The 57,671-nt window shown below is 72.8% G+C and carries 47 protein-coding genes, 1 tRNA gene and 1 pseudogene (1 of these 49 only partly in view); 32 read left to right on the top strand and 17 right to left on the bottom strand.

The genetic code is table 11. The features are described from left to right. Window positions 1-1,321, top strand: the 3' portion of a protein-coding gene (gene yczR, locus ABT008_RS13805) for a MocR-like transcription factor YczR (protein ID WP_350696405.1). It extends 137 nt beyond the left edge of the window; the window shows 1,321 of its 1,458 coding nt (coding positions 138-1,458); its start codon lies off the left edge, out of view; it ends in the stop codon at window positions 1,319-1,321. 128 nt (window positions 1,322-1,449) lie between these two features. Here the strand turns inward: yczR and ABT008_RS13810 are convergent, their stop codons facing one another. The 3 genes from ABT008_RS13810 to ABT008_RS13820 form a co-directional block, all read right to left on the bottom strand. Continuing rightward, window positions 1,450-3,273 carry an AMP-dependent synthetase/ligase gene (locus ABT008_RS13810; protein ID WP_350696407.1) on the bottom strand — a complete coding sequence of 608 codons (1,824 nt, stop codon included), beginning with the start codon at window positions 3,271-3,273 and terminating at the stop codon, window positions 1,450-1,452. Window positions 3,274-3,409: 136 nt separating this feature from the next. Continuing rightward, window positions 3,410-4,348 (bottom strand): terpene synthase family protein, encoded by a 939-nt coding sequence (locus ABT008_RS13815; protein WP_350696408.1) that lies wholly within the window; start codon window positions 4,346-4,348, stop codon window positions 3,410-3,412. A gap of 124 nt (window positions 4,349-4,472) precedes the next feature. After that, on the bottom strand, window positions 4,473-5,102 hold the full coding sequence (locus ABT008_RS13820) for a TIGR03085 family metal-binding protein (RefSeq protein WP_350696409.1): 630 nt from the start codon (window positions 5,100-5,102) through the stop codon (window positions 4,473-4,475). A 147-nt stretch (window positions 5,103-5,249) separates the two neighbouring features. On the opposite strand from ABT008_RS13820, the gene ABT008_RS13825 reads away from it, so the two are divergent. The 3 genes from ABT008_RS13825 to ABT008_RS13835 all read left to right on the top strand — a co-directional run bounded on the left by ABT008_RS13825 (window position 5,250) and on the right by ABT008_RS13835 (window position 9,863). Further along, window positions 5,250-7,118 (top strand): ABC transporter ATP-binding protein, encoded by a 1,869-nt coding sequence (locus ABT008_RS13825; RefSeq protein WP_350696411.1) that lies wholly within the window; start codon window positions 5,250-5,252, stop codon window positions 7,116-7,118. A 115-nt stretch (window positions 7,119-7,233) separates the two neighbouring features. After that, window positions 7,234-9,018, top strand: a complete 1,785-nt coding sequence (locus tag ABT008_RS13830; RefSeq protein ID WP_350696413.1) for an ABC transporter ATP-binding protein — start codon at window positions 7,234-7,236, stop codon at window positions 9,016-9,018. A 110-nt stretch (window positions 9,019-9,128) separates the two neighbouring features. Beyond that, a complete protein-coding gene (locus ABT008_RS13835; RefSeq protein ID WP_350696414.1) occupies window positions 9,129-9,863 on the top strand; it encodes a DUF2470 domain-containing protein in 735 nt (244 codons plus the stop codon). A 7-nt stretch (window positions 9,864-9,870) separates the two neighbouring features. Here ABT008_RS13835 and ABT008_RS13840 read toward each other — a convergent pair whose 3' ends face one another. The 3 genes from ABT008_RS13840 to ABT008_RS13850 are packed head-to-tail and all read right to left on the bottom strand — an operon-like array spanning window position 9,871 to window position 11,988. Further along, window positions 9,871-10,467, bottom strand: a complete 597-nt coding sequence (locus ABT008_RS13840; protein WP_350696415.1) for a TetR/AcrR family transcriptional regulator — start codon at window positions 10,465-10,467, stop codon at window positions 9,871-9,873. Window positions 10,468-10,495: 28 nt separating this feature from the next. Further along, window positions 10,496-11,251, bottom strand: coding sequence for an ABC transporter permease (locus ABT008_RS13845; RefSeq protein WP_350696417.1), 756 nt, complete (start codon window positions 11,249-11,251; stop codon window positions 10,496-10,498). Then, window positions 11,251-11,988, bottom strand: coding sequence for an ABC transporter ATP-binding protein (locus ABT008_RS13850; RefSeq protein ID WP_350696418.1), 738 nt, complete (start codon window positions 11,986-11,988; stop codon window positions 11,251-11,253). The genes ABT008_RS13845 and ABT008_RS13850 overlap by 1 nt, the downstream gene beginning before the upstream one ends. A gap of 528 nt (window positions 11,989-12,516) precedes the next feature. On the opposite strand from ABT008_RS13850, the pseudogene ABT008_RS13855 reads away from it, so the two are divergent. The 4 genes and pseudogenes from ABT008_RS13855 to ABT008_RS13870 form a co-directional block, all read left to right on the top strand. Next, window positions 12,517-12,834: pseudogene (locus ABT008_RS13855) on the top strand (phosphoribosyl-AMP cyclohydrolase); the annotation flags it as partial. A gap of 186 nt (window positions 12,835-13,020) precedes the next feature. Further along, window positions 13,021-13,452: a phosphoribosyl-AMP cyclohydrolase gene (hisI, locus tag ABT008_RS13860; protein WP_350696788.1), complete on the top strand. Its 432-nt coding sequence runs from the start codon at window positions 13,021-13,023 to the stop codon at window positions 13,450-13,452. A 43-nt stretch (window positions 13,453-13,495) separates the two neighbouring features. Further along, complete coding sequence (locus ABT008_RS13865) at window positions 13,496-15,049, top strand: anthranilate synthase component I (protein ID WP_350696420.1); 1,554 nt, start codon at window positions 13,496-13,498, stop codon at window positions 15,047-15,049. Window positions 15,050-15,054: 5 nt separating this feature from the next. Continuing rightward, window positions 15,055-15,633 (top strand): Trp biosynthesis-associated membrane protein, encoded by a 579-nt coding sequence (locus ABT008_RS13870; protein ID WP_350696421.1) that lies wholly within the window; start codon window positions 15,055-15,057, stop codon window positions 15,631-15,633. A gap of 12 nt (window positions 15,634-15,645) precedes the next feature. On the opposite strand, the gene ABT008_RS13875 is transcribed toward ABT008_RS13870, so the two are convergent. Further along, on the bottom strand, window positions 15,646-15,906 hold the full coding sequence (locus ABT008_RS13875; protein ID WP_350696423.1) for a hypothetical protein: 261 nt from the start codon (window positions 15,904-15,906) through the stop codon (window positions 15,646-15,648). Window positions 15,907-16,348: 442 nt separating this feature from the next. Here ABT008_RS13875 and trpC point away from each other — a divergent pair, with 442 nt between their 5' ends. The 5 genes from trpC to ABT008_RS13900 all read left to right on the top strand — a co-directional run bounded on the left by trpC (window position 16,349) and on the right by ABT008_RS13900 (window position 21,772). Beyond that, a complete protein-coding gene (trpC, locus tag ABT008_RS13880) occupies window positions 16,349-17,152 on the top strand; it encodes an indole-3-glycerol phosphate synthase TrpC (RefSeq protein ID WP_350696790.1) in 804 nt (267 codons plus the stop codon). Window positions 17,153-17,251: 99 nt separating this feature from the next. Beyond that, entirely contained in the window at window positions 17,252-18,487 is a 1,236-nt protein-coding gene (gene trpB / locus ABT008_RS13885) for a tryptophan synthase subunit beta (protein WP_350696425.1), read from the top strand. Next, on the top strand, window positions 18,484-19,287 hold the full coding sequence (gene trpA, locus ABT008_RS13890) for a tryptophan synthase subunit alpha (protein WP_350696426.1): 804 nt from the start codon (window positions 18,484-18,486) through the stop codon (window positions 19,285-19,287). The genes trpB and trpA overlap by 4 nt, the downstream gene beginning before the upstream one ends. A 141-nt stretch (window positions 19,288-19,428) precedes the next feature. Continuing rightward, the gene (lgt, locus tag ABT008_RS13895) at window positions 19,429-20,580 is read left to right on the top strand and encodes a prolipoprotein diacylglyceryl transferase (protein WP_350696428.1); all 1,152 of its coding nucleotides are present in this window, start codon (window positions 19,429-19,431) and stop codon (window positions 20,578-20,580) included. Between the two features lie 4 nt (window positions 20,581-20,584). Then, entirely contained in the window at window positions 20,585-21,772 is a 1,188-nt protein-coding gene (locus tag ABT008_RS13900) for an FAD-dependent oxidoreductase (protein ID WP_350696430.1), read from the top strand. 497 nt (window positions 21,773-22,269) lie between these two features. Here ABT008_RS13900 and ABT008_RS13905 read toward each other — a convergent pair whose 3' ends face one another. Continuing rightward, complete coding sequence (locus tag ABT008_RS13905) at window positions 22,270-23,115, bottom strand: GNAT family N-acetyltransferase (RefSeq protein WP_350696432.1); 846 nt, start codon at window positions 23,113-23,115, stop codon at window positions 22,270-22,272. A gap of 149 nt (window positions 23,116-23,264) precedes the next feature. Between ABT008_RS13905 and gltB the strand changes: the two genes are divergently transcribed. From gltB to ABT008_RS13940, 7 genes are all read left to right on the top strand, one after another. Continuing rightward, window positions 23,265-27,992 carry a glutamate synthase large subunit gene (gene gltB / locus ABT008_RS13910; protein WP_502890424.1) on the top strand — a complete coding sequence of 1,576 codons (4,728 nt, stop codon included), beginning with the start codon at window positions 23,265-23,267 and terminating at the stop codon, window positions 27,990-27,992. Next, window positions 27,985-29,493 (top strand): glutamate synthase subunit beta, encoded by a 1,509-nt coding sequence (locus ABT008_RS13915; protein ID WP_350696434.1) that lies wholly within the window; start codon window positions 27,985-27,987, stop codon window positions 29,491-29,493. Before gltB ends, ABT008_RS13915 begins: the two co-directional genes overlap by 8 nt. Window positions 29,494-29,707: 214 nt before the next feature. Then, the gene (locus ABT008_RS13920) at window positions 29,708-30,508 is read left to right on the top strand and encodes an SGNH/GDSL hydrolase family protein (protein ID WP_350696436.1); all 801 of its coding nucleotides are present in this window, start codon (window positions 29,708-29,710) and stop codon (window positions 30,506-30,508) included. A 158-nt stretch (window positions 30,509-30,666) separates the two neighbouring features. Further along, complete coding sequence (locus ABT008_RS13925; RefSeq protein ID WP_350696437.1) at window positions 30,667-33,327, top strand: FtsK/SpoIIIE domain-containing protein; 2,661 nt, start codon at window positions 30,667-30,669, stop codon at window positions 33,325-33,327. Window positions 33,328-33,330: 3 nt separating this feature from the next. Then, window positions 33,331-34,308, top strand: coding sequence for a hypothetical protein (locus tag ABT008_RS13930; protein WP_350696439.1), 978 nt, complete (start codon window positions 33,331-33,333; stop codon window positions 34,306-34,308). A gap of 434 nt (window positions 34,309-34,742) precedes the next feature. After that, window positions 34,743-35,006, top strand: a complete 264-nt coding sequence (locus ABT008_RS13935; RefSeq protein ID WP_350696440.1) for a DUF6244 family protein — start codon at window positions 34,743-34,745, stop codon at window positions 35,004-35,006. 24 nt (window positions 35,007-35,030) lie between these two features. Then, window positions 35,031-35,453 (top strand): hypothetical protein, encoded by a 423-nt coding sequence (locus ABT008_RS13940; RefSeq protein ID WP_350696442.1) that lies wholly within the window; start codon window positions 35,031-35,033, stop codon window positions 35,451-35,453. Window positions 35,454-35,480: 27 nt separating this feature from the next. On the opposite strand, the gene ABT008_RS13945 is transcribed toward ABT008_RS13940, so the two are convergent. Both ABT008_RS13945 and ABT008_RS13950 read right to left on the bottom strand, forming a co-directional pair. Next, window positions 35,481-36,647 (bottom strand): J domain-containing protein, encoded by a 1,167-nt coding sequence (locus tag ABT008_RS13945; protein WP_350696444.1) that lies wholly within the window; start codon window positions 36,645-36,647, stop codon window positions 35,481-35,483. Between the two features lie 186 nt (window positions 36,648-36,833). Next, window positions 36,834-37,184, bottom strand: coding sequence for a MerR family transcriptional regulator (locus ABT008_RS13950; protein ID WP_350696446.1), 351 nt, complete (start codon window positions 37,182-37,184; stop codon window positions 36,834-36,836). Between the two features lie 64 nt (window positions 37,185-37,248). On the opposite strand from ABT008_RS13950, the gene ABT008_RS13955 reads away from it, so the two are divergent. Further along, a complete protein-coding gene (locus tag ABT008_RS13955) occupies window positions 37,249-38,052 on the top strand; it encodes an aminotransferase class IV family protein (protein WP_350696448.1) in 804 nt (267 codons plus the stop codon). Between the two features lie 40 nt (window positions 38,053-38,092). Here the strand turns inward: ABT008_RS13955 and ABT008_RS13960 are convergent, their stop codons facing one another. Next, a complete protein-coding gene (locus ABT008_RS13960; protein ID WP_350696449.1) occupies window positions 38,093-39,445 on the bottom strand; it encodes a pentapeptide repeat-containing protein in 1,353 nt (450 codons plus the stop codon). Between the two features lie 149 nt (window positions 39,446-39,594). Between ABT008_RS13960 and ABT008_RS13965 the strand changes: the two genes are divergently transcribed. After that, a complete protein-coding gene (locus tag ABT008_RS13965) occupies window positions 39,595-40,410 on the top strand; it encodes a TerC family protein (RefSeq protein WP_350696451.1) in 816 nt (271 codons plus the stop codon). Window positions 40,411-40,624: 214 nt separating this feature from the next. Next, window positions 40,625-41,521: an esterase/lipase family protein gene (locus tag ABT008_RS13970; RefSeq protein WP_350696453.1), complete on the top strand. Its 897-nt coding sequence runs from the start codon at window positions 40,625-40,627 to the stop codon at window positions 41,519-41,521. 47 nt (window positions 41,522-41,568) lie between these two features. Here the strand turns inward: ABT008_RS13970 and ABT008_RS13975 are convergent, their stop codons facing one another. Next, complete coding sequence (locus ABT008_RS13975; RefSeq protein ID WP_350696454.1) at window positions 41,569-42,441, bottom strand: aldo/keto reductase; 873 nt, start codon at window positions 42,439-42,441, stop codon at window positions 41,569-41,571. A gap of 248 nt (window positions 42,442-42,689) precedes the next feature. On the opposite strand from ABT008_RS13975, the gene ABT008_RS13980 reads away from it, so the two are divergent. From ABT008_RS13980 to ABT008_RS14000, 5 genes are all read left to right on the top strand, one after another. Beyond that, entirely contained in the window at window positions 42,690-43,058 is a 369-nt protein-coding gene (locus ABT008_RS13980) for a YciI family protein (RefSeq protein ID WP_350696456.1), read from the top strand. Between the two features lie 253 nt (window positions 43,059-43,311). After that, the gene (gene pyk, locus ABT008_RS13985; RefSeq protein WP_350696458.1) at window positions 43,312-44,760 is read left to right on the top strand and encodes a pyruvate kinase; all 1,449 of its coding nucleotides are present in this window, start codon (window positions 43,312-43,314) and stop codon (window positions 44,758-44,760) included. Beyond that, window positions 44,757-45,644 carry an acyl-CoA thioesterase gene (locus ABT008_RS13990; protein WP_350696459.1) on the top strand — a complete coding sequence of 296 codons (888 nt, stop codon included), beginning with the start codon at window positions 44,757-44,759 and terminating at the stop codon, window positions 45,642-45,644. The genes pyk and ABT008_RS13990 overlap by 4 nt, the downstream gene beginning before the upstream one ends. A 93-nt stretch (window positions 45,645-45,737) precedes the next feature. Beyond that, a complete protein-coding gene (locus ABT008_RS13995) occupies window positions 45,738-46,199 on the top strand; it encodes an RrF2 family transcriptional regulator (protein WP_350696461.1) in 462 nt (153 codons plus the stop codon). Between the two features lie 193 nt (window positions 46,200-46,392). Beyond that, window positions 46,393-47,370 carry a sulfite exporter TauE/SafE family protein gene (locus ABT008_RS14000; RefSeq protein ID WP_350696463.1) on the top strand — a complete coding sequence of 326 codons (978 nt, stop codon included), beginning with the start codon at window positions 46,393-46,395 and terminating at the stop codon, window positions 47,368-47,370. 116 nt (window positions 47,371-47,486) lie between these two features. On the opposite strand, the gene ABT008_RS14005 is transcribed toward ABT008_RS14000, so the two are convergent. Further along, on the bottom strand, window positions 47,487-48,905 hold the full coding sequence (locus ABT008_RS14005; RefSeq protein WP_350696465.1) for a pyridoxal-dependent decarboxylase: 1,419 nt from the start codon (window positions 48,903-48,905) through the stop codon (window positions 47,487-47,489). Window positions 48,906-49,127: 222 nt separating this feature from the next. Between ABT008_RS14005 and ABT008_RS14010 the strand changes: the two genes are divergently transcribed. Next, complete coding sequence (locus ABT008_RS14010) at window positions 49,128-51,398, top strand: rhamnogalacturonan lyase family protein (RefSeq protein ID WP_350696467.1); 2,271 nt, start codon at window positions 49,128-49,130, stop codon at window positions 51,396-51,398. Between the two features lie 234 nt (window positions 51,399-51,632). Here ABT008_RS14010 and ABT008_RS14015 read toward each other — a convergent pair whose 3' ends face one another. Both ABT008_RS14015 and ABT008_RS14020 read right to left on the bottom strand, forming a co-directional pair. Beyond that, entirely contained in the window at window positions 51,633-52,637 is a 1,005-nt protein-coding gene (locus ABT008_RS14015) for an LLM class flavin-dependent oxidoreductase (protein ID WP_502890435.1), read from the bottom strand. 56 nt (window positions 52,638-52,693) lie between these two features. Further along, complete coding sequence (locus ABT008_RS14020) at window positions 52,694-53,173, bottom strand: Lrp/AsnC family transcriptional regulator (RefSeq protein ID WP_131053250.1); 480 nt, start codon at window positions 53,171-53,173, stop codon at window positions 52,694-52,696. A gap of 102 nt (window positions 53,174-53,275) precedes the next feature. Here ABT008_RS14020 and ABT008_RS14025 point away from each other — a divergent pair, with 102 nt between their 5' ends. Beyond that, a complete protein-coding gene (locus ABT008_RS14025) occupies window positions 53,276-54,433 on the top strand; it encodes a trans-sulfuration enzyme family protein (protein WP_350696470.1) in 1,158 nt (385 codons plus the stop codon). Between the two features lie 15 nt (window positions 54,434-54,448). Here the strand turns inward: ABT008_RS14025 and ABT008_RS14030 are convergent, their stop codons facing one another. Further along, on the bottom strand, window positions 54,449-55,195 hold the full coding sequence (locus ABT008_RS14030) for a helix-turn-helix domain-containing protein (RefSeq protein WP_350696472.1): 747 nt from the start codon (window positions 55,193-55,195) through the stop codon (window positions 54,449-54,451). A 32-nt stretch (window positions 55,196-55,227) separates the two neighbouring features. Beyond that, a tRNA-Leu gene (locus ABT008_RS14035) sits at window positions 55,228-55,304 on the bottom strand. A gap of 106 nt (window positions 55,305-55,410) precedes the next feature. Between ABT008_RS14035 and ABT008_RS14040 the strand changes: the two genes are divergently transcribed. Further along, on the top strand, window positions 55,411-56,034 hold the full coding sequence (locus ABT008_RS14040) for an ANTAR domain-containing response regulator (protein ID WP_350696474.1): 624 nt from the start codon (window positions 55,411-55,413) through the stop codon (window positions 56,032-56,034). 55 nt (window positions 56,035-56,089) lie between these two features. After that, window positions 56,090-57,316, top strand: coding sequence for a hypothetical protein (locus ABT008_RS14045; protein WP_350696476.1), 1,227 nt, complete (start codon window positions 56,090-56,092; stop codon window positions 57,314-57,316). Window positions 57,317-57,671 lie beyond the last annotated feature (355 nt).

Below are 57,671 nucleotides of genomic sequence, written 5' to 3' on the forward strand. Positions count from 1 at the left end.
GCTGGGCGTACGCCTGCCGGCGGAACGGGACCTGGCCGAGGCGCTGCGGATCAGCCGGACCACCGTCACCGCCGCGTACCGTGAACTGCGCGACAGCGGGCACCTGTCCAGCCGCCGGGGTGCGGGGAGCTGGACCCGGCTGCCCGGTACGCACCGGGTGGCGCCCAACGGGCTCTGGATCCCGCTCGACGACCGGGACATGATCGACCTGGGGGTGGCGGCGCTGGCCGCCCCACCGGAGCTGCTGCCGGCGGCCCAGGCCGCGACCGAGGACCTGCCCCGCTACCTCGGCGGGGCCGGCTACCACCCGACCGGCATCATCGAGCTGCGGGAGGCGGTGGCCCAGGGCTACACCGACCGGGGACTGCCCACCTCACCCGACCAGATCATGGTCACCAACGGCACCCAGCACGCCCTGGACCTGGTGCTCCGGCTGGCCCTGGCGCCGGGCGGCGGGGTGCTGGTCGAGTCACCGAGCTACCCCAACGCGCTGGCCGCGCTGGCCGCCCGACGGGCCCGCATCACCACCCACGGCCTGGCCGCCGACGCCACCGGCTGGGACGCCGACCTGATGCTCGGCTCGCTCCGACAGGTACGCCCCCGGGTGGCCTACCTGATCCCGGACTTCCAGAACCCGACCGGGCATTTGATGGCGGCGGAGCTGCGCGAGCGGCTGGTGACCACCGCGCATGCCGTCGGCACCGACCTGGTGATCGACGAGTCCTTCGTGGACCTGCCGCTGGACGGCACCACACTGCCGCCGCCGACCGCGAGTTTCGACCGGCACTCCCGGGTGGTCAGCATCGGCGGCATGAGCAAGCCCTTCTGGGGCGGCCTGCGGATCGGTTGGATCAGGGCCTCCGCGCCGCAGGTGCAGCGGCTGGCCGCGGCCCGGGTCGGCGTCGACATGTCCAGTCCGGTGCTGGACCAACTCGTCGCCGTGCACCTGCTGGCCGCCGCGCCGGGCATCGTCGCCGCCCGGCGTACGCAACTGGCGGCGCAACGGGACGCGCTGCTCGACGCGCTGGCCGATCGGCTGCCGGAGTGGCGGGTCACCGTGCCGCGCGGCGGCGTGACGCTCTGGGCCGAACTGGACGGCCCGATCTCCAGCGCGCTGGCCCGGGCGACCGAGGAGGTCGGCGTACGCCTGGCGCCGGGACCCCGGTTCGGCCTGGACGGCACGCTGGAACGCTTCCTGCGGCTGCCCTTCACCCTGCCCGCCGCGGACCTGGTCGAGGCGGTGGGCCGGATCGCCGCGGTCCGTTACGACCTGGATCGCACCGGGCTGCCCCGGTGGCGGGAGCCGAGCGTCATCGCCTGAGCGTGGCCCGCCGGAGCGCGGGCTGCCTCCTCGCCACCGAGGCCGAGCAGACGACCTGGCGGGGACGCCACCTGTGAGCGGGTACGCGTCGGCCCCGCACCCACGGATGGGCGCGGGGCCGACGACGGTCAGATCTCGGCGACCGTGCCCGCGTACATCTTGTCGATCTCGGCGGAGAAGTTGCTCTCCACCCCACGCCGCTTGATCTTGAGCGACGGGGTGATCTCGCCGTCCTCGATGGTCAGGTCGCGCGGCAGGATGGTGACCTTCTTGATGGTCTCCCAGCGGTTCAGCTTGGCGTTGAGCTCGGCCACGTACCCCTCGACCATGGCCTGCGCCTCCGGCGAGGAGACGATCTCGGCGTACGGGCGACCCTCCAGCGGGGTGCCCGTGGCCCAGCCGGCGATGGCGTCCGGGTCCAGAGTGACCAGCAGGGTGCAGAAGTTGCGGGCCTGCGCGATCACCACCGCCTGCGAGGTGTACGGGCAGGTGGCCTTGAACATGCCCTCGATGTGCGACGGCGCGATGTACTTGCCGCCGGACGTCTTGACCAGGTCCTTCTTCCGGTCGGTGATGCGCAGGTAGCCGTCGGCGTCGAGGCTGCCGATGTCGCCGGTCCGGAAGAAGCCGTCCTCGGTGAAGACGGCGGCCGTCTCCTCCGGCAGGTTGTGGTAGCCGCGCATGACCGGCCGACCCTTGATCAGGATCTCGCCGTCGCTGTCAATGCGGCACTCCAGATCGCCCATGGCCTTACCGACCGTGCCGATCCGCAGTTCGCCGGGCGGATTGACGAAGTTGCCGGCGCTGCTCTCGGTCAGCCCGTAGCCCTCGGAGATCGGCAGGTTCGCCGCGGCGAAGAAGGTCGCGATCTCCGGGCTGAGCGGTGCGGCACCGGACACCAGCACCCGGATCCGCCCGCCGAGGCGGGCCTGGAGCTTGCTGAAGACCAGCTTCTCGGCCACCGCGTACTTGAGCTTCAGGCCGCCCGGCACCGGCTTGCCGGCCTGGTCGAGGGCGACCTTCTCCTTGCCGACGCCGACCGCCCAGGCGAAGATCTTCGCCTTCGCGCCGCCAGCGCCCTGCGCGGTGGTCACCGACTTGTTGTAGACCTTCTCGAAGACCCGGGGCGCGCCGCACATCAGCGTCGGACGGACCACCGAGAGCAGCTCGACGAGCTTGTCGACCCGCCCGTCCACGTACGTCGGCATGCCGACGTGGGTGGTGCCGCAGAGCAGCGTCTTGCCGAACGAGTGCGACAGCGGCAACCAGAGGTACTGGAGGTCGTCCTCGCGCAGCAGGCCCACCGCCTCCTGCGCCACACCCTCCCAGCACCAGCCGCCGTGCAGCAGCTCGACGCCCTTGGGGCGCCCGGTGGTGCCGGAGGTGTAGATCAGGGTGGCCAGGTGCTCGGGGCCGATGCCGGCCACGATGCGGTCGACCAACTCCGGGTCCTCGGCGAGCCGCCGCGCGCCCTGCTCCTCCAGTTGGGCGAGGGTCAGTTGGGGCACCGCCGCCGCCGGGTCGGGCTCGCCGTCGAAGAGGACCACGTGGGTCAGCGCGGGCAGGTCCGCGCCGGCGATCTTGGCCGCCTGGGACGGGTCCTCGGCGAACAGCACCCTGGAGGCGGAGTCGGCGAGGATGTAGGTGGCGTCCTGCGGTTCGGTCGTCGGGTAGACCGTGGTCGTCGCGCCGCTGGCGCACATGACGCCGAAGTCGGCGATCACCCAGTCGAGCCGGGTGTTCGCCAGGATCGCCACCGGGTCCTCCTGGCCGACGCCCAGGCCGTGCAGACCGGCGGCGACCGCCTTCGCCCGCGTGGCGACCTGCGCCCAGGTCAGCCAGACCGGCGTGTTGTCCGGACCGGGGTGGGCGAAAGCGTGGCGGTCGGGGGTGGCCGCCACACGCTTGAGGAACATGTCAGGAATGGAACGGTACGGTACATCGAGAGCCATCGCTGTAGCCGCCTTCGGGGGTGGAGGCGTGACGGTCGTCACGTCGGTGTTCGTTACCGAAGAGTATTGCCTGCGCCGGGGCATCGGCTAGCCCTGACGATCATCCGCCGCCCCCGTACCGGCCGATGACGTTGTGCTACGCGTACCGCTCAGCGGCTCGGGACCAGTCGTAGGTGGCCCGGATCCAGTTGCGGCGAGCCGCCAAGGCCGGCCGGACCGCGTCGCCGTGACTGGCCAGCAACTCGTGCTCGGCGGCCAGGTACGCGCTCAGCCCGTCGTTGAACCGCTCCGCGGCGGCCCGCAGCGCCGTCGACTCGTCGCCGGTCTCCCCGGCCAGCACGGTGACCAGGTTGTGTGCGTCCGGGCCGTCCCGGTGCTCCTTGCCGTAGGAGAAGACGTCGTTGCACCAGCAGACCAGGTCGGCGGCGAGCAGGTCCAACTCGGCCCAGTCGGGATCGGCCCGGTGGTCGACCGCGGGGAAACCGTCCAGGGCCAGGTCGGTGAGCGTGAGGCTGGGATAGACGCCGCCGGTGTGCCGGCGCATCTGGACGTACTCGTCGACCGGCGGCACCCGGCCGTGCTCGCGGTTGGCCGCCTCCCACAGCAGCGCGAGCAGGTAGCCCCGCATCGCCGAGGTGAAGTGCAGCAGCACTGCCGGGCGCCGGCGGGCCCGTACGCGCCGGCACAGGTCGGCCAGCGCGAGCCCCAGGGGTCCGGCCGTGCCGACCGCTGACTCCGTCGGCGTGCCCTGGCGGTCCAGCACGTCGAGCAGTGCGGCCACGGTCGGCGCGAGTCGGGTCGGGTCGCTGCCCAGGCCGTCCTCGTCGCAGGCGTCGTCCATCACGAACAGCCAGGAGATCAGGTCGGCCAGTAGGCGCAGGCCGTCCAGCGACGCCTCCGGGCAGGCCCGTCCGGCCAGCCCAGCCGCATCCGCCCGGCGTAGTCGTTGCCCGTTACTGATCAGACCCAGGTGCTGCGCCCAGTCCGTGCTCTCCCGGGCAACCTGCTCGGTGTCGTGATGCCGGGCGCCGGAGAACGGGGGCTCCCGCAGGGCCGAGACCGCAAAGCTTCGCATCGGGCTCCCTGTCGCGCCGCTTCCCCACGAGGCGGCGCGGCCAGCGTACGGGAGTAGCGCGGAGGGCCGGGAGATCGGACAAATAACGTTTCGGATATTGTCGTGACCGGTTCCGCACAGACGGTTAGAAGCCCAGGTTGGCGCCGCGGAGTCGTTCCGTCGCCTCGGCACCGCCCTCGACCTGCACCCGCGCCGCCCGCTGCCGGCCGCTCAGGAACAGCACCAGCTCGCCCGGCGCGCCGATCAGACCCAGCGCCTCGCCACCCCGACCGGCGGTCACCTCGCCGTGCCCGGGCGCCCGGACGGCCACCCGGGCCGGGAACCGGCGCAGGGCCATCCGGGCCAGGGTGGAGGCCCGCCGCCACAACGCCTGCTCCAGGCCGGTCGGCAACGCGCGGGGCTGCCACTCGGGCTGGGCCCGGCGGACGTCCTCGTGGTGGATGAAGAACTCCATCGTGTTGGCCAGCTCGTCGGTGAGCGGATTGCTCACCGGGCTCCACACCGGCGGCTGCCGTACCTGGGCGAGCAGGTCTGCCCAGTCCTGCGCGGCGATCTCGCGCCGGACCCGCTCGGCGTAGTCGCCCAGCGGCCCGATCAGGATGCCGGCGGCGGCGTCCGGCCGCCGTTCCCGCACCACCAGGTGCGCGGCCAGGTCACGGGTGGTCCAGCCCTCGTTGAGCGTCGGGGCGTCCGGACCCAGGGTCGACATCAGGTCGGTGAGCGCCTCGCGCTCCGACCGGGCGTAGCGCGGCATGACGTGATCGTAGGCGGACCGACCACGTTCCGCCGGGTTCGTGCCGGGGTGCGAGGTGACGTCGGACATATCGCCGCGGGTCGGCGGGATGGGCGCGCTGCGGTAAGGATGAGGGAGGATTGTGGCGGCTTACGGCGGGGGAGATACGTGGCGAGCGGGACTAGTCGGGAGGTGCTCGGTCGCGGGCTGGCCGTCCTGGGGCGGGCCATCCGAGAACAACCGAGGATCTTCGCGGTCGCGGTCAGCGGCAGTGTGCTGTTCGGCGTGATGGTGGTGGGCAGCGCGTTCGTGGTCGGCGCGGTGGTGGGCGACGTGGTGGTCCCGGCCATCGAACGCGGGTCGGTCGGCGTGGGCGTCCTGGCCCTGGCCGCCGCCGCGCTGCTCGGGATCAGCGTGCTGCGGGTGGTCGGCATCTTCGGCCGGCGGCTCGGCGCGGGATACATGCAGTACCGCCTCCAGGCCGACTACCGCCGCCGGGTCACCCGCCGCTACCTGGAACTGCCGCTGTCCTGGCACCACCGCAACGCCACCGGCACCCTGCTGTCCAACGCCAACTCGGACGTGGAGGCCGCCTGGCATCCGATCGCGCCGCTGCCGTTCGCGGTCGGCACGCTAGTGATGCTGGTCGGCGCGGTCGGATCGCTCTTCGTCACCGACTGGGCCCTGGCCCTGGTCGGACTGGCCGTGTTCCCGGCGCTGTTCGCGCTCAACGTGGCCTACTCCCGCCGGATGGCCCCGCGTCAGGCCCGCGCGCAGCGGCTGCGTGCCGAGGTCAGTGGCATCGCGCACGAGAGTTTCGACGGCGCGCTGGTGGTCAAGACGATGGGTCGGGAGGCCCAGGAGACCGACCGGTTCGCGGCCCGCGCCGGTCAGTTGCGCGACGCCCTGATCTCGGTCGGGCGGCTGCGCGGCATCTTCGACCCGATGCTGGAGACCCTGCCCAGCCTCGGCACGCTCGCCGTGCTGGTGGTCGGCGCGTACCGGTTGCAGCAGGGCGCCATCTCGGTCGCCGAGCTGGTCAGCGTCGCGTTCCTCTTCACCGTGCTGGCCTTCCCGGTGCGGGCCATCGGCTGGGTCCTGGCCGAACTTCCGCGCAGCGTCGCCGGGTGGGACCGGGTCCGCCGGGTGCTCGACGCCACCGGCGAGATGCCGTACGGCAGCACTCGGCTGGACCCGGACGCCGAGGCGCCCGCCACGCTCTCCTTCACCGACGTCGCCTTCGCCTACGAGCCGGCCGAGGCACACCTGCCCGGTGCCGAGGTGCTCGGCGAGGTCACCTTCACCGTGCCGGCCGGCAAGACCGTCGCCCTGGTCGGGCCGACCGGCTCCGGCAAGTCCACCGTGGCGTCGCTGGCGGTGCGGTTGGTCGACCCCCGCGCCGGGACCGTACGCCTCGACGGCGTGGACGTGCGCGAACTGGCCGCCGACTCACTCGCCGGCACCGTGGCGTTGGTGGCGCAGGTGCCGTTCGTCTTCGACGACACCGTCCGGGCCAACGTCTCGCTGGACCGGGCGGGCATCGACGACGAGGCCGTGTGGGCCGCATTGCGGCTGGCCGAGGCCGACGGGTTCGTCGCCGCGCTGCCCGACGGGCTGGACACCAGGGTCGGCGAGCGGGGCACATCGCTCTCCGGCGGTCAGCGGCAGCGGCTCACCCTGGCCCGGGCGCTGGCCGGGCGTCCCCGCCTGCTGGTGCTCGACGACGCCACCAGCGCGGTCGACCCGCGCGTGGAGGCCGCCATCCTGGCCGGGCTGCGCTCGTCCGAGGCGGGCGGCCCGGGAGCGTCGATCCTGGTGGTGGCCTACCGCCGGGCCACCATCGCCCTCGCCGACGAGGTCATCTACCTGGAGCAGGGCCGGGTGATCGCGCGGGGCCCCCACACCACGCTGCTGGCCACCGTGCCCGGCTACGCCAACCTGGTCACCGCGTACGAGCAGGCCGAGGTCGACCACGAGCGGCAACCGACGTACGACGAGGTCACCCCGCTGGCCTCCGGCCTGGAGGTGGACCGGTGAACGCGAGGAACGCAGCGCAGCGGAGTACCGCAGTCGTGAACGGAGAGTCGGTCCGGCTGAACGCGAGGAACGCAGCGCAGCGGAGTCCCGCAGTCGTGAACGAAGGATGGCACCGGTGAGCGCGAGTGTGACGACGGAGGTGCCGGAGCCGGCGGAGTCGACCTGGCGGACACTGCGGCGCGGGTTGGCGCTGTCGCCGGAGTTGCGGGTCGGCCTGGCCGGCACCCTCGGCCTGGCGCTGGTCTACATGGTCGGCCGGGTGGCCGTGCCGGTGGCGGTGCAGCAGGGCATCGACCGGGGCATCGCCGGTGGGCTCGACCTGAACGCGTTGTTCGTCGTCGTGGCGGTCACCGCCGCCGTGCTGGTGGTGACCACCGCCTGCGGCTATCTGATGATGCGGCGGCTGTTCACGGTCAGCGAGACGGCGTTGGCCGGGGTCCGGGTGCGGGCGTTCCGGCACGTGCACGACCTGTCGATGCTGCACCAGCAGTCCGAGCGGCGGGGCTCGCTGGTCTCCCGGGTCACCAGCGACGTCGACCAGATCACCCAGTTCCTCCAGTGGGGCGGCGTGATCCTGCTGGTGAACCTGGGGCAGTTGGCGGTGACCACGGCGGTGATGCTGGCGTACTCCTGGCAACTGACGCTTGTGGTCTTCGCCGCGTTCGTGCCGGCGGTCCTGGTGATCCGGCTGCTCCAGCGTCGGCTCGCCGCCGCGTACGGGGTGGTGCGGCAGCGGACCGGCACGTTGCTGGCGGCGGTCGGCGAGAGCGTGGTCGGCGCGCCGGTGATCCGCGCGTACGGCATTGCCGGCCGGACGTCGCGGCGGCTGGACGAAGCGATCGACAGCCAGCAGCAGGCGCAGCGCAAGGCCATTCGGATCAGCATCCTCGGCAGTTCGGTGGGGGAGCTGGCGGCCGGGGTGGCGCTGGCCGGTGTGGTGGTGCTCGGCGTGCTCCTCGGCGCCGACCAGACGTTGAGCATCGGTGCGATCACCGCCTTCCTGTTCCTGGTGACGCTCTTCATCCAGCCGGTGCAGATCGCCACGGAGGTGCTCAACGAGGCGCAGAACGCGATCGCCGGGTGGCGGCGGGTGCTGGACGTGCTGGACGTCTCGCCGGACGTGGCCGACCCGGGTCCGCAGGGGCGGGAGCTGCCCGGCGGGCCGCTGGACATCCGCTTCGCGCAGGTGCGTTTCGCCTACCCGGACGGGCCGACCGTGTTGCACGACGTCAGCCTGGAGATCCCGGCGAAGAGCCGGGTCGCGGTGGTGGGCGAGACGGGCAGCGGCAAGACCACCTTCGCCAAGCTGCTGACCCGGTTGATGGACCCGACCGCGGGTGCGGTGCTGCTGTCCGGGGTGCCGTTGACCGACGTCCGCTTCGACTCGTTGCGGTCCCGGGTGGTGATGGTGCCGCAGGACGGCTTCCTGTTCGACGCGTCGGTGGCGGACAACGTGCGGTTCGGTCGTCCCGAGTTGACCGACGAGCAGCTCGCTACGGCCTTCAGCGACCTGGGGCTGGCCGACTGGCTGGACGGGCTACCGGCCGGGTTGGCCACCGGGGTGGGTGAGCGCGGCGAGGCGTTGAGCGTGGGGGAGCGGCAGTTGGTGGCGCTGGCCCGGGCGTACGTGGCCGACCCGGATCTGCTGGTGCTCGACGAGGCGACCAGCGCGGTCGACCCGGCCACCGAGGTACGCCTGCAACGGACCCTGGACGCGGTGACCCGGGGGCGGACCACACTGGCGATCGCGCACCGGCTCTCCACCGCGCAGGGCGCCGACGAGGTGATCGTGGTGGACCGGGGTCGGATCGTGCAGCGCGGGCCGCACGAGGAGCTGATCCGGGACCCGGACTCGGTCTACGGCCTGCTCTATGCCTCCTGGCTGGAGCAGACGCGGTGATCGGCGCGGACGTGTCGCGGCGAGGCCGGTGCCTGGATCCGGTGGACGTGATCGGCGCGATGCCCTAGTCTTCGGGTTAGGTAAGCCTAACCTTAGAAGGAGGTCGTGCCATGCGGCCGAGCCCTGCCGAGATCGTCCGTACCCTCGTCGCGGGCCGGTTGGCCGGTCTCGTCCACGTGGCCTGCCGACCCGGTCTGCACCACGCCCGTCACGTCACCGACTGCGACGGCCGGGTGCTGCTGCTGGTGCCGGTGGTCAGTGACCTCACCGCCGCCCTGCGTACCACCGGTCCGGACCGCCCGCTCGCTGTGGCGCTGGACGTACTGGACCTGCCGCCCACCGCGGGCGCACCGTCGTTGGGCCGCGCGCTGGTCTCCGGCTGGGTACGCCAGTTGGGCGGCCCCGAGGAACGCGCCGCCGCGCTGGACTTCGCCGAGGTGGATCCCACCGGGGACCTGCTCGACGTCGGCACCCGGTTCCGGCTGTGCCGCTTCGAGGTGGAGCAGGCCCAGTGGGACCGCGCCGGCACGCTGCGCCGGGTCGACCCGGCGGCGTACGCCGAGGCGGAGCCGGACCCGCTGCACCCGGTCGAGGCGGTGCTGCTGGCCGACCTGGCCGATCGGTACGCCGACCGGCTGACCGCCTACCTGCGCCGACGGCTGGGGCTGACCGGCGTCGACGTGACGCCTCGGCTGGAGCGGATCGACAGGTACGGGATGCTGGTCTCGTTCGGGCACGCGGGTGCCCGGCACCGGACCCGGCTCGCCTTCGCGCGCCCGGTGGCCGGACACGACGAGCTGCCCCGGATGTTCGACGAGATGCTGCACCCGGCGTCCGGCGCCTGAGCGCGCCTCAGTCGACCAGCTCGCCGGTGAGGTAGCGCTGCACGGTCGGCCCGACGGTGGCGACCAGGGTCTCCGGCTCGGCGGAGGCGATCGGCTCCAGCCGGACCACGTGCCGCATGACGGCCAGCCCGATCAACTGGGTCGCCACCAGCCCGCCGCGCAACGGAAGCTGGGCCGGGTCGACGTCGAGGTGATCGAGGATCCGGCGCAACACCTGGGTGGTCAGGAACTCCCGGACCAGCCGGGCGGTCCACTCGTTGCCGACCGCCGACCGCAGCAGGGCCACCCCGGCGACCCCGGCCGGTGAGTCCCACACCGCGACGAACGTGCGGACCAGCCGCTCCCCGATCCCGTCGCGGTCGCCCGCGAGCACCGCCGGCAGCAGTTCCCGAGGGTCGACCGGCGCCTGCACGGCGGCCAGGAACAACTGCTCCTTGCTGCCGAAGTAGTGGTGCACCAGCGCCGGGTCGACCTCGGCGGCGGCGGCGACGGCCCGAATGGTGGCGGCGTCGAAGCCCCGCTCCGCGAAGGCGGTGCGGGCCGCCGCCAGGATCGCGTCCCGGGTCGCCGGATTGCCGGGTCGCCGTCCGCTGCGCCGTGCCATCGCCCTCTCTTCCCGCTCGGTGGCCCCGTCAGCCGCTGCGCCGTCGCAGCGTGGCCGAGGCGAGCACCAGCGCCAGCACCGCCGCACCGGCGACCACCGCCACGTCCCGCCACATCGTCGCGGTCGGCTCGGCGTGCGCGCCGACCTCCTGAAGGGCCTCGACGGCGTACGACAGGGGGAGCACGTCGCTGATCGCCTGCAACCAGCCGGCCATCTCGTCGCGCGGCACGAAGAGCCCGCAGAGCAGCAGTTGTGGGGCGACCACGACCGGCATGAACTGTACGGCCTGGAACTCGGTGCGGGCGAAGGCACTGCACAGCAGCCCGAGCGCGACGGCGAGCACGGCGTTCAGCGCCGCGATCAGGATCACCAGCGCGCTGCTGCCGGCGGTCTCAAGACCGAAGACCCGGTACGCCACGGCCGAGGCGATGGTCGCCTGCACCGCGCCGGCCAACCCGAACGCGATGCCGTACCCGAAGAGCAGGTCGGTGCGGGACAGCGGGGTGGTGAGCAGCCGTTCCAGCGTGCCGCTGGTCCGCTCGCGCAGCATGGCGATGCTGGTCACCAGGAACATGATGAGGAACGGGAAGAATCCGAGCATCACCAGCGCGATCCGGTCGAAGGGGGACGGCTGGCCGGGCGGGGTGGGCTGGTCGGCGTACATGTAGTAGACCAGGGTGAGCAGCGCGGTCGGGACGACCACCAGCAGCGCCACCGTACGCCGGTCGTGGCGCAGTTGCCGCAGGATGCGGCCGACGGTGGCGGCGAGGATCCGCAGGTTCATCACGCCTCCCCGCCGCTCGCGTCGCCGGCCTCGCCGGCCCGGATCAGCCGCAGGAACGCCTCGTCGAGGTCGTCGACCCCGGCGGCGGCCCGGATCGCGGCCGGGGTGTCGTCGGCGACCAGTCGCCCCGCGCGGATCAGCAGCAGCCGGTCGCAGCGGGCCGCCTCGTCCATCACGTGACTGGACACCAGCAGAGTCGTCCCGGCCGCGGCGAGTGCGTGGAACCTCGCCCAGAGCTCGGCCCGCAGCACCGGGTCCTGGCCGACGGTGGGTTCGTCGAGCACGATCAGCTCCGGCTCGCCGACCAGCGCGCAGGCCAGTGACGCTCGGCTGCGTTGCCCGCCGGAGAGGGTGCCGACCATCTGTCCCGCCGCCGGTGCCAAGCCGACGTCGGCCACCGCCCGGTCCGCCTCGGCCCGACCCCGGCCGTGCAGGGCGGCGAAGTAGCGGGCGTTCTCCCGCACCGTCAGGTCCGCATAGACGCTCGGTGCCTGGGTGACGTAACCGACCCGGTGGCGCAGTTCCGTCGCGCCCGCCGGGTGGCCGAGCACGGTCACCGTGCCGGCGGTGACCACCTGCACCCCGACGACCGCGCGCATGAGTGTGGTCTTGCCGCTGCCGCTGGGGCCGAGCAGCCCGGTGACCGCGCCGCGCGGCACCCCGGCGTCGATCCCGTGCAGTACCCGCCGTCCGCCCCGGTCCACGACCAGGCCCCGGACGGCGATCGCCTCCGTCATCGCCCACCTCCAAAACTCATCACCTGTTGAAATCAACGGTAGTTGAATTCCGTCGGACGGGCCAGGCCCCCGATTTCCCCCTAGCACGGGCTTTAGACTCCGTATCGGACACCATGTCCGTTGTGGGGCATTGCGCCCGGATCGGACCTGCGGCACGATGACGCAGTGGATCACGCTCCGTCACCGGACAGTGGGTTCTTCGACGACTGGGCCGCGCGGCTGCGGGCGACCGCCGACCGGCCCGTGGTCGGCATCCTGCTGCGCGGAAGCCACGCCCGTCGAGCCGCCACCCCGCACAGCGACGTCGACGTCGACGTGCTGGTCGGCGGAGCCCCGTACGCCGTACGTCGGGCGTACCTCACGGAGCACTCCGGCCGCCTGACCCACGTCTCGGTCGCCGCCCGCGACATCCGGTCCTGGGTGACGCGGCTGGGCGAGCCGGCCGACTGGGCGTTCGGGCTGCCGGTGACGGCTCCCGCGCGGCTGCTCTGGGCCGACCCGCACTGGCGGGACCGGATCGACCTGACCGTGCTCTGCCAGCCGGCCGACGAACCCCGGTTGGAGGAGCTGATCGCCACCCTCGGCAAGGTGGCCGCCGCGCGCGACGCCGACGACCCGCTCGGCGTCCGGCTGGCCGCCGCCGACCTGGCCCGGCTCTGCCCCTCGGTGCTGCGGTTGGCGAACCCCTCGGTCCGGGTGGTGTCCCGCCGCTCGGCCTTCGCCGCCGCGCTCGACCTGCCGGTGGCCCCGCCCGGCTACCGGCAGGACATGCTGCGCTGCCTCGGCCTGCTGCCCGGATCGACCGGGCAACTCTGGGCGGCGGCGGTCCGGCTGGTCGCCGGCACCCTGCCGCTGATCCGCCCGTACGCCGCCGAGGTGGCCGAGGTGGCCGGCACCGACTTCGCCGACGCCCTGCTCGACGGGCGCCTGGACCGGTACGTCACCCAGTTGCGCCAGCCCGTCGGCCCTGCGCCGTCCGCCAGCCGGGAGCCCACTGGGGTGCCGGCGCCGCGTGCGGGACAATGGGTCACTGTGCCCGTACCTGACGCGCCGACGAGCGGCGCCCACCTCTCCCCGCCGGAGCCGCCGGGTGGCCCGGACCGGCCGTCGCGACTCGACCCGGAGATCGCCGCGCGGCTGCGCCGCACCCCCGACGGCCTGGTGGCCGCCGTGGTCCGCCAGCACGACAGCGGTGAGGTGCTGATGGTGGCCTGGATGGACGACGAGGCCCTGCACCGCACCCTGACCACCGGCCGGGCCACCTACTGGTCGCGCAGCCGCCGCGAGTACTGGGTCAAGGGCGCCACCTCCGGCCACCACCAGTACGTGCGGTCCGTGGCGCTGGACTGCGACGGTGACGCGGTGCTGGTCAGCGTCGAGCAGGTCGGGGCGGCCTGCCACACCGGCCAGCGCACCTGCTTCTCCACCGAACTCCCGGTCACCTCCGGTGAGGTGTCCTCGTGAACGAGCGGTACGCGCGACTCCTCGGGCGCCCCGGAGCGTCGGCATGACCGACGGCACGGTCAGCCCGGATCTGGCCACCTTCACCGACCTGGCCGCCCGCTGGCGGGTGGTGCCGGTCACCCGGCGGCTGCTGGCCGACGCGGAGACGCCGGTCGGGGTCTACCGCAAGCTCGCCGGTGGGCCCGGCACGTTCCTGCTGGAGTCCGCCGAGCAGGGCGTCGGCTCGTCGGGGCTGGCCTGGTCCCGGTATTCCTTCGTCGGCGTCCGCAGCAGCGCCACCCTGGTCGAACGGGACGGCTCGGCGGCCTGGCTCGGCGAGCCGCCCGCCGGGCTGCCCACCGCAGGCGACCCGGTCGAGGTGCTGCGGGCCACGGTGGCGGCGCTGGCCGGTCCGCCCGGCGAGCCGGACGGGACCATGCCCCCGCTGACCGGCGGCATGGTCGGCTACCTCGGGTACGACCTGATCCGCCGCTTCGAGCGGCTGCCCTCGCTCACCGAGGACGACCTGCGCGTACCCGAGCTGGGCATGATGCTCGCCACCGACCTGGTGGTGCTGGACCACTTCGACGGCTCGGCCATCCTGGTCGCCAACGCGGTCCTGCCTCCGCTCGACGACCCGGACCGCGAGGCGCAGGTGGCCGCCGCCTACCACCACGCGGTGGGCCGGCTGGACGCGATGACCACCGCGCTGTCCCGGCCGATCCCGCCGATGGTCTCCACGGTCCGCCGCCCCAGTGCCGGCGAGGTACGCAGCCGTACCCCCGAGGGCGGCTACCCCAAGGCGGTCGAGGCGGCCAAGGAGGCGATCCGGGCCGGCGAGTGCTTCCAGATCGTGCTCGCCCAGCGGTTCGAGCGCGACACCGACGCCGACCCGCTGGACGTCTACCGGGTGCTGCGCACCACCAACCCGAGCCCGTACATGTACCTGCTGCGCTTCGACGACTTCGACATCGTCGGTTCCTCCCCGGAGGCGCACCTGAAGGTGACCGGCGAGGTCGACGGCGAACGGCGCGCGCTGCTGCACCCGATCGCGGGCACCCGCCCGCGCGGGGCCACCCCGGAGGCCGACGCGCGGCTCGCCGCCGAACTGCTCGCCGACCCGAAGGAACGCGCCGAGCACGTGATGCTCGTCGACCTGGGCCGCAACGACCTGGGGCGGGTCTGCCGACCGGGCACCGTCGAGGTGCCGGAGTTCGCCACCATCGAGCGGTACAGCCACGTCATGCACATCGTCTCCACCGTGGTCGGGACGCTACGCGCCGACCGCACCGCCTTCGACGCGCTGGCCGCGACCTTTCCGGCGGGCACCCTGTCCGGGGCGCCGAAGGTGCGCGCCATGGAGATCATCGAGGAGCTGGAACCGGTACGCCGGGGCCTGTACGGCGGCACCGTCGGCTACTTCGGCTTCGGTGGCGACCTCGACATGGCCATCGCCATCCGCACCGCGCTGATCCGGGCCGGGCGGGCGTACGTGCAGGCCGGTGCCGGGGTGGTGGCCGACTCCGATCCGGCCGCCGAGGACCAGGAGACCCGCAACAAGGCCGCGGCGGTGCTCGCCGCGATCGCCGCCGCCGAGACACTCCGGCCGGCCCGGTGAGCGCGATGAGTGAGCAGACTCCGTCCGGGGGCGACGCGCCGTCCGCGTCGGGCCGGCGCGAGTTGGCGTACGCCGTGCTGCTCTGCCTGGCCGGTGCGGGGCTGGCGCTCTGGGCGGTGACCCGCACCTGGGCGGTGGACACCGACGTGGTCGGCGTACCGACACCGCTGGTGGACGAGGGGCGGACCGGGACGCAACTGCTGCCCTGGCTGCCGGCGCTCGCCCTGGTCGGGCTGGCCGGTGGCGGCGCGGTGCTGGCCACCCGTGGCCGGCTGCGGCAGGTGCTCGGCGGGTTGCTGGCGCTGCTCGGCCTGATGATCGTCGGCGGCGGCGGATACGGGCTGGTCGCCGAGATCGGCGACGAGGTCGCCCGGCAGTGGCCGGCGCTCACCCTGCTCGGCGGGTTGCTGGCGGCGGCCGGCGGGCTGCTGACGGCGCTGCGCGGGCGGGACTGGCCGGCGATGGGTGCCCGGTACGAGCGCCGGTCCCGGCAGTCGGCACCGGCGGCGGGCCCGATCCGTGGGGCCGGCACCGTCGAGGCGTGGGACGCGCTCGACCGGGGCGAGGACCCGACCGAGCGCTGAGCGGACCGGGGGTCAGCCGACCGGCTGTCGGTCCCGGGTGTCGGCCGACCGGCTGGCGGCGAGTTCGGCGACCAGCCGGTCCAGTGCGGCCCGCTGGTCGGCTCGGGCCCGGTCGGCGCAGATGGCCTCCCAGGCGTTGCCGCGGGCGGTCCGGATCCGGGTCGGGCCGACCACGGCGCGCTCCAGCGTGTGGACGACACCGACGGCGAGCGACGCGACGGTACGCGAGATGGTGGTGAGTCCGATGGTCTGCTGCGGCGCGGAGGAATTCATGATCACCCCGGGGAGAGATCGTCGTGGCGATGGGGTAGACGCGTCATCGAGTGTGCCCGAGTCCGATGCTGCCCGGTTCACGTTTCGTGGTGATGACCACGACATCAACACTGCGGCAGGGGGTCTGAGCAGGCAAAGGGCCGTTCGGCCTTGAGCTTGCTCACAGCATCGACCGACCTCGACGGAAGCTGACCGGTAAGGTCGGGACTGTCGTCGATATGGGTGGGCGTCGATAAGGGGGTGACGCAGCGTCACGCCCTGTTCGCGCAGGTCGGTCATTATGCCGCAGCCCATTTCGTGAGGCGCGCCATACCCCCACCGGTCGGTGCCAGGTGGCGGCACCTAGCATCGGCCCATGACACCCGGAGAGGGGAGTCCGTTGGTGACTGCTGATCATCCGCACGCGGAAGGGAACGAGGCCGGCCCGGCAGCGTCCGTCAGCGTGCTCGACGAGATCCTGGCCGGCGTCCGCGAGGACGTGGACCGGCGGCAGGAGCAGGTCCCGATGGAGCGGATCCGCGAACTCGCCGCCGCCGCCCCGCCGCCGCTGGACGCGTACGCCGCGCTGCGCCGGCCCGGCGTCGCGGTCATCGCCGAGGTGAAGCGTTCCTCGCCGTCCAAGGGCAAGATCGCCGACATCGCCGACCCGGCGGACCTGGCCGGTGACTACGCGGCCGGTGGCGCCCGGGCGATCAGCGTGCTCACCGAGGGGCGCTGGTTCGGCGGTTCGCTGGAGGACCTCGCCGCCGTCCGGGCCGCGGTCAGCGTCCCGGTGCTGCGCAAGGACTTCGTGGTCTCCAGCTATCAGGTGCACGAGGCCCGCGCGCACGGCGCCGACCTGGTGCTGCTGATCGTCGCCGCGCTGGAGCAGAACGTGCTGGTCGGCCTGCTGGAGCGGATCGAGTCGCTGGGCATGACCGCGCTGGTCGAGGTGCACGACGAGGAGGAGGCCGACCGGGCCCTGGAGGCCGGCGCGCAGGTGATCGGGGTCAACGCCCGCGATCTGCGTACGCTGGAGGTCGACCGGTCGGTGTTCGAGCGGATCGCGCCCGGTCTGCCGAGCAACGTTGTCAAGATCGCCGAGTCCGGTGTCCGTGGTCCACACGACCTGATCCGGTACGCCTCGGCCGGGGCGGACGCGGTGCTGGTCGGCGAGGGCCTGGTCACCCAGAAGAGTCCGCGGGAGGCGGTGGCCGAGCTGGTCAACGCCGGCAACCACCCCGCCACGCCCCGCCCGGTGCGCTGACGCCGTCGCGGCGAGAGGATCTGACATGAGCGAGCCCGTCGAGCGAATCATCGGTGCGGTGGTGCCTCACGCGGGCACGCGGCGGAGCGGAGTGTCGGTGTGAGCGAGCAGGCGTCTTTTCCGGACGCGGCCGGGCATTTCGGTCGGTTCGGTGGCCGGTTCGTGCCGGAGGCGCTGGTCGCCGCCCTGGACGAGCTGGACGCGGCGCACCGCGCGGCGATGGCCGACGAGTCGTTCCGGGCGGAGTTCGCCGCCCTGCTGCGCGACTACGCCGGCACCCCGTCGCTGCTCTACGAGGCCCGCCGGTTCTCCGCGCGGGTCGGCGCCCGGGTGCTGCTCAAGCGGGAGGACCTCAACCACACCGGCGCGCACAAGGTGCGCAACGTGCTCGGTCAGGCGCTGCTGACCCGGCGGATGGGCAAGAAGCGGGTGATCGCCGAGACCGGGGCCGGTCAGCACGGTGTCGCCACCGCCACCGCCGCCGCCCTGTTCGACCTGGACTGCGTGGTCTACATGGGTCAGGTCGACACCGAGCGGCAGGCGCTCAACGTGGCCCGGATGCGGATGCTCGGCGCCGAGGTGGTGCCGGTCACGAACGGCTCGCGCACGCTCAAGGACGCGATGAACGAGGCGATGCGGGACTGGGTCGCCAACGTCGACGACACGCACTACCTGATCGGGACCGCGGCCGGCCCGCACCCGTTCCCGGCCCTGGTGCGCGACTTCGTGCGCGGCATCGGCGACGAGGCGCGGGCCCAGTGCCAGGAGCTCACCGGCGGCCTGCCGGACGCCGTCACCGCCTGCGTCGGCGGCGGCTCCAACGCGCTGGGGATCTTCCACGCCTTCGTCGACGACCCACAGGTACACCTCTACGGCTTCGAGGCCGGCGGCGACGGGGTGGCTACCGGACGGCACGCGGCCAGCATCACCGGCGGGTCCACCGGCGTGCTGCACGGCACGCGGACCTTCGTGCTGCAGGACGAGGACGGCCAGACCGTCGAGTCGCACTCGATCTCGGCCGGCCTGGACTACCCGGGCGTCGGCCCGGAGCACGCCTGGCTGCACGACACCGGCCGGGCCCACTACCTGCCGGTCACCGACGACGAGGCGATGGCCGCGTTCGAGCTGCTCTGCCGCACCGAGGGGATCATCCCGGCGATCGAGAGCGCGCACGCGCTCGCCGGCACCCTGGCCGTGGCCCCGAAGCTCGCCGCCGAGCTGGGCCGGGAGCCCACCATCGTGGTCAACCTCTCCGGCCGGGGCGACAAGGACGTGCACACCGCCGGCGAGTACTTCGGCATCCTCGGTTCGGGGCGAAGCGGAGCGGCGGCATGAGCCGGATCGGTGGGGCGTTCGAGAAGGCTCGGGCCGACGGCCGGGCGCTGCTGGTGGGCTGCATGCCGGCCGGCTTTCCGACGGTCGAGGGCAGCATCGCCGCGATGAAGGCGATGGTCTCGGCGGGCGTCGACGTGATCGAGGTGGAGATCCCGTACTCCGATCCGGTGATGGACGGCCCGGTCATCCAGCGGGCCAGCGACATCGCGCTGGCCGGCGGGGTACGCACCCGGGACACGCTGCGCATCGTGGAGGAGGTCGCGGCCACCGGTGCCCCGGTGGTGACGATGACCTACTGGAACCCGATCGAGCGGTACGGCGTGGACGCCTTCGCCCGGGACTACGCGGCGGCCGGCGGCACCGGGCTGGTCACCCCCGACCTGATCCCCGACGAGGCCCAGGAGTGGCTGGCCGCCTCGGACGCGCACGGGCTGGACCGCACGTTCCTGGTCGCCCCCTCGTCCACCGACGCCCGGCTGGCGATGACCGTGGAACACTGCCGTGGCTTCGTCTACGCCACCGCGATCATGGGAGTCACCGGAGCCCGGGCGCAGACCTCGGAGGCGGCGCCGGTGCTGGTGTCGCGGGTCCGAGAGATCAGCGAGATCCCGGTCGGCGTCGGGCTGGGCGTGGGCACCGGGGAGCAGGCCGCCACCGTCGCCGGGTACGCCGACGCGGTGATCGTCGGCAGTGCGCTGATCCGCTGCCTGCTCGATGCCCCCGACCAGGAGGCCGGGCTGACCGCGCTGCGGACGCTGAGCGCGGAGCTGGCCGAGGGCGTACGCAACCCGGCCCGCTGACCCGACCGGTACGCCACCTGCGGGTGGGGCCGACGCGCGCGACGTTCCGGGGGACAAAAGCCCCGACGGGCCACGGAACCCGGGCGGCTGGGGCGGACCGGGGTGACGTTCCGGGGGTCCGCAGCGGTAGCGTGTGCACCCGTGAGTCTCGCCTCGCCGACGTCCCTGGCCGCCCTGCCCAGCCCGAGCACCGCCGTATGGCATCTCGGCCCGATTCCGCTGCGGGCGTACGCGCTGTGCATCATCGCCGGCATCGTGGTGGCCTGCTGGGTCACCGAGCGACGGATGCGCCAGCGCGGCGTCGCCCCCGGCGCGGTGCTCGACATCGCCCTCTGGGCGGTGCCGGCCGGCATCATCGGCGCCCGGATCTACCACGTGATCACCTCACCGGCGGCATACTTCGGCACCGGCGGGGACCCGATCAAGGTCTTCTTCATCCACGAGGGCGGCCTGGGCATCTGGGGTGCGGTCGCCGGTGGCGCGGTCGGCGCCTACATCGCCGCCCGGCAGCTCGGCATCCCGTTCGCGGTGGTCGCCGACGCGCTGGCGCCGGGCCTGCCGCTGGCGCAGGCGATCGGCCGGCTGGGCAACTGGTTCAACAACGAGCTCTACGGCGGCCGGACGGACCTGCCCTGGGGGCTGGAGATCCACCGGATGGACGGCGGTCAGGCGCTGCGCGACGAGGCGGGGCGGCCGATCCTGGAGGAGGGGCTCTACCACCCGACCTTCGCCTACGAGGCGCTCTGGAACGTGGGCGTCGCCGCGTTGGTGTTCTTCCTCGACCGCAAGCTGCGTCTCGGCCGGGGCCGGGCGTTCGCCCTCTACGTGATGGGCTACACCGCCGGCCGGTTCTGGATCGAGATGATGCGGACCGACGACGCCACCAGCATCCTCGGCGTACGCCTCAACGTCTGGACGGCGGCCCTGGTCTTCGTCGGCGCGTTGATCTACTTCCTGCGGGTGCGCGGGCCGCGTGAGTACCTGATCCCGGTCGGACTGCCGGCCGCCACCGCGGCACCGGCCGGCTCCGACGTCTCCCAGGTCGACCTGTCGGCGACGCGCGGCGGCCGGACCGAGCCGGCGGTGCCGGAGGGTTACCGGGTGGTCAGCGAGGAGCAGTTCGCGCACTGGCGGCAGACCGGTGAGGCCCCCGGCGAGGTGACCAACCCCGCCGACCCCGCCCCAGGCACCGACCCCGACCCCGACCCGGGCACCGGCGCCTCGACCGACGACGGGGACACCCCGACCGCCGCCGAGGGCGCGGCGGCACGTCCGGCCGATCGCGACAGCTGAGGCCATGCGCAGCGCGGTCGTGGTCGGCGGCGGGCTGGGCGGCCTGGCGGTCTCCGGTGCGCTCGCCCGCTCGGGGTGGCAGGTCACCCTGCTGGAACGGGCCGACCGGATTCGTCCCGAGCCGACCGCCGTGGTGCTCTGGCCCAACGGCGTCCGCGCGCTGCGTGCCCTCGATCTCGGTGCCGGCCTGGACGCCATCGCCACCCCGCTGCCCGACGGCGGGGTGCGCCGCCCGGACGGGCACTGGCTGGTGCAGCCCCGGCAGACCCCGGCCGAGCGCCTGCCGGTCGTGGTGCACCGGGAGGACCTGCACGACGCACTGATCGCGGGCCTGGGTGAGCGGGTCGAGCTGCGGACCGGCGTGACGGTACGCACCGTACGCGCCGCCCCGGGCGCCCGCCCGGCGGTCGGTGACGGCCGGCAGACGTTCGAGGCCGACCTGGTGGTCGCGGCCGACGGCGCGGACAGCGTGATCCGCCGCCAGCTCGCCCCGGAGGCGAGCGTGGTCAGCTCCGGCTGTGCCGCCTGGCGTGCGGTGGTCCCCTGGTACCGCGCACCGAACCTGGCCGACGGCGGGCCCGTCGGCGGGGAGATCCTCGGCGCCGGATACCGCTTCGCCGCCGCCTCGCTGGGCGAGCGCGGCTCCTCCGGCGCGTCCAGCCGGGGCGGCATCTACTGGATGGCCACCGCCGCCGGGGCGCCCCGCCCGGAGCCGCCGGAGACCCAGTTGGCGCTGCTGCGACGCTGGTACGCGGGCTGGCCCGCACCGGTCGACGAGCTGCTGGCCGCCACCGACCCGGCCGATCTGGTGCAGCAGGAGATCCGCGAGCTGCGTCCGCTGCCCAGGTCGTACGGCTTCCCGGTCGGACCGGGCGGGGTGGTGCTGCTCGGTGACGCCGCTCACGCCATGCCACCGCACCTCGGGCAGGGCGCCTGCCTGGCCTTCGAGGACGCCGTCACACTCGCCGCGCTGCTGCGGGAGTCCACGCTGCCGGACGCGGTGGTGGCGTACGACCGGACGCGCCGCCCCCGCGCGGCGACTGTGGTCCGGCAGACCCGCCGCATGTCGGCGGTGCTGCAGACCCGTGGCCGGCTGGCGTTGCGCGCCCGCGACGCCGCCCTCGGCACCATCACCCCCCGCCTCCTGGGCAGCGCCGCCTCCGTGGCCGCCCAGTGGCGCCCCCCAACCTGACCCGAACCCCATCCCGCCCGGGCCTCCTGCCCGCGCCGCCGAGCCCGCCCGCCCGCGCCGCCACACGCCCGCCCGCGCCGCCGCGCCCGCCTCCCGTGCCTTGCCGCGCTCGCCTCTCGCGTTGATCATGGAGTTGTGGCGGCGGCAAAGTTCGCAAAACACGCCAAAATATCGACCACAACTCCATGATCGACGGAGATGCCTCAGGGGGCGGCACGGCGAGACGCCCCCGCTCCGCCGTGGGCCCCGCCGGCCAGGGGCCGCCGCCTGCCGTCCGCCGCCAACCCTGTTGATCAAGAAGTTTTGGTGCTAGTTGATCGCCACGGACGCCCAAACTTCTTGATCACCGCGGCGGGTCACCGCGGCGGGTCACCTGCGGCGGGTCACCTGCGGCGGGTCACCTGCGGCGGGTCACCTGCGGCGGGCACCGCGGCGGGTAGCCGCGGTGGGCGGGCGCGGCGGCCAGATTGGGCGGGGTGGGGGAGGGCGGTGGGGTGTCAGGGGGTGACTGTGGCGGGTTCGGCTATGCAGGCGGTGCCGATGCGGCGGAAGCCGACGCGCAGGTAGACCCGGGCGATCTCTTCGCTGCCGGCGGAGAGGAAGACCAGGTCGGTGCCGTCGGCGCGCAGGGCGCGGGCCAGGGTGGCGGTGATCGCGGCGGCCAGGCCCCGGCGGCGCGCGCTGGGCAGGGTGGCCACTCCGGCGATCTCGGCCACGTCGCCGACCCGCATGGCCATCCCGCTGGCCAGGGCGCCCTCGGTGGGGGTCTCGGCCAGGGCGGAGAGTCGGCTGCCGTCGGCGATCCGGGCCCGTTCCTCGTCCAGAGCGGCGACGTCGAGGCCGATCATGGCCGCGTCGCGTTCGGCCGGGCCGCCGATGCCTCGGCTGGTGCCGGGCGCGGCGAAGCCGACGGCCGCGACGGCCCGGCGGGCGGCCACGTCGGCGGCGAGGTCCGGCGCGGCGGCGGCCAGCATCCGCACCGGTACGTCGGTGTACGTCGCGGGGTCGCCGACGGCCTCCGGGTCGAGCACCATCAGCGGGGCTTCCAGTACGCTGAGTCCGGCCGAGCGGGCGACCGCGAGCAGGTCCGGGTTGATCTCGTGAATCCATTCCAGGGCCTCGGGCAGGCCGAGTTCCCGCTGCCGGTTGCGAACCGTCGTCAGGTCGGCCAGCGAGGGCGGTCGGTCGGCACCGAGGCGTGGACGGGCATAGAACGGCCATCCGGGGCCTTCGCGGACGAACAGCACACACCCGCCGTGTTCCTCCGCGCGGGCCACGTCGCGGGGCACCGCGTCGTAGAAGCGCTCCAGCCGATCCAGCAGGTCGGCGTACGGTCTATCCACCGCGCGAGACTACACGTCCCAGAGTCTGGACGGTGTGATCAATCTGCACTGGCCTTGCGTACCGCGCCCTAACGTAGACTCAATAGTCCGATACAGGGCCGACGTCGTCCCGACCATGATCCACGCCTGAGTGACGACAGGAGGCCCGGGTGGCCTTTGCGTACCCACACCACCCCCAGCCGGCACCGCGCGGCGGCCAGGTAGCGTCCCCTGCCGGCCTGTACGACGCCGCCCACGAGCACGACGCGTGCGGTGTGGCCTTCGTGGCGGACCTGCACGGCCGGCGCTCGCACACGGTGGTCGCCAGCGGTCTCGGCGCCCTGTGTCGGCTGGACCACCGAGGTGCCCGGGGCGCCGAACCGAACACCGGTGACGGCGCGGGCATCATGATCCAGGTGCCGGACGCCTTCCTGCGCGCGGTGGTCGACTTCCCCCTGCCTCCGGCCGGCGAGTACGCCACCGGCCTGGTCTTCTTCCCGGACGACGACGCCGCCGAGGCCCGCGCCCGCCAGGTGATCGAGAAGTACGCCCTGGTGGAGGGTGCCGAGCTGCTCGGCTGGCGGGACGTCCCGGTGGACGCCTCCGACCTCGGCGAGACGGCCCTGGCGGCGATGCCCCGGGTGCGGCAGCTCTTCCTCGCCGCGGACCGGCTGACCGACACCCCCGCCGGTCCGGCCGGCTCCCCGCTGCGCGGCATCGAGCTGGAGCGGGTCGCGTTCTGCGTCCGCAAGCAGGCCGAGCGGGAGTCGGCCGAGCGCGGCGTGCCGGCGTACTTCCCGTCGCTGTCGGGGCGGACCATGGTCTACAAGGGGATGCTCACCCCGGACCAGTTGCCCGCGTTCTATCCGGACCTGACCGACGAGCGGGTGGACAGCGCCATCGCGCTGGTGCACTCGCGCTTCTCCACGAACACGTTCCCGTCCTGGCCGCTGGCGCACCCGTACCGGTTCATCGCGCACAACGGTGAGATCAACACGATCCGTGGCAACCGGAACTGGATGCAGGCCCGCGAGGCGCTGCTGCGGACCCCGGAGCTGTCCGGCAACATCCGCCGGGTCTTCCCGATCTGCACCCCGGCCGCCTCGGACTCGGCCAACTTCGACGAGGTCCTGGAACTGCTGCACCTGGCCGGGCGCAGCCTGCCGCACGCGGTGCTGATGATGATCCCGGAGGCGTGGGAGAACGACCCGGACATGGCCGCCGACAAGCGCGCCTTCTACCGGTTCCACGCCAGCCTGATGGAGCCGTGGGACGGCCCGGCCTCGGTCGCCTTCACCGACGGCGAGATCGTCGGCGCGGTGCTCGACCGCAACGGGCTGCGTCCGGGCCGCTGGTGGCAGACCGCCGACGGACTCGTGGTGCTGGGCAGCGAGGCGGGCGTGCTCGACCTCGACCCGGCCACCGTGGTCGCCAAGGGGCGGCTCCAGCCCGGCAAGATGTTCCTGGTCGACACCACCGCCGGTCGGATCGTGCACGACGACGAGATCAAGACCGAGCTGGCCGCCGCCCAGCCGTACGCGGACTGGCTGCACGCCGGGCTGATCGAGATGGACGACCTGCCGCACCGCGAGCACGAGGTCTACACCCACGACTCGGTACGCCGTCGCCAGCAGACCTTCGGCTACACCGAGGAGGAGCTGAAGATCCTGCTCGCCCCGATGGCCCGCACCGGTGCGGAGCCGATCGGCTCGATGGGCACGGACACTCCGATCTCCCCGCTGTCCACCCGGCCACGGCTGCTCTACGACTACTTCCACCAGCTCTTCGCCCAGGTCACCAACCCGCCGCTGGACGCCATCCGCGAGGAGCTGGTGACCAGCCTGGCGACGACCATCGGGCCGGAGGGCAACCTGCTCGACCCGGGCCCGGCGAGCTGCCGGCAGATCGTGCTGCCCTACCCGGTGATCGACAACGACGAGCTGGCCAAGATCCTCTCCGTCGACGAGGACGGCGACCTGCCCGGCTTCAAGGCGGTCCGGGTCTCGGGGCTCTACCGGATCCGGGACGGCGGGGCCGGCATCAAGGCCCGGCTGACCGAGATCTGCCGGCACGTCTCCGAGGCGATCGAGGACGGGGTCCGCATCCTGGTGCTCTCCGACCGGGACTCCAACGCCGACCTCGCGCCGATCCCGTCGCTGCTGCTCACCGCCGCGGTGCACCAGCACCTGGTGCGGGAGCAGACGCGGACCCAGGTGGCGCTGATCGTGGAGTCCGGGGACTGCCGCGAGGTGCACCACGCGGCGGTGCTGATCGGCTACGGTGCGGCGGCGGTCAACCCGTACCTCGCCTTCGAGTCGGTGGAGGACATGATCTCCACGGGCGTGCTGGCCGGGGTCGAGCCGCGTACCGCGACCCGCAACTACGTCAAGGCGCTCGGCAAGGGCGTCCTGAAGATCATGTCCAAGATGGGCATCTCCACCGTGTCGTCCTACTGCGGGGCGCAGGTCTTCGAGGCCGTCGGCCTGGAGACCCGGCTGGTGCAGCGGTACTTCCGGGGCACACCGAGCACGATCAGCGGCGTCGGGCTGGACGGCATCCATACCGAGGTGGCCGCCCGGCACGCGCTGGCCTGGCCGCCGCCGGGGGCCGAGGCCGCCGCCGGGCTGCCGGTCGGCGGCGAGTACCAGTGGCGTCGCGAGGGCGAGCTGCACCTGTTCAACCCGGAGACGGTCTTCCTGCTCCAGCACGCCACCCGCACCCGGCAGTACGACGTGTTCCGCGCGTACACCTCCAAGGTCGACGAGCTGGCCGCGAAGGCCGGGTCGCTGCGCGGGCTGTTCCGGCTGCGGACCGGCGACCGGACGCCGGTGCCGATCGAGGAGGTCGAGCCGGTCAGCGAGATCGTCAAGCGGTTCGCCACCGGCGCCATGTCGTACGGGTCGATCTCGGCGGAATCGCACGAGACCCTGGCGATCGCGATGAACCGGCTCGGCGGCAAGTCCAACACCGGCGAGGGTGGCGAGGACGTCGAGCGCCTCTACGACCCGGCCCGCCGCTCGTCGGTCAAGCAGATCGCCAGTGGCCGCTTCGGCGTCACCAGCGAATACCTGGTCAACGCCGACGACCTCCAGATCAAGATGGCCCAGGGCGCCAAGCCCGGCGAGGGCGGTCAGCTCCCCGGCAACAAGGTGTGGCCGTGGATCGCCCGGACCCGGCACGCCACCCCCGGTGTCGGGTTGATCTCGCCGCCGCCGCACCACGACATCTACTCGATCGAGGACCTCGCCCAGCTCGTACACGACCTCAAGTGCGTCAACCCGGCCGCCCGGGTGCACGTCAAGCTGGTCAGCGAGGTGGGTGTCGGCACGGTGGCCGCCGGGGTGGCCAAGCTCAAGGCCGACGTCATCCTGATCTCCGGTCACGACGGCGGCACCGGCGCCTCCCCGCTGAACTCGCTCAAGCACGCCGGCACCCCCTGGGAGCTGGGCCTGGCCGAGGCGCAGCAGACGCTGCTGCTCAACAAGCTGCGTGACCGGGTCACCGTGCAGGTCGACGGCCAGCTCAAGACCGGCCGGGACGTGGTGGTGGCGGCACTGCTCGGTGCCGAGGAGTTCGGCTTCGCCACCGCCCCGCTGATCGTCTCCGGCTGCGTGATGATGCGCGTGTGTCACCTGGACACCTGCCCGGTCGGCATCGCCACCCAGAACCCGGTGCTGCGCGAGCGCTTCAACGGCAAGCCGGAGTTCGTGGAGAACTTCTTCCTCTTCCTCGCCGAGGAGATCCGCGGCTACCTGGCCGAGCTGGGCCTGCGCAGCATCGACGAGGCGATCGGCCGGACCGAGCTGCTCGACGTCGCGCCCGCCGTCGCGCACTGGAAGGCCGGCGGGATCGACCTCGGACGCGTACTGCACCTGCCGGAGCTGCCGGAGGGCGCCGCGCGCCGGGGCGTCCGGGCCCAGGACCACGGCCTGGAGCTGGCGCTGGACAACGAGCTGATCGCGCTGGCCGCCCCGGTGCTGGACGCGCCGGCCGACGGGACGCCGGTCGGCCCGGTCCGGGCCGAGGTGGCGATCCGCAACGAGCACCGCAGCGTCGGCGCCATGCTGGGCGGCGAGGTGACCCGCCGGTACGGCGGTGCCGGGCTGCCCGCCGACACCGTCGAGTTCACCCTGCGCGGCACGGCGGGGCAGTCGTTCGGCGCGTTCCTGCCGCGCGGGGTCACCATGCGGCTGCACGGCGACGCCAACGACTACGTCGGCAAGGGCCTCTCCGGCGGGCGGCTGGTCGTCCGGCCGGACGCGTCGGCGCCGTTCGTCGGCACCGGTGCCGAGGCCGGCCGGCGCGCCGAGGACCAGATCATCGCCGGCAACACCATCCTGTACGGCGCCACCGAGGGCGAGGTGTTCCTGCGTGGCCGGGTGGGGGAGCGGTTCGCGGTGCGCAACTCCGGCGCGGTGGCCGTCGTCGAGGGCGTCGGCGACCACGGCTGCGAGTACATGACCGGCGGCACGGTGGTGGTGCTCGGCCCGACCGGGCGCAACTTCGCGGCCGGCATGTCCGGCGGCACCGCGTTCGTCTGGAACCTCGACCGGCGGCGGGTCAACACCGAGCTGGTCGACCTCGCCGCCCCCGGCGAGCAGGAGCGGGTCCGGCTGCACGAACTGGTGCAGCGGCACTTCGCGGAGACCGACTCGGCGGTCGCCGAGGCGCTGCTCAAGCGTTGGCCGGAGGCGGTGGAGGAGTTCACCGCCGTGGTACCCCGGGACTACCGCCGGGTGATGGAGATCATGCGGGCCGCCGAAGCCGCCGGCCAGAACGTCGACGACGCGGTGATGAGTGCGCTCGCACCTACCGCGCAGCCGCCGCAGGCGGCACCCGCGTCGATGCCGGTTCCGTCCGCGTCGCGGGCGGTCGCCCAGGAGGTGGCTCGTGCCTGACCCGAACGGTTTCCTGCGCTACCCCCGGCGGATGCCGGCGCGTCGGCCGGTACCGGTGCGGATCAGCGACTGGCGCGAGGTCTACCCGCCCGCCGGTGAGGAGCTGATCCGCGAGCAGGCCACCCGGTGCATGGACTGCGGCATCCCGTTCTGCCACAGCGACACCGCCGGCTGTCCGCTGGGCAACCGCATCCCGGACTGGAACGACCTGGTCCGCACCGGCAACTGGGACGCGGCGGTGGAGTCGCTGCACGCCACCAACAACTTCCCCGAGTTCACCGGCCGGCTCTGCCCGGCACCCTGCGAGTCGGCCTGCGTGCTCGGCATCGGCGGCGGTGCCCCGGTGACCATCAAGCAGGTCGAGGTGGAGATCGCCGACGCCGCGACGGCCCGGGGGCTGACGCCGCAGCCGAGTCCGACCCCGTCTGGGCGGTCGGTGGCGGTGGTCGGCTCCGGCCCGGCCGGGCTGGCCGCCGCACAGCAACTCGCCCGTGCCGGGCACGCCGTCACCGTGTACGAGCGCGACGACACCCCGGGCGGCCTGTTGCGGTACGGCATCCCCGACTTCAAGCTGGAGAAGCGGCACATCGATGCCCGGCTGGCGCAGTTGGCCGCCGAGGGCGTGGTGTTCCGGACCGGCGTGAACGTCGGCGTCGACGTCACCGCCGCGCAGCTCCGGGCCCAGCACGACGCGGTGCTGCTGGCCTGCGGGGCGTTGCAGGGCCGGGACACCGACACCGTGGGCCGGCAGCTGCGCGGGGTGCACCAGGCGATGGCGCACCTGGTCGCCGCCAACCGGGTGGTCGCCGCCGCCGGCGCGGGCCGTCCCGCGCTGGCCACCCTGCCGGACGGTACGCCGATCGACGCGGCCGGCAAGCACGTGGTCATCATCGGTGGTGGCGACACCGCGGCCGACTGCCTTGGGGTGGCGCACCGGCAGGGCGCGGCCGGCGTACACCAGCTCGACCTGTACCCGCGACCGCCGCAGGCCCGCGACGAGGAGCGTGACCCGTGGCCGACCTGGCCGTGGGTGCTGCGCGAGTACGCGGCGCACGAGGAGGGCGGCGAGCGCGTCTTCGCGGTCGCGGTGCAGGAGTTCGTCGACGACGGCACCGGTGCGGTCCGTGCGGTGCGGATCGCCGAGGTGACCGTCGAGAAGCGGGACGGCCGGCGCATCGTCACCACTGTCCCGGGGACCGAACGGGAGTTGCCCGCCGCCCTGGTGCTATTGGCCATCGGCTTCGAGGGCACCGAGGAGCAGCCGCTGTTGACCCAGTTCGGGGTGACCCGCAACGCCCGGGGCGCGATCGAATCCCGGGGCGACTGGCAGACCGAGGCCGACGGGGTCTTCGTCGCCGGTGACATGCACCGGGGCGCGTCGCTGATCGTCTGGGCCATCGCCGAGGGCCGGGCCGCCGCCGCCGCGATCCACGAGTATCTCGGTGGCGTCGGCAGCCTCCCGGCACCCGTGCACGCCGCGTCCCAACCCCTCGCTGTGTAAGGAGGGGTCCTCTACTAACGCCTCGTGCATAGCAGGGGACCCCTCCTAACAACCGCACACACACGCCCGGCCGCGATCGGCCGGGCGTGTCGCGTCTGCGGAGCGCCGGCTATTCACTTCATCTGCATGTTTCGATAGCATTACCGGCTAGTAACAACCCCTGGCCACGCGCGCGGTCCACGGGCTCCACCACCACCCTCTGTGGAGGTCCGTCATGTCCCACCGTCCGCTGGCCCGTGCCCTCGCCACGCTGGTCGCCCTCGCCACCGCCACCCTCGGCGCGCTGGCCGTCCCCACCGCCGCCCAGGCCGCCGCACCCGTGCACTACGTCGCGCTCGGCGACTCGTACTCCTCCGGGGTCGGCGCCGGCCCGTACGACCTGTCCACCTGCCTACGCAGCCAGAAGTCGTACGCGCCACTGTGGGCCGCCGCCAACGCGGTGGCCAGCTTCCGCTTCCCGGCCTGCGGCGGCGCGGTCACCGCCGACGTGCTCGCCAACCAACTCGGCGCGCTCAGCGCCACCACCACGATGGTCACCATCACCGTCGGCGGCAACGACGCCGGATTCGCCGACGTGATGACCAGTTGCCGCTTCGGCAGCACCTCCACCTGCACCAGCGCGGTCAACGAGGCCAAGGCGTTCGCCACCAGTACCCTGCCGGCCCGGCTGGACCGCACGTACGCGGCCATCCGCGAGCGCGCTCCGAACGCACGGCTGATCGTGCTCGGCTACCCGCGTCTGTTCGAGACCCGGTCCTGCGGGCTGCTGGCGATGAGCACCTACAAGCGCACCATCCTCAACGAGGCGGCCGACGTCCTCGCCGAGGTGACCGCCGACCGGGCCGCCGCAGCCGGCGCCACCTTCGCCGACACCCGGCCCACCTTCGCCGGCCACGGCGTCTGCGGCGCCCAGCCGTGGATCCGCGACGTCACCGGCGTCATCGAGGCGTACCACCCCAACGCCGACGGCTACCGGTACGGCTACCTGCCCGCGCTCAACGCGGTCACCGGCTGACCGCTCGCGATGTTAGGAAGGGTCCCCTGCTATACACGAGGCGTTAGCAGGGGACCCTTCCTTTCATCACACGCCCGGGCGCGACGGGACCGTGCCCGGATCGCCGCTGTCCGTTAGGGTTTCAGCGGACCAGGCGGCCGTCGGCGGAGGGGCACACGTTGGGCAGGCTCGCGTCGGCGTACGGGCAGGCGATGGCCGCCCACCGGGCCGCCCGGGCCCACCTCGACTCCGCCCGTGACGCGCTGCGCGGCGCGGTGCCGGTCACCCCGGCGGCCGACACCGACCTGGTGGCCCGGCTGGCCCGGGTGGGCACCGCGTTGGCCACCCCGACCCCGGGTACGCCCCTGGTGCACCAGCCCGTGCCGGTACGCGTCGGCGAAGCGGTCGTCGCCGGTGGCGGATTCCCGGTGCTGCTGCCGCTCGGTGCCGGGCACCATCTGGCGGTCGACACCGACGCCCGTGACCCGGCCGTGGCCGCCCTGCTGCGGGCACTCGTGCTGCGGCTGCTGGCCACCGCCGCGCCCGGCGGCGTCCGGGTCGCCGGACTGGACACGGCCGCTCTCGGTGCCACCTTCGGTCCACTGCGGCCCCTGGCCGACGCCGGGGTGATCGACCCACCGGCCACCACCGACGCCGACGTCACCGCCCTGCTCGACGCCGCCGAACAGCACGCCCGGGACGCGCGTCGCGTCGACCGGCCCGACCAGGAACTCCTGCTGGTGGTCGCCGCGTCCGTCCCGTCGCCCCGCGAGGCGGCCCGGCTCGCCGCGCTCACCCACGCCGGCCCCGCCGCAGCGGTCTGTGTCCTGCTGGCCGGCTGGCCGGCGACCGGCCCGGGGGAGTCCGCGCCACCTCTGGGCCACACCACCATGGTGCGGCTGGGCGGCGACCAGGCCCACGTCGGTGGCGGGCAGGGCGGGCCGTCATCCGGGGACGTCGGCGGGCTGGCCCGGGTCGGTGACCCGCCCGGAACGCCGTTCAGCGCCGACGGCAGCGGGCTGAGCGTCCCGGTGCGTCTGGACGGCGACGCGCCGCCGGCCTCGGTCGCCGCCCTCGCCACCCACCTGGGCGACGCCGCCCGGCGCGGTGCGGCGGTCAGCTTCGCCGACCTGCTGCCCGGGCAGCGCTGGACCGCCTCCGCCCGCGCCGGCCTGCGTACCGTGGGGGGCCGCGCCGGACGCGACCCGTTCAGCATGGCTTTCGACGACGCCACCCCGCACTGGCTGGTCGGCGGACGCACCGGCGCCGGCAAGACGGTCTTCCTGCTCGACGTGCTCTACGGCCTGGCCGCCCGCTACTCCCCGGCCGAGTTGCAGCTCTACCTCCTCGACTTCAAGGAGGGGGTGAGCTTCACCGAGTTCGTCCCCACCGGACACGACCCGTCGTGGTTGCCGCACGCCCGTGCCGTCGGCATCGAGAGCGACCGCGAGTACGGCGTGGCCGTGCTCCGCGAGCTGCGCCGCGAACTGCACCGGCGGGCCACCGCACTCAAACGCCACGGCGTCACCAAGCTCGCCGACCTGCCCGCCGACACGCCGGTGCCCCGGATCGTCGCCGTGATCGACGAGTTCCAGGTGCTGCTGGCCGCCAACGACCCGCTCGCCCGCGAATCGGTGGACCTGCTGGAGGAATTGGCCCGCAAGGGCCGTTCGTACGGCGTACACCTGGTGCTCGCCAGCCAGAGCACGACGGGGATCGAGGCCCTCTACGGCCGGGCCGAGGCGGTCTTCGGTCAGTTCGCGCTGCGGGTGGCGCTGGCCGGCGGCGGGGGAGTGCTCGACCAGCTCAACGACGCGGCGGCGACCCTGCCGGTCGGCTCGGCCGTGGTCAACACCGCCGCCGGCGCGCCCGGCGCGAACACCGTGATCCGGTTCCCCGACGCGCACGCCGCCGGTGGCGAGCTGACCCGGCTGCGGCACGACCTGTGGCAGGCCCGTCCGCCGGGTTCGCGTCCGCCGTCGGTGTTCCGGGGGTACGACACCGCCCACGTCGAGGCCGACGCCACCTTCACCGGTCTACGCCCCGGCGGGCGGCGTCCCCTGGCGCTGGTCGGCCGGACGGTCGACGTGGACGGCACCACCGCCATGTTCATCATGGACACCGCCCCCGGCCGGCATCTGGCCGTGGTGGGCACCTCGCCCACCGGTGCCGAGGTGCTGCGCGCCGCGACCCTGAGCCTCGCCCGGCAGCACACCCCCGGCGAGGCGACCTTCCTGCTCGCCCCGCTGGTCGCCGCCGCCGACTCGGCCGCCGACGACACCGCCGCCGAACTCACCGCCGCCGGGCACCCGGTGCAGCGGCTGGACACCGCCGCCCTGCGCGCCAGGATCGGCGCCCTCGGGGCCGCCACTCCCGACGCCGGTCCGTCCGATCCCGGCGTGCCCGGGGCCGGCGCGCCTGACCCGTCTGCGCCGTCCGCCGGACCGGTCGCTGCGGCGCGTACCTATCTGGTGGTGTTCGGGGTGGACGCCGCCGCCGGGCGGCTCGCCGAGACCGATCCGGCGACCTTCCGCTCCGGCCACGACGACCTGCGGACCCTGCTGCGCCAGGGCCCCGGCCACGGGGTACACCTGCTCGGCTGGTGGCGTGGCCTGCGTCGACTCGCCGACGACCTCGGCGGCACCCAGAACCGCGACGACGTGGCCTGCCTGGTCGCGTTGAACGTGCCCGGCGCCGACCTCGGTCTGCACCTCGGCGTGCACGACCTCGCGTACACGCCCCGGGCCGACCGGGCGCTGCTGGTGGACCGGCACGACCAGCGGGTCCGGTTGATCGTGCCGTTCGCCCGGGACGGGCACACCCCCGACGGGCAGGAGTGAGGCGTGTCCAGCTTCGACGAGTACGCCGCGCTGCTGCGGCACCTCTCCGCACAGCAGCGCGCCGGTGAACAGGACACCGCCGCCAAGACCGAACGGCACCGTCACCTCGGTGCCACCGTGGACTACCTGCACCGACGCCTGCTCGCCCAGGGCCAGCGCCTCGACCACCTCGGCCGCACCATCGGCGTGGACCCGGGCACCGCGGTCCCGCCGCCGGGCTTCCCGCCCGGGTCCGGCCCGCCGATGCCACCGGGTGCCGCGCCGGTGTCGGGTGTGCCGGTCTCCGGTTCGCCCGATTCCGGGCCGTCGGGCGGCACGTCGGCCTTCGGCACGCCGGGTGCCGGGTCGGTCTCGGGGATGCCCGAGCCGCCGGCTGCCGCCGGTCACCAGCCGGTGTCCGGGGGACCGTCGGGGTCGCCGGGGACGGTGGGGGTCGGCGGCGCAGCCGCCGCGCCGGGGCGGTCGGGTGTCGGGGCGTACCCGCAACCGGGGCAGACGGACCGGGCGTTGCCGGTGGCGGTGAGCGCGACGGAGGCGGGGGTGCCGGCCCAGCGGGCCGGAACGGTCGACCCGGCGACGGAGCTGGAGTTGGCGCGGCGCTGGGCGGACGAGGCGGACAGGTACGCACAGCAGGCCGAGATGCTGGCCCAGCGGCCGGCGCTGCTGCCGGGCTGGTCGCCGATGGCTCGGGCGGTCGCCGTGTACCTCGGCTTCTCCGGTGTCGCCGTGGTGCTGATGCTGGTGATGGTGCTCGCCTCCGGCGTCGGTGCGGTCGGCTTCGGCACCCTGATCGCCTGGATGTGCGCCGGTCTGCCCGCAGCGGCCCTGATCGGCGCCTGGCTGGTGCTCGGCAAGTGGGGGCGGCCCGCCAGTGGTGCCGCCACGCCGCCCCGGTACCCGCTGCTGGGCTTCCTGCTCTGCTTCCTCGCCGTGCCGCTCGCCTACTGCGGTTACCTGCTGCTGTTCCGCGCGCTGCGCTGACCCGGCCCCTGCGCTGACGTGGCCCCTGCGCTGGCATGGGCCCGGCGCTGACGTGGCCCGGCTGCGCTGCCTGGCCCGGGCTGGACTGTTTGCTCGGCGGCATCGCCTGGTCCGGCATCGGCGTGGTCCGGCGTTGGCGAGGCCCGCTGGGCGGGGTACGGGCGGCGCGCTCGGGAACTGTGCTGTGGGCGCTATCGAGCTGAGCGCAGCGACGGATCGCTAGCGGGGCGAGTCGGCGTCGCAGGCCCGACGGACATGACGGGGCGCCTCGGGACTCGGTTTCGTTCGAGGTGGGTAGATCTGTTGTCGCTGGGACGACAACAGATCTACCCACCTCTCAGTGAACCGGGTGCGCGGTGCGGGTGGTCGCGGTGTGGGGACGTATCTCGTACGCTCCTGTGTGGTCGCGAGGGCGGTCGAGCCGGGGAGGGCATGTGAGCGCAGCGGAGATGATCGCCCGGTTGGCGGCAGCCGCGCAGAAGCTGGACGAGGCGAAGGCGAAGACGGCCGCCGCCGCCCAGGATGCGGCCGAGGCGCGGCAACTCGTCGCGGGCGCGTTGCAGGGCGTGGCTGCCGGTCCGCTGATCGGGATGATCGACTCGTACCGGCAGGCGCTCGCGCAGGCCGCCGAGGGCGGTGGCCCGGCCCGGCAGCACGTCCAGGAGACGATCACCAAGGTACGCGCGCTGGGCAACTGACCAGGGCGATCAAGGGGGTGGCGGGTGGACCGCGACGGCGGGACGTTGGACGGGTTCCACATCGGGCACGTGTCGCCCGGTGTCGGCGACGAGGTGTCGGACTTCACCAGCGAGTGGGAGGACGTCCGCCTCACCAGCCGGTTCTGGGAGCGGCCGACGGTCGACGGCCACCAGGTGGACCTACGCGTCCACGTGCTGCGGGGTGAGCGGCTCGTCGACCTCGACGCGGTCCGCGACTTCCTCGCCGAGTATCACGAGCGTGATCCGGCGCAGTGGCGGCTGACCGAGTTCGCGCACGAGGACGGCCCGGGGCTGACCGACGATGCGCAGGCGTTCTGGCTGGTCGAACCCGGTGTCGCCGTCACCGTGCTGACGACTCCGGAGTTCACCGAGGCGCTCGCGGCGACCGCGCTGGCCGTACGCGCCGTCCCCGACGACGTGGCGTGACCGCCGGGGCGACCGGGCCGCAGGTGCTCAGCGCAGCCAGCGGACGTGGGCTCCGATGAGCCGGATCACCTGTCGCCAGGCACGGTTGACGGGTCCCGACTGGAGTTGGCCGAGCTGGCGACGTGCCTTCCACCCGCTGAGCGGCCGGTCCGCCACGCGCATCAGATCGTCGAGTTCGTCAAGCGGCGATCCCACGCGTAACAGACGGCGTACGTCGTCCCACTCGAACGCCTCCGCGAGCTCCAGGACGAGATCGCGGTGGCCGATGAACAGACGCGGCACCCATTCGGTGATCGGGAACCTCAGGTTGTAGACGATCAGGTCGAAGTCGTACGACTGCTCGTCGTCGTCGCGCATCCCCGTCCGGAGCGCCCAGTTCATGAAATCGTCCCAACCGGGTACGGCGGCCAGTTCGTGGGCTCCGGGCTCGGTCAGATACCGGTGCAACGATTCCTGTGATCGGAACAGGAGCAGGTCACCGTCGGCACCGAGGAAGAGGGCCTGCTCTTTCTGATCGTCGACGTACGCCCGGAGTGTGTACCCTTCCTCGCCGTTCGGCAGCGACACGGTGATCGGGCGGATGGCCGGTGACTCCGGTAGTGCCGCCGGGTCGTACGACGGATGTGTCCACCGTGCCGAGGGATGCTGGCGTTCGCGGGCCTCCCGTTCGCGTTCCTGCCGTTCCCGCTCGCGCGTCTCGCGTTCGCGGGCCTCCCGTTCCTCGGCCTCGCGCTCGCGCGCCTCCCGTTCCTCGGTGGCACGCCTACGGGCCTCGCGTTCCCGCATGTCCCGTTCGTGGGCGTCGCGTTCCCGTGTGCGCCGCTCCTGTTCCTGCTCGAAGGTCTCGCGCTGACCGGTCCCGCCACCACTGCCGGTCCCGCCACCACTGCCGGTCCCGCCACCACTGCCGGTCCCGCCGCCACCGCTGGTCCGGCCGCCACCACTGCTGGTCCCGCCACCGCCGGTCCGCTCTTCGCGGCTGTCCCGACCATGACCGTCGACGAGCAGTTTGTACGCGGCGTTGATCTGCTGCATCTGCCGGGTCGCCTCGGCACGCACATTCTCCGGACTCGACTGGTGTCGGTCCGGGTGCCAGACCTGCACGAGAATGCGATAGCGCTCCCGAATCTGTGCCGGCGTCGAATCCCGGGTGACGCCGAGGAGGAGGTACGGATCCTGGCCGTCAGGAAACATGTGTTCGCCGGTCTTCACGAGTGCGGAGCGTTGGCTGCGGCGATGGTAACAGTGTCCGTCGATCCGCGCGGTCGCCGAATCGCCTGCATCCCACCCGGAAGGAGCGTGGCACTGTAGCTGCTCGACACGCCGGACCGGGACCAGCTGCACTGCCACGATCCGGGCCAGCGGGCAGGCGCGTGGTGGTCACGTGGGCCGTTCGGTGGTGGCGAGGAGTCGGGCGAGTGCGGTCCGGGCGTTCTGGAGGGTGGAGATCCGGGCGTCGAGGCTGCGGAGCTGGTCTGACAGGGTCGGCGCGGCACAGTGTTCGAGTTCCGGGCCGGGTCCCTGCACGCAGGGCAGCACCTCGCGGATGACGCTGGTGGTCAGCCCTGCGGCGAGCAGCGCCCGGACGTGGCCGACCACGACCGGGGCGTCGTCGGCGTAACGCCGGTGGCCACGCCCGATCCGGTCCGAGGTGAGCAGTCCCTGCTCCTCGTAGTAGCGCAGGAGCCGGGGGCTGACACCGGTGAGGCGTGACAGTTCGCCGATCCTCATCCCGATGTGATCTGCCTCATCCGCACTGGAAACTGACACCGATGTCAGATCGTACGGTGCCGATATGACGTACTTCGTTGTGCAGCGCGACGGCCGGACGGCGACCGCTGAGGACCTGGCGCCGCTGGCCTTCGCGGGCCACGCGCACTTCACCGCCATGCAGGTACGCGGGGGACAGGTGCGGGGCCTCGACCTGCACCTGGAGCGGCTGCGGTCCGCCTCGGCACGGATGTTCGGTCGGGTGGTGCCCGAAGAACGGGTCCGTGCCCACCTGCGGGCGGCGCTGGCGCAGAGCCCGGACGATGTCTCGTTGCTGGCCACCGTGTACTCGTCGGCGGGCGAGTTCACTCTGCCCGGCCCGGACGACGAGCTGGCGGTGCTGGTCCGGACCGGGCCGGCGGCATCCGGGCCGCAGGGGCCGCTGACGCTGGCGACGGTCGAGTACGAACGGGTGCTCCCGGAGGTGAAACACGTCGGCGAGGTGGCCAAGACGCATCTTCTCCGTCAGGCCGAGGGGCGAGGTGCCGACGACGCCGCGTTCGTCGACCGGCGGGGACGGTTGAGTGAGGGGACGATCTGGAACCTGGCCTTCTGGGACGGTACGTCGGTGGTGTGGCCCGACGCGGAGATGCTCGGCGGGACCACGATGGGCATCGTCCGCCGCCAGGTGGACCGCCTCGGCGTCCCGCAGCGCGTGCAGGAGGTCACCGTCGCCGACCTGCCGACGATGGCGGGGTGCGTGGTGATGAACTCCTGGACGCCGGGTGTGCCGGTGCGCCGCATCGACGCGGTGCCGCTGCCCGAGGCGCCGTCCTTCCTGTCCCTGCTGCACCGGGCCTACCGGGCCGAGCCTCTCACCTCGCCGTGAGGCAGGGGGCCCGGGGCGGGGGCGGACTGTGCGACCCCGTTCACGGGTCGGTGAGCAGGAGCCAGTCGTCGTCCAGGGGCGTGATGGTGGTGCCGTCGGGCCAGACGTGGGTGGCGGACGTCGTCGCGCGGGCCCGGTCGACCCGGGGGCGGTGGGCCAGCGTGGCGGACTCGAAGCTGACCGGGCCGTGGAAGCGGGCACGACCGAAGCTCGCCGTGCCGGGGAAGTGGGCACCGGTGAACCAGAGGTCGGCGGCGAACTCGGTCCAGCGGAACAGGGCCAGGTCGGCGAAGTGGGTGCTCCGGAAGTCGACGTGGCTGCCGAAGGCGGTGTGCTCCATGGACAGTCCGCCGAGGAACGACGCCTGGGGGAAGAACGCGCTGCCGCCGAACGTGGTGTGGTCGAAGGTGACCGACCGGCGGAACGTGGCGCCGCGCCAGGAGGTCTCGCCGAGTGTGGCGTGCCGGGCGGTGACCCGACCGCCGAACTCGGCGCCGTCGGCGTACAGCCCGCCGGTGACCCGGGCGTCGTCCAGCACGATCTCCGCGTCGCCGGTGACCGCGTCCAGCACCAGCTCGTCGAAGGTGGCCGCGAGCACCAGCCGACCACCGAGCCGGGCACCGCGTAACCGGGTGACGCCGGTGCAGGTCGCACCGGTCAGGTCGGCGTCGTCGAGGGTGCATCCGGAGGCGTCGAGGTCGTGCAGGCGGGCACCGGTCAGGTCCAGCCGCATCCCGGGCCAGAACGCGTCGCCGTCCGCGCGCAGGTGCGCGGTCACCACCCGCTGCGCGGTACGGCGTACCTCCGACTCGCGCGCGTCGTCGTCCGGCGGCGGCATCCGCAGGTACGCGCAGAGCACCGCCACGATGGTCGGGCGCTGCGCCGGGTTGTCCTGACCGAGGCGTTCCAAAGCGTGCAGTCCGCCGAGGCGTACCGCCGCGTTGTCGTTGCCGAGCAGCTCCACGGCCCGGGTGTACAGCTCGGTGAGTCGGCGCTCGGCCGCGTCGTACGCGGCGGCCTCGGCCTGACTCTCCTGGTGCCGCTGCCCGGCCTCGGCGACCGCCTCGACGTGCGCCTGCACCCGGTCGCGGTGCTCCTGGTCCCGGGCGGCGACGGTCTCCTGGTGTCGCTGCGCCCGCTCGCTGATCCACTGTCGGCGGGCGGCGAGCAGCAGGGCGAGCCCGCCGCCGGTGCCGGCGACCACGGTCAGTCCGGTGCGGATCGCGTCGATGCGCAGGCCGGCCCGGGTGTCCGGGGCGGCGGCCCGATCAGCCTCACCGAGCAGCCAGTCCAGCACCCACCAGCCGAGCAGGGCGGCCACCAGCAGCCCGATCAGAATCAGCCACCAGGGCATGACCCGGAGACGCTCGTCGGAGGGCGAGGTGCCGCGCACGGCTCACAGCATGCCATCGAACCGCGCCGCCCGCCGGTGCCGCCCGTCTGGGGTTGCGGCGGAACCCCCGGCGCGGTACGCCATGCGTACGCAGATCCGCCGATGTCTCCGGGGGCCCACCCGGCGGCGGTCTGGAAGTCGAGGATGGAATGGAATTCTTGACCAGTCCCGAGCTGTGGATCGCGTTCGCGACCCTGCTCCTGCTGGAGATCGTGCTGGGCATCGACAACGTCGTGTTCATCTCGATCCTGTCCGGCCGGTTGCCTGAGCATCAGCAGGCCCGCGCCCGGATGATCGGCATCTCGCTCGCCCTGATCACCCGTCTGATCCTGCTGGCCTCGTTGTCCTGGATCATCGGCCTGACCGCTCCGCTGTTCACCGTGCTCGGACAGGAGATCTCCGGGCGGGACCTGATCCTGCTGCTCGGCGGGTTGTTCCTGGTCGGCAAGGCGACGTACGAGATCCACGAGCACCTGGAGGGATCCGACCACGCCAAGTCGGGCAAGAAGGCCGCGTCGTTCGGTGTGGTCATCGCGCAGATCCTGGTGCTGGACGTGGTCTTCTCGCTCGACTCGGTGATCACCGCGGTCGGCATGGTCGACGAACTCGCCATCATGGTGGCCGCCGTGGTGATCGCGATGATCATCATGTTGGTCTCGGTCAATGCGGTGAGCACCTTCGTCAACCAGCATCCGACGGTCAAGATGCTCGCCCTGTCGTTCCTGCTGATCATCGGTGCCAGCCTGATCGCGGAGGGCCTCGACCAGCACATCCCGAAGGGCTACGTGTACGGCCCGATCGCCTTCTCGATCTTCGTGGAGTTCCTCAACCTGCGGGTCCGGTCGCGTCAGCGACGCCGTCAGGAGAACCAGCCGGTGCAACTGCACCCGACGTACGTCAAGAACGGTCAGGCGCGGCCCGAGGCCGAGCCCGAGCCCGAGCCGGAGAAGACCCCGGCCGGCTGACACCCGTATCAACCTGGACGCCGCACACACCCGACGGGGTGTGTGCGGCGTCCGCCGTCCGGCGGTGTGGTGGGGGCGGCCAAGAGATCGCTACCCGTGCGTAACTTTTCATTGACGTTTCCGGATCGTGACCCGCATCATCGAGGCACGGTCGATCGGACACCCCCACCGCCTCCACCCGGCAACCCCGGGATCCCCCATGGGAGGTGCAGCGATGCTGCTCCGAAAGGCTGTCCCCGTCCTGGCCCTCGCCCTCACCGCCGTGCTGACGTTCCCCGCCGCAGCCGCCGCCCGCACCGTCCCCGACGGCTCGGCGACACCGGCGGACGCGATCGTCACCACCGTCTCCGGAGCCGCCAGGCCCACCGGCTTCGCTCCCGGAAGCGCTGCCTCGGTCGGCTCCGTCTCCGAGGCCCCCGTCCCCGCCGCCGACGGACTACGGGCCCTGGCCGGGGCCAACCCGGTCATCGTCGTCGGCGGGCTCAGCGGCTTCGCCGCCGTCTACGAACCGCTCGCCGCGCGGCTGCGCGCCGACGGGTACCGCGTCTGGATCTATCCGCTGCCGAACCTCGGGCTCGGCGACATCACCGCGTCCGCCGGAAGCCTGCGCAATTTCGTCGGCCAGGTCCGCACCAGCACCGGCGCGGCCAAGGTCGACCTGGTCGCCCACTCCGAAGGCGGCCTGGTCAGCCGCTACTACATCAAGAACCTGGGCGGCGGGGACGCCGTCGGACGGTACGTCAGCCTGGGCACTCCGCAGTACGGCACGTACGTCGCCAACATCGTGGCCTTCCTCGGCCTGGGCAGTTGTGCGGGAGTCGTCGCCTGCCAGCAGATGACGATCGGCTCGCCGTTCCTCGCCGCCCTCAACGCCGGTGACGACACCCCCGGCCAGGTCCGCTGGACCACCGTGCGTACCTGGCAGGACGAGTTGGTCCGCCCGGTCGACAACGCCATGCTGGCCGACGGGGCGACGAACGTGCTGATCCAGTCCAGGTGTCCGCTCCGCGTCGTCGGGCACCTCGGCCTGGTCACCGACGGCACCACGTACTCCGTGATCCGCCAAGCCCTCCGCGACCAACCCGTCAACCCCGCCTGCCTGGCCCTCTGACATTCTCCGCTCGTCCCGCCCGCGCGGGCGGGACGAGCGGAGCCGGGTCAGGTGGCGGTGGCGAGGGACTCGTACTCGGCGTCGGTCAGCTCTATGGTGGCGGCGGCGACGTTCTCCTCCAGGTGGGCGACCGACGACGTGCCGGGGATCGGCAGCATCACCGGCGAGCGGCGCAGCAGCCAGGCGAGCGCGAGCTGGGCGGGCGTCGCGCCGTGCTCGGTGGAGATGGCGTCCAGCGGGCCGCCGGGGCGGGCCAGCTCGCCGGTCGCGATCGGGAACCACGGGATGAACGCGATGTCGTTCGCCTCGCAGTAGGTCAGCACCTCCTCGGCGCTGCGGTCGGCCACGTTGTAGAGGTTCTGCACCGAGACGATCGGCGCGATCCGGCGGGCCGCCTCGACCTGCGCGACGGTCACCTCGGAGAGCCCGATGTGCTGGATCTTGCCCTCCTGGCGCAGCAGCACCAGCTCGCCGAGCTGGTCCTCCAGCGGCACCTTCGCGTCGATGCGGTGCAACTGGTAGAGCCCGATGCTCTCCAGGCCCAGGTGACGCAGGCTCAGCTCGCACTGCTGGCGCAGATACTCCGGTCGACCCACCGGGCGCCACACGCCCGGGCCGCCGCGGGTGAGGCCGGCCTTGGTCGCGATGACCAGATTGTCGGCGTACGGGTGCAGCGCCTCCTTGATCAACAGCTCGGAGACGAACGGCCCGTACGAGTCGGCGGTGTCGATGAAGGTGACACCCAGCTCGTACGCCCGGCGCAGCACCCGGACCGCCTCGGCCGGGTCCTTCGGGTCACCCCAGACGCCCGGGCCGGTGATCTGCATGGCCCCGTAGCCGAGCCGGTCGACGGTCAGCTCACCGCCGATGCGGTAGGTGCCGGAGGACTTCGCGGGTCGCGGGTCGGTGTCGCTCGCCATTCGCCGTTCCCATCGTGTCGGTCGTCGGTGACCGCGCCGGTCACCCTGGGATACACCTTTCCCCTGGTACGGCGGATACACCGCCGCGAGCGGGTACCTGATCGTGGCCCGCCCGGGGGTGATGAACAACCGGGAAGGCCGGGTCGAATCCGATGAGCGGCCGGTACGACCCACCGGCCCGTGCGACGCTCAGGGGTACCGCCGTGCGTGTCGCCGCAGGGCGCGGGTGAGCTGCGGAAAGGAACGTGATGGCAGGAGAGCCTCGGGTCGACTTCGCGCTCGACACGTTCGAGTGCATCGTGCTGTATCCCGGTACCGCCGGGCGGGCGTTGCCGGCCGAGACCATCCAGCGCCTCCAGGCCGAGCATGCCGAGCACATGGCGGCGTTGCAGCGTCGGGGGATCATCCTGGTGGCCGGTGCGGTGGACGGCAACGACGCCCGGGAACCGGACCCGCCGCTCGGATTCGGGCTGGCGCGCACCGGCTCCGTGGACGACGTACGCAGCGTGATGGAGGCTGATCCGGCCGTGCAGGCCGAGCTCTACCGGGTGGATGTGATGACCTTCCTCTGCCCGGCGGGCTCGCTGGAGTTTCCGCTGGCCAAGACGGAGAGCTGAGGCGGGAAGCGGATTCGTCGGCTGATCTTCGCGCAGTGATGTCGCGAGTACTCTCGGTCACTGGAGTGGAGCGCCTCGCCGCCCATTGGTGTCAGGGGCGTACCATTCCGGCGCGCGGTCGCTGTTGCCCGCCGTTGACGTCCGGTGCGGCTTCGCCCGCCGGCTGCGCGCGTACGGCGCGCAGCGTTGGACAATCGTTCCGCCATGCGCAAGGGGTCGGCCCGTGGTCCGACCTGGAGGAGAGACTAGCCTGATGGGCGTGACACGCCGCGCGAAGATCGTCTGCACTCTTGGCCCCGCCACCTCGTCGCCCGAGCGCATCCGTGGGCTCGTCGAGGCCGGCATGAATGTGGCGAGGCTCAACTTCAGCCACGGCAGCCACGCCGACCACGAGGCCGTCTATCGGCTCGTCCGGGAGGCAGCCGAGGCGACCGGTCAGCCGGTCGCGATCCTGGCCGACCTGCAGGGACCGAAGATCCGGCTGGGCCGGTTCGCCGACGGGCCGCACGAGTGGCGTACCGGCGACTCCGTCGTGATCACCGGCGACGAGATCCTGGGCAGCAAGGAGCGCGTCTCCTGCACATACCGCCGCCTGCCGCAGGAGGTCAAGCCCGGTGACCGGCTGCTGATCGACGACGGCCGGGTCGCCGTCGAGGTCACCGACGTGACCGGCAACGACATCCGGGTGCTGGTCACCGAGGGCGGGCCGGTCAGCAACAACAAGGGCGTCTCGCTGCCCAACGTCGCGGTCAGCGTGCCGGCCCTCTCCGAGAAGGACGCCGCCGACCTGCGGTTCGCGCTCGGTCTCGGTGTCGACCTGGTGGCGCTCTCGTTCGTCCGCTCCGCCGACGACATCAAGCTCTGCCACGCGATCATGAGTGAGGTCGGCGTGCACCGGCCCGTACTCGCCAAGGTCGAGAAGCCGGAGGCCGTCGACCACCTGGAAGCGATCGTGCTGGCCTTCGACGGGGTCATGGTCGCCCGTGGCGACCTCGGCGTGGAGCTGCCGCTGGACGAGGTCCCGCTGGTGCAGAAGCGCGCCGTGCAGCTCTGCCGCGAGAACGCCAAGCCGGTCATCGTGGCCACCCAGATGCTCGACTCGATGATCGAGAACTCGCGGCCGACCCGCGCCGAGGCCTCCGACGTGGCCAACGCCGTCCTCGACGGCGCCGACGCGGTGATGCTCTCCGGCGAGACCAGCGTCGGCAAGTACCCGGTGCTCACGGTCAGCACCATGGCCAAGATCGTCACCACCACCGAGGCCGGGTCCATCGCCGTGCCCCGGCTCCAGCACGACCCGCGTACGCACGGCGGGGCGCTCACCGTCGCCGCCTCCTCCATCGCCCGGGCCATCGGCGCGAAGGCGCTGGTCGCGTTCTCGCAGACCGGTGACACCGTGCGTCGGCTCAGCCGGCTGCACTGCGACCTGCCGCTGCTGGCCTTCACCCCGGTCCCCGAGGTGCGCCAGCAGCTCGCCCTCTGCTGGGGCGTGGAGACCTTCCTGATGCCGTTCGTCCAGCACACCGACGACATGTTCCGGCAGGTCGACCAGGCGCTGCTCGGACTCAACCGGGGCAACCCCGGTGACCTGGTGGTGGTCGTGGCGGGCAGCCCGCCCGGCAGCCCCGGCTCGACCAACACGCTGCGGGTGCACCAGCTCGGATCGCTCGTCGACGCCGCCACCGCGAGGGCGTTGCAGTGACCGACGGCGAGGGGACCATCGTCGGCCAGGCCGCCGTCGATCAGCTGCTGGAGGTGCTCGACCTGGAGTCGACGGGCACCATGTCGTTCCGGGGGATGAGTCCTCCGGTCGGCCCGCAGCGGGTCTATGGCGGCCAGGTCGCCGGCCAGGCACTGGTCGCTGCCGGGCGCACCGTCGCCCCGGACCGGGTGGTCCACTCGCTGCACGGCTACTTCGTCCGCGCCGGGGACCCGGCCGAGCCGATCGCGTACGAGGTGGAGAACATCCGCGACGGCCGGTCCTTCTCCGTACGCCGCTCGGTGGCCCTGCAACACGGCAAGCCGATCTTCTTCATGTCCGCCTCGTTCCAGCGGCACGAGGAGGGGCTCGACCACCAGACGCCGGTCCCGCCGGACGTGCCCACCCCGGACGACGTGCCGACGATGTCCGACCGGCTGGCCCGTTACCCCGAACGGCTCGGCATCTGGGGGCAGATCCCGCGCCCGATCGACGTGCGCTACGTCGGCGAACCCGGTTGGGTACGCCCCGGCGACCGGCCGGCCGAAAAGCACCAGCGGGTGTGGATGCGCATCGACGGCAAACTCCCCGACGATCCGCTGCTGCACGCCTGCGCCCTCACGTACGCCTCCGACCTGACCCTGCTCGACTCGGTGCTCTCCGTACACGGTGAGGTGTGGGGGCCGGGCGGGGTGGTCGGGGCGAGCCTGGACCACGCCCTGTGGTTCCACCGCTCGTTCCGCGCCGACGAGTGGTTCCTCTACGACTGCGGCAGCCCGTCCGCCTCCGGTGCGCGCGGTCTGGCCACCGGCCAGTTGTTCACCGTCGACGGCCGACACATCGCCAGCGTCGTGCAGGAGGGTCTGCTGCGCCGGGTGGGCGAGTAGCCGCGACCGCCGGTCGCTCCGGACAACCACGTAAACCGATCGGTCAAGGGGTGATCGTCCGGCTGGATCGGGCGGCCCGCTAACCTGTCCGGCATGCGACTCTCCGCTCGGGTGGACTACGCCCTCCGCGCGGTCACCGAGCTGGCCTCGGTGACCGGGGCCGGGCGCGGTCGCCCGGTGACCGCCGACCAGATCGCCCGCGCCCAGGAGATCCCTCCGAAGTTCCTGGAGAGCATCCTGCTGCAGATGCGCCGGGGCGGCATCGTGCAGGCACAGCGGGGGCCGGAGGGCGGCTACTGGCTGGCCCGTCCGGCCGAGGAGATCTCCCTGGCCGAGGTGATCCGGGTGATCGACGGACCTCTGGCCCACATCCGTGGCCAGCGCCCCGAACAACTCGGCTACCACGGCGCGGCCCGCGCCCTGCAGGACGTCTGGATCGCCCTGCGCGCCAGCGAACGCCAGATCCTGGAACTGGTCACCGTGGCCGACGTGGCCCAGGGCACCCTGCCCGAGCAGGTCACCAAGCTGGTCGCCGACCCGCGCGCCTGGACCTGATCCCGCCCACCGGGGAGCCGACGGCCCTGATCGTGGCAGCGTAGGTGGTCCCGGCCCGGCGTGTCGTGCAGGTGCACTGCCACGATCGCGTCCGGACTTCGTCTCACTGACCGATCAGGGGGTTGACCGGAGGGCACTGCGTACCGCATTCTCGACCAAGTTGATAGGAGATGCCGAAAAGTAGGGGGCGTCCGTGCGCAAGTTGCTCGTCATCGCACTGGTCGGGCTGGCCGCGCAGTTGGTCGACGGTGCGCTCGGCATGGCCTACGGACTGACGTCCACGACCCTGCTGCTGGTGGTCGGCATCGCGCCGGCTGCGGCGTCCGCCTCGGTGCACCTGGCCGAGATCGGCACCACGCTCGCCTCCGGGGCGGCGCACTGGCGGTTCGGCAACGTCGACTGGCGGGTGGTACGCCGCATCGCCCTGCCGGGCGCGATCGGCGCGTTCGCCGGGGCCACCTTCCTCAGTTGGCTCTCCACCGAGTCGGCCGCCCCCTGGATGGCCGCCATCCTGTTCACCCTCGGCGCGTACCTGCTCGTCCGGTTCTCCCGGCCGCTGCGCCGCAACCCGGCCGCGGGCCGGCTGCGCGGGCGCTTCCTCGGCCCGCTCGGGCTGGTCGCCGGCTTCGTCGACGCCACCGGCGGCGGCGGGTGGGGGCCGGTCGCCACGCCGGCCCTGCTGGCGTCCGGGCGGATGGAGCCGCGCAAGGTGATCGGCTCGGTGGACACCTCCGAGTTCGTCGTCGCCTCCTCGGCCAGCCTCGGCTTCCTGATCGGCCTCGGCACCGAAGGCTTCCTGCTGCCGATCGTGCTCGCCCTGCTCGCCGGTGGTCTGATCGCCGCGCCGATCGCGGCCTACCTGGTGCGGATCATCCCGGCCCAGATGCTCGGCGCGGCGGTCGGCGGCGTGATCGTGCTGACCAACGCCCGCGTCCTGCTGGGCGCCGCCGAACTGCCCAGCGCCGTGCCGGTGGTGGTCTACCTGCTGCTGGCCGCCGGCTGGGTGGGCGCGCTGGTGCTGGCGGTGCGGGTGCTGCGGCGGACCCGCCGCGAGGACGCGCTCGCGGCGGCCACCGCACCGACCGACGCTGCCACGTCGCCCGCCGAGGCAGACGCCGCGCCGACCGAGGCCGACAGCAACACCCGCGCCCTCTCCGGCGCGGACCGCTGACCGCCCGCCTCACCCGCTGCCGCACCGCCCTCGGCGAACCGCCTCCCGGCTCGCCGAGGGCCCACACCCGCCGCCGCCCGCTTGGTCCCGGCCCAGACCTCGCGCCGGTGCCTGACTCAGTCGGCGTCGGTGCGCGCGGCCTGCGAGATCAGCTCCCAGGCCTCGTCCACGTGGACCTCGGTGGTCTGCGGCGCACCGACGGCCAGCCGCAGCGTGTGCCGGCCGGCGACCCGGGTGTGCGTCAGATAGACGCGACCGCTGGCGTTCACCGCCGCCAGCAACCGCTCGTTCGGCTCGTCGTCGCCGCGCAGCCGGAAACAGACCAGGGCGTACGGGTGCGCGGTGACCAGTTCGAAACGGTCGTCGGCGCGTACCCGGTCGGCGAAGCGGGCGGCCAGGGCGACCCCGCTGCGGATGTGCGCGCGTAGTCCCTCGACGCCGTACCAGCGCAGCACGAACCACAGCTTGAGCGCACGGAAGCGCCGGCCGAGCGGCACCTGCCAGTCCCGGTAGTCGATCACCGCGCCGGACTCGGTGGCCGCGTTACGCAGGTACTCGGGCAGCACGGTCAGCGCCTCGACCAGCTCACCGGCGTCGGCCACCCAGAACGCGTCGCAGTCGAAGCCGGTCAGCAGCCACTTGTGCGGGTCGAAGCAGTAGGAGTCGGCGTACTCCAGCCCGTCGTGGCCGAACCGCAGTTCGGGGCAGACCGCCGCGGAGCCCGCGTACGCGGCGTCGACGTGCAGGAAGACGCCGTGCTCGGCGCAGATCGGCCCGATCTGCGGCAACGGGTCCACGGCGGTGGTGGAGGTGGTGCCGACGGTCGCCACCACCAGGGCGGGGATCACCCCGGCGGCGACGTCCGCCTCGATCGCGGCGCGCAGCGCCGTCGCCGACATGGCCCGGGTGCCCGGGTCCACCTCGATCGGCCGTACGCCGTCGGCGCCGAGCCCGGCGATGCGGGCCGCCTTCTCCACCGAGGAGTGACCCTCGGTGGAGGTGTAGACGCGGTACCGCCGGTCCACGCCGACCTGCCGCCACCGTCCCCGCGCGGCCCGGTGCACCGCCACCAGGGTGGCCACCAGGGTGGCGGAGGAGGCGGAGTCCTGGATGACCCCGCCGCCGGGGCCGGTGGAGCGGAACTTCTGCGGCAGGTCCATCAGGTCGGCCAGCCAGTCGAGCAGCACCGTCTCCATCTCGGTGCAGGCCGGCCCGGTGGCCCAGAGCATCCCCTGCACGCCGAGCCCGGCGCTGACCATGTCGCCCAGCACGCTGGGTCCGCTGGTGTTGGCCGGGAAGTAGCCGAAGAAGCCGGGGTGCTGCCAGTGGGTGAGCCCGGGCGTCACCAGCGAGTCGAGGTCGGCGAGGAGTGCCTCGACCGGCTCGCCGTGGGTCGGCGGTCCGGCCGGTAGCCGGGCGGCGACGGTGCCGGGCGGGTCCGGCGAGGTGACCGGACGCCGATCGAGGGTGGCCCAGTAGTCGGCGATCCAGTCGACGACCGCATACCCGGCCTGACGGAACTCGTCGGGTGTCATGTGCCCTGCCATACCGCGAGTCGATCAAGAAGCGGGCGTGGTCGCAAGCATCCGGACCGATTGTGCCGAGAAAGCGCTTGCCCTAGCATCGCAGCTACGCGGGGCCGCGTGTACCGACGTCGATGCGTCGGGATCTCTGCCTTCAGCGCGGCACACCACCGCCGGACCGGGCACGTCGGCGCAGGGCGTGGACCGCGCGTGACCTCCTTCGGAGGGACGACCATGCCTCGCACCACCCGCCGGGCCGCTCTGCTGGCCACGGCCACCGCCACCATCGTCGCGGCCGGAGGGTTGACCACCCTCACCGCCTCTGCCGCGGCCGCCGGCTGCCGCGTCGACTACCGGGTCACCAACGAGTGGTCCGGTGGCTTCGGCGCCGACGTCACGGTGACCAACCTCGGCGACCCGCTCACCGGCTGGGCCGTCACCTGGACCTGGCCCGCCGGTCAGCAGGTCAGTCAGGCCTGGAACGCCACCGTCAGCCAGTCCGGCACCCAGGTCACCGCCCGCAACGTGGACTACAACGCCGTGCTCGGCACCGGTGCCAGCACGGCCTTCGGCTTCAACGGTTCCTGGTCCGGCAGCAACCCCGCGCCGACCGTCTTCGCCGTCAACGGCACCACCTGCACCGGCGGCACGACCCCGCCGACCACCACGCTCCCGCCCGTCACGCCCACCCCGACCACGCCGCCACCGCCCACCACACCGCCACCCACCACACCGCCGCCCACCAACCCGCCGGCCGGCACCATGCAGGCGGAGAACCTCGACCGGGGACTCGTCAGCGTCCGCGCCGGCGCCGGCAACCTGGTCTCCTGGCGGCTGCTGGGCACCGAGACCTCCGGCGTGGCGTTCCACCTCTACCGAGGCGGCACCCGGGTCACCGCCAGCCCGATCACCGGCGCGACCAACTACCTGGACAACGGTGCCGCCGCCGGCAGCACGTACACCGTGCGGGCCGTCGTCGGCGGCGTCGAGCAGGCCGCGTCGGCGCCCGCGCTCCAGTTCCCCGCCGGCTACCTGGACGTGCCGTTGCAGATCCCGCCGGGCGGCACCACACCCAGCGGCGAGGCGTACACCTACGCCGCCAACGACGCCAGCGTCGGCGACCTCGACGGTGACGGCCGCTACGAGTTCGTCGTCAAGTGGGACCCCTCCAACGCCAAGGACAACGCCCAGTCCGGCTACACCGGCAACGTCTACGTCGACGCGTACACCCTGACCGGCACCCGCCTGTGGCGCATCGACCTGGGACGCAACATCCGGGCCGGCGCCCACTACACCCAGTTCCAGGTGTACGACTACGACGGCGACGGTGACGCCGAGGTGGCCATGAAGACCGCCGACGGCACCCGCTCCGGCACCGGCCAGGTCATCGGCAACGCCAGCGCCGACCACCGCAACTCCAGCGGGTACGTGCTCGCCGGCTCCGAGTACCTGACCATGTTCGACGGCCGCACCGGCGCCGCCCTGTCCACCGTGGCCTACGACCCGCCGCGTGGCACCGTCTCCTCCTGGGGCGACAACTACGGCAACCGGGTGGACCGGTTCCTCGCCGCCACCGCCTACCTCGACGGGCAGCGCCCCTCACTGATCATGGCCCGGGGCTACTACACCCGCGCGGTGATCGCCGCCTGGGACTTCCGCAACGGCAGCCTGACCAAGCGCTGGACCTTCGACTCCAACGCCTCCGGCAACGGCGCCGCCGCCGGTCAGGGCAACCACAACCTCTCCGTGGCCGACGTCGACGGCGACGGTCGACAGGAGATCGTCTACGGCGCCGCCACCATCGACGACAACGGCCGCCTGCTGCACTCCACCGGCACCGGCCACGGCGACGCCATGCACGTCGGCGACCTCGACCCGACCCGCCCCGGCCTGGAAGTGTTCAAGGTCAACGAGAGCGGCAGCCAGCCCAGCTCCTACCTCGCCGACGCCCGCACCGGACAGCGCATCTGGTCCACCCCGGCCGCCGGAGACAACGGCCGGGGCGTCGCCGGTGACATCTGGGCCGGCAGCCCCGGCGCCGAATCCTGGTCGTCCGCCGTCAGCGGCCTGACCGACACCCGAGGCCAGAACGTCGGCCGCAAACCGTCCTCCACCAACTTCCTGATCTGGTGGGACGGCGACCCGGTCCGCGAACTGCTCGACGCCACCCGCATCGACAAGTACGGCCCCAACGGCGACACCCGCCTGCTCACCGGCAGCGACGTGGCCTCGAACAACGGCACCAAGTCGACGCCGGCGCTCTCCGGCGACATCCTCGGCGACTGGCGGGAGGAGGTCGTCTGGCGCACCAGCGACAACCGGGCCCTGCGCATCTACAGCACGCCCACGCAGACCGGCACCCGGCTGCCCACCCTCATGCACGACCTGCAGTACCGGGTGGCCGTGGCCTGGCAGAACACCGCCTACAACCAGCCGCCGCACCCGAGCTTCTTCCTCGGCGACGGCATGACCACCCCGCCGGCACCGCGCATCTACCTGCGGTGACGTCGAGGGTGCGAAGGCGGTAAGCAGAGAAACGGACAGGCACCGGGCCGCGATCGCGGAATCCGCACAATCGCAGCCCGGTGCCCCACACCGCGGCACCCCCGACCCGTCCCGACCGGGGAGTGCCGTACCACCACCGGTAATAAAGTTAAGCGGCCTCCGCGTCGCGAGGGTGACGCTGGCGTGAAGATCGTGTTTCGCGCCCGCCGAACCGCTGTGACCTGCGTTACTGCCTCAGCGACGCAAACCCCCGGCCACCTCGGCCGCGATCAGCTCGAACGAGCGCACCCGGTCGGCCACGTCGTACACCATCGCGGTCAGCATCAACTCGTCCGCACCGGTCCGCGCCAGCAACTCACCCAACTGCCGACGGACCGTCTTCGGCGAACCGAGCGCCTGACCCTCCCGGCGCTGCACCACGAACTCCCGCTCCAGATCCGTGTACGGATACGCCGCCGCCTGCTCCGGTGAGGCGAGCGGCTCCGGCCGCCCCGACCGCAGCCGAAGGAACGACAACCCCGCCGGCCCGGACAACCACTCGGCCCGCTCGTCGGTATCCGCACACACCGCGTTCACCGCCACCATCGCGTACGGCCGCTCCAACCACTGCGACGGGCGGAAACTCTGCCGGTACAACGCCAACGCCGGCAGCGTGTTCTGCGCGCTGAAGTGATGCGCGAACGAGAACGGCAACCCCAGCGCACCCGCCAACCGGGCACTGAACCCGCTGGACCCGAGCAACCACACCGCCGGCCGCTGCCCCCGGCCGGGGGTGGCCGTGATCGGCCCCGACCCGTCCTCGCTGAAGTACTCCATCAGGTCGGCCAACTCCCGGGGGAAACCCTCCGCCGACAACCCCTCCATCGTCCGGCGCAACGCCAACGCGGTCACCTGGTCGGTGCCCGGCGCGCGACCGATACCCAGGTCGATGCGGCCCGGATGCAACGCCTCCAACGTGCCGAACTGCTCCGCGACCACCAGCGGCGCGTGGTTCGGCAACATCACCCCACCCGACCCGAGGCGGATGGTCTCGGTGTGCGCGGCCAGATGCGCGAGCAGCACCGCCGGCGCCGACGACGCGATAGCGGGCATGTTGTGGTGCTCGGCCACCCAGAACCGGTGGTAGCCCCACTCGTCGGTACGCCGCGCCAACTCGGTGGTGTGCCGCAACGCCTCGGTCGCGGAGGCGCCGGCCGCGACGGGGGCCAGGTCGAGGACAGACAACGGTACGTCGATCACACGGCTGGCCAACCCGCCGGATGCCACATTTGTTCCCTACCGGCGGACGACGTGAGTCAGCCCATCCCACGCGCCTGCTCGAAGATCAGGCTGGTCTGGCTGTGCTGCACGGCCGGATCGACGGCCAGGTAGTCGAGGACGAAGTCCCGCAACGCCTCCGCCGACGCCGCCCGCACGTGCAGCACGTAGTCCTCCGCCCCGGCCACGTGGAACACCGACACCACCCCCGGCAGCCGGACCGAACGCGTCCGGAACGCGTCCACCGCCGCCCGCGCGTGCTCGGTCAACCGCACCGACACCAACGCCTGCAACGGCAACCCCACCGCCGCCGGATCCACCTCGGCGTGGAAACCCCGGATCGCCCCGCACTCCCGCAACGCCCGGGTACGCGCCAGACACGTCGACGGCGCCACCCCCACCCGCTCGGCCAGCGCGTTGTTCGGCAACCGCCCGTCGGCGGCCAACTCGGTCAGGATCGCGCGATCGGTGTCGTCCAGGGCCGCGAACGGCCGCACATCATTCGGAACGAGGGGCATGACACCATCCTCCACCGAACATCATCACGCCCGATAGGGGCAACAGCGAATGATCTTCGGAAGTATTGCTCCATCGGTGCGTGATGTTCGATCCTTGCCGCCATGACGACCGTGGACACCCGAGCCGTGCACGCCGGCCGCGACGACCTCGCTGCGCTGGGCGTCCACGTGCCCCCGATCGACCTCTCCACCACCAACCCGCTGCCCTCGGTCCACGACGGCGGCGACGCGTACGAACTCCTCGCCACCGGCGGCACCCCGACCCCCGGCACCAGCGCCGTCTACCAGCGGCTGTGGAACCCCACCGTGGCCCGCTTCGAGACCGCCCTCGCCGAACTCGAAGGCACCACCGACGCCGTCGCCTTCGCCAGCGGCATGGCCGCACTCACCGCCGCCCTGCTCGCCGCCACCCGCGACGGGAAACGACACCTGGTCGCCGTCCGCCCGCTCTACGGCGGCACCGACCACGTGCTCGCCACCGGCCTGCTCGGCACCGACGTCACCTGGGCCCGTCCCGACGAGGTCGCCGCCGCCGTCCGCCCCGACACCGCCCTCGTCGTCGCCGAGACCCCCGCCAACCCCACCCTCGACCTCGTCGACATCCGCGCCCTCGCCGACGCCGCCGGCGACGCACCCCTGCTGATCGACAACACCGTCGCCACCCCGGTACTCCAACAACCCGCCCGCCACGGCGCCGCGCTCGTGCTGCACAGCGCCACCAAGAGCATCGGCGGCCACGGTGACGTCCTCGCCGGGGTCGTCGCCTGCGACCCGCACTGGGCCGCCCGGCTGCGCCAGGTCCGCGCGCTCACCGGTGCGGTCCTGCACCCGCTCGGCGCGTACCTGCTGCACCGGGGCCTGCAGACGCTGCCGCTGCGGGTCCGCGCCCAACAGGCCGGCGCGGAGAAGATCGCCGCCTGGCTCGCCGACCACCCCGCCGTCGAGCGCGTGCACCACCCCGGACTCGACGACCACGCCGGGCTGATCGGCCGCCAACTCGCCGGTCCCGGCAGCCTGCTCGCCTTCCGGGTACGCGGCGGCGCCCCCGCCGCGGCGGCGGTCGCCGGTGCCTGCCGGCTGATCACCCACGCGGTCTCGCTCGGCGGTGTCGACACCCTCGTCCAGCACCCCGCGTCGCTGACCCACCGCCCGGTCGACGGCGACGCGAAACCCGACGGCGGTCTGCTGCGGCTCTCGGTCGGGCTGGAGGACCCCGAGGACCTCTGCGTCGACCTGGCCCAGGCGCTCGCCACCGTCTGAGCTCCCGGCCATGGTTCAGCACTTCGGCCCGACGTGACGGTCCAGCACGGCGACCGCCTCCCGGCGCGCGACGGAGAGGCTGTTGCGGCGGTTCATCCGCCAGGCCACACCGAGCAGGTCCAGTGCCCACTGGCACAACGCCATGATGTCGGTCGACTCGTTGACGAACATGTAGCGCGGATAGACGTACGTCCGGCCCCGCACCGTGACCCGGTTGGCGAACCGGCAGCCGTCGGAGTGGAACAGGCCGCGCAGGAAGCTGCCGGCGTGCGCCTGCACGATCGGCCGTTGCCAGGCCGTCAGCACGATCGGCCGGCGGTGTTTGGGGCCTGGACCGTGCTGCGGCAACAGGCACGGCCAGTGGGTGCCGTAGCTCTGCACGCTGACGCAGCCGGCGGACGGGACGCGTTGCACCGAGGAGGCGAGGACGCTTCTCATGGCGGTCTCGGCCGCGTCGACCAGCCCCGGCCAGGTCTGCGCACAGGCGATCCGGAGCACCGGCACCCGGGCGGCGGTGACCAGGTGCCCGTCACCGAGATAGAGACCGAGCAGGTAGGCGTACTGGCCGAGGTCTGTCGGATTCTCGACGTCGCGGCACCGGAAACAGCGCGATGCCGTACTCCGCTGTCTCGGCTCCGGCTGGACCCGGCACCAGTGGCGGACGGTGGGGTAGGGGAGCCCGACGGCGCGGGCGACCTCCGCGACGGTCGCACCGTCGCGGTGCATCCGCAGCGCTCGTAGACGCAGATCGGGTGGGTGCACCGGGGCATTCTCGAACGCCCGTGCGACACTTCTGGTGTCCCCGGTGGGACTCGAACCCACACTGTCGGAGGTTTGAGCTCCGTTTCTCTGCCAATTGGAATACGGGGACGTTCACGCTCAACGCCTGTCGCGTCGGCCCATAGGTTACCCACTACGCTAGGAGCGGCGACACCCGGTACCGCGGGTGTCGGGCACAGACTGGGTGGGAGTGGCTCGTGGCCGAGACGCAGACGGATGCCGCGCGCAGGCGGGTACTGATCGCCGAGGACGAGGCGCTGATCCGGCTGGACCTGGCCGAGATGTTGGCCGAGGAAGGCTACGAGGTGGTCGGGGAGGCCGGCGACGGCGAGACCGCCGTACGCCTGGCCGAGGAGCTCAAGCCCGATCTGGTCATTCTCGACATCAAGATGCCGATCATGGACGGACTGGCCGCCGCCGAGCGGATCGCCGGTGCCCGGATCGCCCCGGTGATCATCCTGACCGCGTTCAGTCAGCGTGACCTGGTCGAGCGGGCCAGGGCGGCCGGCGCGATGGCGTACCTGGTCAAGCCGTTCCAGAAGTCCGACCTGGTGCCGGCGGTGGAGATCGCCCTCTCCCGCTACTCGGAGGTCGCGGCGCTGGAGGCCGAGGTCGCCGGGCTCACCGACCGGCTGGAGGTCCGCAAGACCGTCGAGCGGGCCAAGGGCGCGCTGATGACCACCTACAACATGACCGAGCCGCAGGCGTTCAAGTGGATCCAGCGCACGGCGATGGACCACCGGATGACCATGAAGGAGGTCTCCGAGCGGATTCTCGCCGAGACCGCCGGTGGCGGCGAGGTCACCCGCCCGGCTCCCTGACCGCTCGCCGTCACGGGGCAGTCGCGAGGCCGGGCGGCCGTTAGCATCTGGCGGCATGGGTGCCCGGCGTTCCACGCTGACGCGGCGATCCGGGGCGCGTCGGCTGGGCGTGTCCCGTGTTCGACGGTTGTTCCTGGTGGTGAGTGGCCTGCTGGCGGTGGTGCTGGCGGGGTGTCCGGCGCCGCAGCGGGACGACGCCGGCCCGGAGCCGGCAAGGCTGCACTGGGAGCGGGTGGAGTTGCCGAGCCCGTCGGAGCCGGGTCGGGTCCTGGTGCGCGATCTGGTGGTGTGTGCCGGGCACTGGTATGCGGCCGGCGCGGTGGCGGATCCGGCCGGGGCCACCAGTCCGGCGGTGTGGTCCAGCCTGGACGGTGCGACGTGGACACCAGTGCCGTTGATCGCGGATTCGTTCTACGGACGGCAGAGTGTGCTGTTCTCTGTGGGCTGTCGGGACGGCGCAGTCGCCGCGGTCGGCGGCAAGGTCGGTGGCGCGCACGGAAATCCCCGGGTGAGCACCTGGTGGCAGCGTCGGGACGGCACGCTGGTCGAGGTGGCGGCCTCGTTCGAGTTGTACGGCGGCCCGAAGGCGGTCAACGTGTCCCGGTTGACCGGTGGCCCGGACGGGTGGTTGATCGTCGGGAACCGGGCCAGCGGGGCGGCGGCCTGGGTGTCGTCGGACGCGGCGGAGTTCGCGATCGTCGAGGGGGCGCCGGAGTTGGCCACTGACGGCCAGGGCGTGACCTGGGCGTTCGACGCGGTGGCGGGGCCGTCCGGCTGGTTGGCGGTGGGCGGGCTGTTGGCGCCGGGACGGATCGACCGGGATCCGGCGGCGTGGACCTCGCCGGACGGGCGTACCTGGCGGCGTACGGTCCTGCCGGGCGGCCAGGAGTACGAGGAGATGCAGCGGGTGGTCCTGGTCGACGGGGTGCCGCTGGGGGTGGGGTTGCGCGGGCGGGCGTTCGGTGCGTGGCGTCAGGAGTCGGCCGGGTGGACGGCGGCGGGCGGGTTCGGCCAGGTGGCCGGCGGGGTGCCGTCGGTCGGTGGGGTGGCCGTCACCGCCGGGCAGGTGCTGGCGGTGGTCTCCGACGGCGAGCGGTACGGCGGTTGGCTCTCCGGCGACCGGGGTGACGGTTGGCGGCCGGTGGAGTTGCCGGTGGCGGCGCCGGTCGGGGCGGCGCGGGCGGTGGCTCTGTCGGCGGACGGTGGGCGGTGGTGGTTGGCGGTCGACGACGGGGTGCGGACCTCGGTGTGGGTGGGCCGCCCCGACCCGTCGTCGGAGTGATCCAGCCGTTGCTCTCGGTGGTTTTCGAGGTGGAAACCTGATCTTCACGAGGGTGCCGTACGGCAGGTCCGTCCGGTCGTGTCGGCGGTGTTCCGGGGTGTTCCAACTGGCGGACAGGTGTCGGCTAACGACCGGTCAGCGGATTGACCTGTTACGGGAGTGGCAGGGTTGACGTCTCTCTTCGTAACGGTTTCGCAGACCCCGCTTCGACCTCTTCCTTGGCCGAATGAGTGTGGGTACGCTCCGCCAGCACGAGCCGTAATGCAGGGGGCGTCCCTGCCCGGCCGGCGGTGGACGGGCCACACCTTGTCGCCGCCCCGCCGGGTCCCGGTGCCCACCTGCTTCTGGAGGAGGT

The sequence above is a fragment of the Micromonospora sp. NPDC002389 genome (assembly GCF_040296095.1).
Lineage (GTDB): Bacteria > Actinomycetota > Actinomycetes > Mycobacteriales > Micromonosporaceae > Micromonospora.

Coding starts and splice junctions, on each gene's coding strand:
- ABT008_RS13900 (WP_350696430.1), top strand. CDS start 20,585: ATGCGCAGCGCGGTCGTGGTCGGCGGCGGGCTGGGCGGCCTGGCGGTC.
- ABT008_RS14025 (WP_350696470.1), top strand. CDS start 53,276: ATGACGACCGTGGACACCCGAGCCGTGCACGCCGGCCGCGACGACCTC.
- ABT008_RS14005 (WP_350696465.1), bottom strand. CDS start 48,905: ATGACACCCGACGAGTTCCGTCAGGCCGGGTATGCGGTCGTCGACTGG.
- ABT008_RS13945 (WP_350696444.1), bottom strand. CDS start 36,647: ATGTTTCCTGACGGCCAGGATCCGTACCTCCTCCTCGGCGTCACCCGG.
- ABT008_RS13840 (WP_350696415.1), bottom strand. CDS start 10,467: ATGGCACGGCGCAGCGGACGGCGACCCGGCAATCCGGCGACCCGGGAC.
- ABT008_RS14010 (WP_350696467.1), top strand. CDS start 49,128: ATGCCTCGCACCACCCGCCGGGCCGCTCTGCTGGCCACGGCCACCGCC.
- ABT008_RS14020 (WP_131053250.1), bottom strand. CDS start 53,173: ATGCCCCTCGTTCCGAATGATGTGCGGCCGTTCGCGGCCCTGGACGAC.
- ABT008_RS13845 (WP_350696417.1), bottom strand. CDS start 11,251: ATGAACCTGCGGATCCTCGCCGCCACCGTCGGCCGCATCCTGCGGCAA.
- ABT008_RS13920 (WP_350696436.1), top strand. CDS start 29,708: ATGTCCCACCGTCCGCTGGCCCGTGCCCTCGCCACGCTGGTCGCCCTC.
- ABT008_RS13875 (WP_350696423.1), bottom strand. CDS start 15,906: ATGAATTCCTCCGCGCCGCAGCAGACCATCGGACTCACCACCATCTCG.
- trpA (WP_350696426.1), top strand. CDS start 18,484: ATGAGCCGGATCGGTGGGGCGTTCGAGAAGGCTCGGGCCGACGGCCGG.
- ABT008_RS13970 (WP_350696453.1), top strand. CDS start 40,625: ATGCTGCTCCGAAAGGCTGTCCCCGTCCTGGCCCTCGCCCTCACCGCC.
- ABT008_RS13850 (WP_350696418.1), bottom strand. CDS start 11,988: ATGACGGAGGCGATCGCCGTCCGGGGCCTGGTCGTGGACCGGGGCGGA.
- ABT008_RS13810 (WP_350696407.1), bottom strand. CDS start 3,273: ATGGCTCTCGATGTACCGTACCGTTCCATTCCTGACATGTTCCTCAAG.
- ABT008_RS13870 (WP_350696421.1), top strand. CDS start 15,055: ATGAGTGAGCAGACTCCGTCCGGGGGCGACGCGCCGTCCGCGTCGGGC.
- ABT008_RS14045 (WP_350696476.1), top strand. CDS start 56,090: ATGGGTGCCCGGCGTTCCACGCTGACGCGGCGATCCGGGGCGCGTCGG.
- ABT008_RS13815 (WP_350696408.1), bottom strand. CDS start 4,348: ATGCGAAGCTTTGCGGTCTCGGCCCTGCGGGAGCCCCCGTTCTCCGGC.
- ABT008_RS13975 (WP_350696454.1), bottom strand. CDS start 42,441: ATGGCGAGCGACACCGACCCGCGACCCGCGAAGTCCTCCGGCACCTAC.
- ABT008_RS13820 (WP_350696409.1), bottom strand. CDS start 5,102: ATGCCGCGCTACGCCCGGTCGGAGCGCGAGGCGCTCACCGACCTGATG.
- ABT008_RS13835 (WP_350696414.1), top strand. CDS start 9,129: ATGCGGCCGAGCCCTGCCGAGATCGTCCGTACCCTCGTCGCGGGCCGG.
- pyk (WP_350696458.1), top strand. CDS start 43,312: ATGGGCGTGACACGCCGCGCGAAGATCGTCTGCACTCTTGGCCCCGCC.
- ABT008_RS13965 (WP_350696451.1), top strand. CDS start 39,595: ATGGAATTCTTGACCAGTCCCGAGCTGTGGATCGCGTTCGCGACCCTG.
- ABT008_RS13950 (WP_350696446.1), bottom strand. CDS start 37,184: ATGAGGATCGGCGAACTGTCACGCCTCACCGGTGTCAGCCCCCGGCTC.
- ABT008_RS13865 (WP_350696420.1), top strand. CDS start 13,496: ATGACCGACGGCACGGTCAGCCCGGATCTGGCCACCTTCACCGACCTG.
- ABT008_RS13980 (WP_350696456.1), top strand. CDS start 42,690: ATGGCAGGAGAGCCTCGGGTCGACTTCGCGCTCGACACGTTCGAGTGC.
- ABT008_RS13995 (WP_350696461.1), top strand. CDS start 45,738: ATGCGACTCTCCGCTCGGGTGGACTACGCCCTCCGCGCGGTCACCGAG.
- ABT008_RS13955 (WP_350696448.1), top strand. CDS start 37,249: ATGACGTACTTCGTTGTGCAGCGCGACGGCCGGACGGCGACCGCTGAG.